Source organism: Leifsonia shinshuensis, assembly GCF_013410375.1.
GTDB lineage: Bacteria > Actinomycetota > Actinomycetes > Actinomycetales > Microbacteriaceae > Leifsonia > Leifsonia shinshuensis.
This window is the reverse complement of sequence record NZ_JACCFL010000001.1, coordinates 4,333,440-4,388,704: the sequence shown is the minus strand read 5'-3', so window position 1 is coordinate 4,388,704 and position 55,265 is coordinate 4,333,440. Positions and strand designations below refer to the sequence as shown.

Below are 55,265 nucleotides of genomic sequence, written 5' to 3'. Positions count from 1 at the left end.
CCGGACGAAAGTCATCCTCACCGTCCACATGCGGGGCGGCGCCTCCGACATGGACGGCCTGTTGGAGCTCGCTCGCCGGCACGATCTGCGAATCCTGGAGGACACCGCCCAGGCGTGCGGGGCCAGCTTCCACGGGCGCCGGCTCGGGACCATCGGCGACATCGGTATCTTCAGCCTCCAGTTCAACAAGATCCTCACCAGCGGCGAGGGCGGACTGGTCACGACGAATTCACGCTCCCTCTACGAGCGGGCCCTGATGTTCCACGACGTCGCAGGCAGCCTGCGCGCCTCCCTCAAGGAGACGGGCACCTTCGTCGGTACCACCGGCCGCATGTCCGAGCTCCAGGGCGCGGTCGCGGGCGCCCAGCTCGAGAAGCTCGACGACATCCTCGCGGACGCCCGTCGCAACCACGCCGCCCTCCGAGCTCAGGTCGCTGAGATCGCCACGGCCGCGGGGGTGACCTGGCGTCACCAGTGGGACCCGGCCGGCGACGCCGGTATCGCTCTGATCGGATTCCTGCCCGACTCGGCGCGCACCGGACAGGTGGTGACCGCCCTCCAGTCCGAAGGCGTCCCCGCCACCCGCCTGTTCAACCCGGCCATCACCGACTACCACGTCGCCTACCACTGGGACCCGATGATCCAGGGCCGCAGCTGGTCCTCGCGCACGCCGTGGGACGCGGCTCCCGACATCACGCGGCTCGACCCGTCCAGCTGCCCTCGCACCAACGAGCTCCTGGAGCGCGCGATCCACATCGACGTCAGCCCCGACTACACGCCCGCCCAGATTGCGCAGATCGGTCACGGCGTCAACAAGGTCCTCGCCGCTCTGCTCGGCTGAGAAAGGCACCCGCAGCTGATGGAACCATGGCAGTGGCCGGAGGAGCAGTGGCGCGGTCACGTCGAGCACGTGCGCGCCGGGCGGGAACTCGCCGCGCCCGGCGCGTCCCGGTGGCCGGATCAGGCCGACGTGGCCGTCCTGCTCTCCTTCGACTCCGACCATGAGACGCTGGCGCTCCGCGACGGCGAGACATCGCCTGGGCGGATGGCCCAGGGGGAGTTCGGGGCGCGGGTGGCCGTGCCGCGCGTGCTGGACCTCCTCGATCGGCACGGCGTGCCCGCCACGTTCTTCATGCCGGCCGTGTGTGCATCGCTCCGGCCCGACGAAGCGCCCTCCTACGTCGCTCGCGGGCACGAGGTGGGGCTGCATGGCTGGATCCACGAGCGCAACACACTGCTCTCCGCGGAAGACGAGTCCGAACTCGTCGAACGCAGTGCCCGCGTGTTCGAGGAACAACTCGGATTCCGCCCGACCGGGATCCGGACACCGTCGTGGGACTTCTCGCCGCACACGCTGAGCATCATCCGTGAGCACGGTTTCGAGTACGACTCCTCGCTCATGGCGGACACGGAGCCGTACGAACTGCTCGAGCGGGGCGAACGGACGGGAGTCGTCGAGATACCCGTGGAGTGGATCCGCGACGATGCACCGTATCTGACGATGGATCGGTTCTCCGGTCTCCGGCCTCAGATTTCGCCGCGGGAGGTCCTCCGCATCTGGACCGACGAGTTCGACCGGGCGAGAGAGCAGCGCGGGCTCTTCCAGCTCACCCTGCACCCGCACGTGATCGGCCACCGTTCGCGACTGTGGATCGTGGACGAGCTCCTCGCGCACATTCGACGCTTCGACGACGTCTGGGTGGGTACGCACGGAGCGCTCGCGCGGCACGTCAGGGCCCAGCTGTGAGGGACCCGGCTGTGGCCGCCGGGGAGGGCCGGGCTCGTCACGTCGTGGTCACCGGTGCCGCCAATGGGATCGGCCGCGCGATCGCGGTCGGCTTCGGAAGGCAGTCGGCTCTGCTGACCCTGGTCGATCGGGACGGCGACCAGCTCGGGCGCGTCGCGACCGAGGTCGAGGTCGCGGGCGGTCGGATCGCTGCTGCTCTCTCGGTCGATCTCGCCGTGGCCGCCTCGGCCGGGCACGTGCTCGCGCGGGCGTGGGAGGCAGCCCCGGTGGATGTCCTGGTCTCCGCGGCGGGCATCTATCCTTCGATCGACGTCCTCGAATTGGACGCCGCGGCTTGGGATCGGGTCCAGGCAGTGAACGCGCGCGCACCGATGCTGCTCATCGCGGAGCTGGCCCGGCGTGCGGTTCAGGAGAACCGCGGCGCGAACGTGGTCAACATCTCCTCGGGCGCTGCCATCCGGTCAAGACCGGGCGGAAGCGCCTACTCGACATCGAAAGCCGCACTCGAGGCGGCGACGAGAGCGGCCGCACTGGAGCTGGGACGCCATTCGATCCGGGTCAACGCGGTGGCGCCGGGCTTCATCCCCGTGGCAAGCCGCCTGAACCCGGTGACCGAGGAATATGCGGCAGCGGTCTCCGACAATCCGCTCGGAAGGCCCGGCACGCCCGACGACGTGGTGCGGGCGGTCCTCTGGCTCGCCGGCGATGACGCTGCGTGGGTCACCGGCCAGACGGTCCGGGTCGACGGTGGCACGAGCACGGGCGCATGGAGGCTTCCACGGGCCTGGTCGGACGCCCTGCTCCCACAGGCGGAGGACGCATGACGAAGTACACGATCATCGGCGCAGGCGCGATCGGCGGGACGCTCGGCGCGTACCTCCAGCTCGGCGGCTCGGACGTCCTGCTGATCGACTCGAACCGGGAGCATGTGGAGTCGGTGCAGGCGGACGGACTCGAGATCCGGCGGCCGAACAGCGTCCTCCGCGTCCCCGTGCCGATTACGACGCCCGACCGCGCGCCGGATCGACTCGGTGCCGTACTGCTCGCCGTCAAGGCTCCGGCGACCGACAACGCCTCCCGGTGGATCGCCTCCCGGCTCCGGGATGACGGCTGGGTCGCCTCGCTGCAGAACGGCCTCCTCGAGCCCGTCATAGCGGCGCACGTCGGTCCGACGCGCACAGTCGCCGGCTTCGTCGACCTCTTCGCCGATCTCATCGCACCGGGGATCATCCAGGACGGCGGTCACGGCGCGATCGCGCTCGGCGAGCACTGCGGTCCCGCCAGCGACCGGGTGCGTGCCCTTGCCGCAGACCTGCGCTGCTGGGGACGACCGGTCATCTCGGACAACGTCCCCGGCTTCCTGTGGGCGAAGCTCGGATTCGCCGCGATGCTGGCGGCGACGGCGCTCGTCGACGAGGACATGGGTGACCTCATCGATCGACACCGGCGGGGCATGCATGCTCTGGTTCGCGAGATCCTCGGCGTCGCTGTGGCCGAGGGCGTCGTACTCGAGGATTTCGACGCCTTCGCGCCGCACGCCTATCTGGGGCGCCCGACGGTCGCGGACCGCGCGACCGACAGCCTGGTCGCCTGGCTCGCGACCCAGGCGAAGAAGCGATCGGGATACTGGCGGGATCTCGCTGTGCACCGCCGGGGGACGGAGGTCTCCGCCCAGTTCGGGCCGGTCGTCCAACGGGCCTCGCGACTCGGTCTCGACGTCCCCCTGACACGCTGGCTCATCGCGACGATGGCGGACGCAGAGGCGGGCCGACTCGATGACGGCGAGGACGCCCTCCTCGAACTCGACGAGCTGGGACGGTCGTGACCGATCTGGCCGCTTCGGCGGCTGACGCGCTCGAGTCGCAGCTCGCCGACCTCTGCACCTTCATACGGATCGAGACCCCGAGCGATCATCGGCCGTCCCTGGTCGAAGGGCTCGAGTGGGTGGAGGCGTTCCTCGAGCGTACGATCGGCCCGCCGGACGTGCGGCGCGTGGTCGGCGGTGGAGACCAGGGCGACATCCTCACGTGCGAATACCGGTCCGGAGATCCGGGCGCCGCGACTGTGGCCCTGCTCTGCCACTACGACACGGTCTGGCCGCGCGGGACGCTCGCGGACTGGCCAGTCGCGATCCAGGCAGGGCGGTTGACCGGCCCCGGAGCCTTCGACATGAAGGCAGGGCTGATCCAGGCCGTGTGGGCCGTGGCGCTGGCGCGGCAGGCCGGATCGCCGCTTCCCACGATCAGGATGGTCTTCAATGGCGACGAGGAGATCGGTTCCCCCTCCTCTCGAACGGTCATCGAAGACGCGGTCCACGATTGCGATGCGGTGCTGGTCTTCGAACCGAGCGCGGCGGGCGCGTTGAAGACATCCCGCAAGGGGAACGGGATCTTCACGGTGACGGCGCACGGTCTCGAGGCGCACGCAGGATTGGATCCGCGAAAGGGGGTCAGTGCCGTCGATGAGTTGGCTCGCGCCGTGCTCACACTCCATGCCGCCGCCGACCTCGACTCCGGTACGAGCGTCAATGTGGGCGTCGTCAGCGGGGGCACGCGGAGCAACGTCATCGCCGGAGAAGCTCATGCCGTCGTCGATGTCAGGGTCGCCGACCGCGCGGAGGCGCAGCGGATCGAGGGCGTGCTGGCAGGACTCTCGCCACACCGCCTCGGTGCTCGGTTGGGCGTGACAGGGAGCTGGGTCCGTCCGGTGATGGACCGGAGCGCTGGGAACGCCGCGTTGTTCCAGAGGGCGCGCGATCTCGCTCGACGACGCGGCCTGAGCGTCGACGAGACGTCTGCGGGCGGAGCGAGCGACGGTAACTTCGCCGCCGCACTCGGCCTCCCTGTTCTGGACGGTCTCGGAGCCGTCGGCGATGGAGCGCACGCGCGCGGCGAATGGGTGGAGGTCTCCGAGGTCACCTCCCGAACGGTGCTGGCCGCAGAGGTTATCGCTTCGTTCGGCAGGCGGGTGTGAGCGTACTCCAGCTCCTGGGCGGGGCGGCGGTCCTCCTCACCACGGGTGCATGGCTGCCTCAGCTCGCGCGATGCTGGCGCACCAGATCCGCGGCGGACATCTCGTGGGGCTATCTCGCTGCCCTTTCGACCGGCGTCGCCCTCTGGGTCGGCTATGGCGCTGCCGTCGGCGACGCGATGGTCGTCGCGGCGAACTGTCTCACTCTCGGCGCTCTCGCGACGTTGATGGTGTTCAAGCTGGCGTTCGTTCGTCGCCGGGTGGAAAGCGCGCCGTCCGAGCGCGAGAGTGACCGTACCTGGCGGTGAACTCGCGAACCTTCCTCTCGCTGCGGAGGTTCGCAGAATTCTTGCTTGACGCCGAGGCGACAGGCATCTAAGGTAACAGAACCGGTTCACAAGAACCGGTTCTGTAGCAAGAGAACATCCCCACATCACAAGCGCAGGTGGGCCGATGCATCGTCGCCCCCGTGTCCGAAACGTAATGGAGCGTTCAATGAAATTCAGCACGAAGGCCGTCGCTGGAGGTGTCGCGGTGCTCGTCGCCGCCGGCACCCTCGCCGGCTGCTCGCAGGGCAGCGCCAATAGCGGCCCGACCACCATCACCTACCTCTCCCACCTCGCCGCGACGGCGGGTCCGGGGAAGGATCTCGAGAACAAGCTCGTGGCCGACTTCGAGAAGGCGAACCCCAACGTCAAGGTGAACGTCATCCCCGTCGACAGCGGTTCCGAGTCGCAGAAGTTCCAGACCCTCGCCAGCGCGGGCTCTCCGCCGGACGTGTACCTCGTGTCGAACGACCAGATGCCGCAGTTGTTCTCGAAGCACGTGCTCGCGCCGATCGACTACAAGTCCGTCGGCGCTTCGGACATCGCTGCGCTCAAGAGCAAGTACCTCAACGGCGTGCTGGAGGGCTACTCGGACAGCGGTTCCTACTACGGAATCCCGTCCGAGGTCTCGAACTACGGTGCGTGGCTGAACACGAAGGCGTACCAGGACGCGGGCGTCGCGGCGCCGAAGACCTGGAGCGACGTCTGCGCGGCGGGCCCCAAGCTCCTGAAGAAGGACTCCTCCGGCAAGGTCACCCAGCAGGCGGTCGTCCTCCCGACGAACCTGCCGGCCTCGCAGGTGTTCTTCATCGATGCTCTCGCCCACGAGAACGGCGGTTCTCTGTTCAGCGCCGACGGCAAGAAGTCGAACCTGACGTCCTCGGCCGTCGAGAAGGCGTTCCAGACGGTGCAGGACCTGGTGTACAAGTGCCAGGCCTCCGTGCCCTCCATCAACGGCGCCGCCGTGGGCGCCGACCGGCAGACCTACGGTGCAGGCCTGGGCGGGATGCTGTTCACCGCGGGATCCTGGTACCTCGGCTCGCTCCAGAAGCAGTACCCGAACGTCGCGCCGCCCGTGAGCATCGCTACCGAGTACCCGGCATCGGACGACGGGAAGACCGCCAGCACGGCATACGGCTATGCCTGGGTCGTGCCCAAGGGATCCAAGAACCCCCAGCTCGCCTGGAAGTTCATCCACACGCTGCAGAGCGCCGGACTCGACTACTTCAACCAGATCGGCATCTTCGACGGCACCAAGTCGGTCGCCGACTCCTCGGACGCGGCCAAGGTGCCGTACTGGACCACGACCTGGAAGCCGTCGCTCGAGAAGGCCAGCTACGCCGCAGCCCTTCTCAACGCGTCGCAGATCTACGACATCGTCGGGAACGCGTTCACGTCCGTCATCCTCAAGCAGGCCGACGTGCACTCCACCCTGCAGTCCGCCGACGCGCAGATCAAGCCGCTCCTGAACAAGTGAGAACGTGGGGCGCCCGGTTTCGTGGACCGGGCGCCCCGCACCTCCCGACGTCGTGAGGAATCCGACATGTCTGCAATCCCGCTGATCCGGTCATCGGAGTCACGAGCCAAAGGGCTCCGAGCGGGCTCGAAGCTCCGCGCCGCGACCTTCACCACCGCCCTCGTGCTGCCCACGATCGCGTTCTTCGGCTTCTGGGTGTACCTGCCCGCGCTCTACGGCTTCTACCTCTCCTTCACCGACTCCTCGCTGATCGCGCCCCCGAACTTCGTCGGCGTGGACAACTACACGAAGCTGGTCGGCGACCCCGTCTTCTGGGGCTCTCTCTGGAGGACCTTCCAGTACGCGCTCGAAGTCGTGATCCCCACTCTCGTGTGCGGGATCCTCCTGGCCCGGGTCGTCGTCCGCATCAAGCGAGGCCGGGCGCTGTTCATGACGATCTACTTCCTTCCCTTCGTGGTGCCCGGCGTGGTGTCGGCGCTGGTCTTCTCCCTCCTGTTCAACCAGTACGGGCTGGTCAACTCGATCCTCGGCACCCACATCGCCTGGCTCCAGGACGAGAGCGTCGCAATGGTCGCCTTGAGCGCCACGACGATCTGGGCGATGACGGGCTACTACACGGTGATCTTCATGGCCGGGTACCAGCAGGTGCCGGAAGAACTGCTGGAAGCGGCGAAGCTCGACGGCGCCAACGCCTGGCAGCAGTTCCGCTATGTCGAGGTCCCGGCCCTGACGCCGACCATCCTCTTCGCGTCGATCAGCGTGACGGCCGCGGTCATCACCGACTTCGGCACTCCGTTCATCCTCAACCAGGGCGGACCGAACTACGCGACGACGACCCTACCTCTTTACATCTACAACCAGACCTTCCAGTACTCCAGCGCGGGCTATGGCGAGTCCATCTCGACTGTGCTCCTCGTCATCGCACTGGTGTTGACATTCCTTCAGGTCCTTCTCATCACCCGCCGGAACAGGAGAACACGGTGAAAGCTCGACTCACGGGGTGGACCGCATCCCGGTATGTCTTCGCCGCTGTCGCGGCTCTGATCCTGCTGACCCCGCTCGTCTGGGCTGTGTCCGCCTCCCTCCACAGCAACAGCACGATCTTCTCGCTTCCGTTCGACTGGATCCCCAAGCCCCCGCACCCGGAGAACTACACGGGCGGCCTCAAGACGGTCGACTTCGGCGTCCTCGTCATGAACAGCTTGATCATCGGCATCGCCATCGCTGTCGGCTCCGTCGTCCTCGGCCTGATGTCGGGCTACGCGCTGGCGAAGCGACGGTTCTTCGGCAGGGACATTCTGTTCTGGTCGATCGTCGCGACGCTTCTGATCCCATTCCCGGCCATCATGGTGGGCGTGTTCATCCTCGCCAGGTGGATGGGCATCACCAACTCCTACGCCGGCGTCATCATCCCCGGGATCCTGACCGGGCAAGTGGTCTTCTTCATGCGCCAGTACCTCCAGGGGATCCCCGACGAGCTGATCGAGAGCGCCCGGGTCGACGGCGCAGGGGAGTGGCGCATCCTCTGGAGGATCGTGCTCCCGCTCGCGTGGCCGGTGATGATCTCGATGGGAATCCTCACCTTCGTCGGCAGCTGGAACAACCTGCTCTGGCCGCTCATCGTCATCCAGAGCGATTCGCTGTTCACCATCCCGCTCGGCCTGACCCGGCTGAAGTCCCAATACACGACCGACTACGTCTCCACCCTCGCAGTGTCGGTGATCGCGATCATTCCTGTCGTGATCCTGTACCTCATCGGCCGCAAGAAGCTGCTCGACTCGATCATCGTTTCGGGCGGGGCGGTCAAGGGCTGACGCGCGGACGCACGACCAACCACCGAACAAGCCGAGAAGAAAGAACGGGAACATGACCGACACCACACCGACCGCGCTTCTCGCCGGAGCAGCGCGAGCCGTCATCACGCCTCCTGTCGGAGGTCCGATGTCCGGATTCGCCGGTCGCGGCGAGGCGACGGGCACCCACGACGAGCTCGTCGCCAACACCGTGGTCATCGAAAGCGGAAACCGGATCGCGGTCGTCTGCTGCGACCTGCTCTTCCTCCCGCGGAGCCAGGTCGACCGCATCCGACGAGCCATTGAGGCCGCGACCGGGATCCGCGAGACCGACATCGTCATCTCCACCTCCCACAACCACTACGGGCCGGTCGTCGACGACCGGGGGGAGACGATCGTCTCGTCGAGCGCGCCCCAGACGACCCCCTACCTCGAGAACCTCGCCAACGTCCTCGCGGGGCTGGTTCTGGAGGCCTGTGGCCGGCTCCGCCCCGCTGTGCTCCGATACGGAGTGAGCAGCGCTGTCATCGGGATCAACCGGAGAGAGCGCACACCGGACGGCATCATCCTCGGCAACAATCCCGATGGCCCGATGAACCCGCGCGTCGCTGTGCTGCGCATCGACGATGCCGACGGGGGACCGATCGCGGCCCTCGTGAACCATGCCTGTCACGGCGTCTCGCTGTCCCATGAGTGCACTGAGTACTCGGCCGACTTCCCCGGAGTGCTCCGCGACGTACTGGGCGAAGCCACGGGAGCCGAAGTGCTCTTCGTGCAGGGCGCCGCGGGCGACATCAACCCGAGGTTGATGAGCTGGACCTGGAACAATCCGAAGCGCCTGGGGACCCTCCTGGCAGCGGAGGCGATGGAGGCCTACTTCGACGCGGTCAGGGACGATACGGTGAACGCCGACCTGCGCGTTCACGAGGTCGTCGTCGATCTCCCCGAACTGCTGCCGAGCTCGGAGGCCGCTGCCGAGGACGCCCTGCAGGAGCTCGAGCTCATCGCACAGACCGCCGATGAAGGGGAGGCGTATTGGGTGGATGTCCGGCGGACGCGCATCCAGCACGGTCTGGCCGTGCTCCGGGGTCGCGAGGCGCCGAAGCCGGTGAAGGCCCCGGTCTCCGCAGTCGCGCTCACATCCCGGATCGCCATCGTGACGGCGCCGGGCGAAGTGTTCACGGAGCTCGGCGATCGAGTCCTCGCGGGGTCGCCGTTCCCGTTCACGATCTACAGCGGCTACACCAACGGTTCGATCAACTACATCCCGACGCGCGAAGCGTACGACCAGGGCGGCTACGAGGTCACGCATGCGTGCCAGGTGGCGCCTGAGGCAGGTGACGAGCTCGTCTCGGAGTCGGTCGGTCTGCTCGTGGAGGTCCACGAGCGCTCTGCGGCCGCCGTCGAATCTTCGCTAGCGCAAGGCGAATAGAACGGATACGAACGCAATGCTGTCGCTCGAAGATCTCGAAACAGCGACCCCGCACGTCGCACGCTCGATGGCAGGTGTCGTTCAGCTCGTGCTCCGGTGCCGAGGCGCGGACCTGCCCGGCTCCGAACCCGTCCTGCTGGCACTCGACGGCATGTGCCAGCAGATCCGCAACGGCCGCGACCTCGGCGACTTCGCGACCGCGTCGATGTTCAGTGCGGATCCCGAGGCGACCGCGCAGCACTTCGGCGCGGTCGTCGATCGGCTGATTCGCAGGAGGGAGACGCACGCGGCACCCATCCCGATCGCGGCAGCAGAGCTGCTGTCGCGTGAGGGCGGTGTCGATGTCGACGTCCTGCGTGCGCGCTCGTTCGCCGATGCGCTCGGGGAGAGCGCCCGCAGGGTCGGCTACGAGATGCTGTCACTGCGCGAAGCGGTCGAGACCGCGGCGAGCAGATACCGGCTGGTGCCGATCAGGCGGACCCCGGCGGCTGGGGCGGCCTACCTGACGATCGATCAGGAGTTCTCCGCCCAGGCCCGACGGCTGGACGCTCGAGCCAACCGGCTGCTGTCCCTGGGGGCCGCTCTCGCTTCGCCTGCCGAGGACCATCGCTGGAGCAGCGTCGAAGCGATGCATCACGAGCTGCACCGGGAGTTCTCCCAGGTCGACGCAGTGCTGACCGGTCTGCGCGCCCTCCTTCGTCAATGCGATCGCGACGCGTACTTCAGTGGCGTCGGGCCGCGCTTTCCGTCCCTGACGACACTGCCGGTCGAGACCTGCGAGTGCGGAACGTCCTCGAGCTGCGACGCGGGTGAGCGGGAAGCCCCTGACCTCCCGTTGTCGACGGCACGTGCTGTCGCCCGTGCGCTGCGGCTCCGTGAAGCATCGTGCTCAACGCGACGGGAGCTCAGGGCGGCGCTCCAGCGATAACCGCGACTCCGCCAGGTTAGGCCTGGCTCAGCTTGCTGGCGGCCGTCTCGGGACCGCCCTACCATCGACCTGACGCCGTGGAATCGGCGGGGTGGAAGCTCCGCCGACGGCTGCGAAAATCTTCATCTGCATATAGATGCAGATAAGCGATTTTCGGTGTACCATCACGTTTGTAGGTGCCGATCGTTAGCTGAGGCTCCTTCGCGAACACATGCCAGCGACCCCAAATGTCGAGAGACGCCACGGGTCAGGACAGGTCTCCCCGGCTTAAGGGGTGGCCCCGATTGGCTCCCGGTTCCCGGGTGACGTCGCGGAGTGCCAAAGGTCTTACGTGGAGAGGCCCCGCCGGTTTCGGCGGTCCTGGAGGCACGCGGGATCCGAACCGGGAGGTGAGCGATGAGCGAGTGCGATAGACAGGAGCCGATCGCTCCCTCCACCCTGACCTGAACGCGTCCGTCCGACCCGTTCCTGCCGCTCAACGCGGCCACTCTCTTGCCCGAGCCCCCGACGGCGCGCGCCGATTCTTCGCGCGCCGCCGAAGAGAAAGCGATTCGCCATGCCTTCGACCATGCAGACCCCGCCTCCGCAGAACGCCGTCCTCGACTCGGCGCACGTGGGCGACATCCAGGGTGCCTTCGGCACCATCGCCCTCGGAGACGACGCCGCGCGGACCAAGCTGTCCGCGAAGCTGAAGACGCTTCTCGCGATCGTGGGCCCCGGCCTGATCGTGATGGTCGGCGACAACGACGCCGGCGCGTTCGGCACTTACACGCAGGCCGGCCAGAACTACGGGTACAGCCTGCTGTGGACGCTGCTGCTGCTGGTGCCGGTCCTCTACGTGAACCAGGAGATGGTGCTGCGGCTCGGGGCGGTGACCGGGGTGGGGCACGCCCGGCTGATCCTGGAGCGGTTCGGGAAGTTCTGGGGCGCGTTCAGCGTCATCGACCTGTTCCTGCTGAACGCCCTGACGATCATCACCGAGTTCATCGGGATCAGCCTGGGGCTGAGCTACCTGGGACTGCCGCAGATCCCCGGCGTCATCATCGCCGCGGTGCTGATCATCGCCGCGGCGTCCACGGGATCGTTCCGGCGGTTCGAGCGGCTGTGCATGTTCCTGATCTTCGGGTCGCTGATCCTGGTCCCGCTGGCGTTCCTCGCGCACCCGTCGCTCACCGAGGTCGCACGCGGGTTCTTCGTGCCGGGGCTCCCGGCGGGGGCGGAGCTGTCCACGGTGATGCTGCTGATCATCGGCATCGTGGGCACGACGGTGGCGCCGTGGCAGCTGTTCTTCCAGCAGTCCTACATCATCGACAAGCGCATCACTCCCCGGTTCATGGCCTACGAGAAGGTGGACCTCTGGGTGGGCATCGTCATCGTGGTCATCGGCGGCGCGATCCTCATGGCCGTCCCGGCCGCGGTGTGCGCCGGCCAGCCCGAGTTCGGCAACTTCACCGACGCGGCCGGTGTCGCGGCCGGGATCGGGAAGTACGTCGGCAAGGTCGCGGGCGTCCTGTTCGCGATCGCGCTGATCGACGCCTCCATCATCGGCGCGGCCGCGGTCGGCCTGTCCACGTCGTACGCGCTGGGCGACACCCTCGGGCTCAAGCACTCCCTGCACCGCAAGGTCCGCGACGCGAAGGGGTTCTATGCGGTGTTCGCCGGGCTACTCCTGCTGGCCGCCGTGATCGTGGTGCTCCCGGGCAGCCCGCTCGGGCTGATCACCGTGGGCGTGCAGGTCCTCGCCGGGGTGCTGCTGCCGTCGGCGACGGTGTTCCTGCTGCTGCTGTGCAACGACAAGGAGGTGTTGGGCCCGTGGGTGAACGGGCGCTGGGTGAACGTGTTCACCTCCGCGGTGATCGCGGTGCTCGTGATCCTCTCGCTGGTGCTGACCGCGAGCGTGATCTTCCCTGACATCACCGGCGGCCAGATCGTCATGATCCTCATCGCGGGAGGCGCGCTGTCCGCGGCGGTCGGTGTCGTTTTCGGCGTCTGGCGGCTGCGGCACCGCGTCCCGGCCGCGCCGGCGGTCGCGCGCGCCGACCGGGCGACCTGGCGGATGCCTCCGCTGGCGCTGCTGAGCCCGCCGCGGCTGTCCACCGGGCGCCGGCTCGGGCTGAGCGTCCTGCGCGGGTACCTGCTGATCGCGATGATCCTGGTCATCGTCCGGGTCGTGCAATTGGCCCTCGGCCACTGACCTGCTCACCTGCATACTTCTGCTGAAAGGACGTGGATGTCATGAACGACGCAGTGATCAACGCCGGCACTCCGGTGATGCTCTCCCGCCTGCTGCGCGGCCCGATCCGTGACGGGCGCGGCACCCAGATCGGCAGTCTGGCGGATGTGATCGTCCGTCTGGGACCCGAGGGCTACCCGGCCGTGACCGGGCTGGTGGCGCGGGTCGGTGGCAGGGCCGTGTTCGTCCCGGCCGAGAGCGTCACCGAGCTCGGCGACGGGTCGATCACCCTCGGCACGGCCCGCCTGGATCTTCGGCCGTTCGAGCGGCGCCCCGGCGAGGTGCTGCTGAAGGAGGCCGTACTAGGACACCGCCTGGTCGATGTCGAGCACGCCCGGCTGGTCCGCGCCTACGACATCGCCATCCGGTACGACGGCCAGGGCTGGGTGGCCACGGGGGTCGACGTCAGCGCGCCGCTGTGGCGTGGCCGGCGCGACCATCCGGTCCGGGACTGGAAGTCGTTCGACGCTCTGATCGGTCACGCGCCGTCGGCGGCTCTGCGTTCGCGTTTCCGCCGGCTCGACGGACTCCGGGCCGCGGAGATCGCCGATGTCATCGAGTCCGCGACCCAGAGCGAGCGCGCCGACCTGTTCGAGCACCTGCACGGCGACCCGGAGCTGGAGGCCGACGTCATCGAAGAGCTCGACGACGACGAGCAGGCGCGCGTGCTCAGAGGCAGGGACACCGCGGAGATCGCGGCGGTCCTGAGCCGCATGCACGCGGACGACGTCGTCGACGCCATCCTCGATCTCCCGCAGGATCGGCGGACGGACGTCCTGGATGCGCTGCCGGCCACGCAGCGGGAGGATGTGCTGCGGCTGATGCGCTACCAGCACCGAAGCGCCGGCGGCATGATGGGCGTCGAGTACCTGGCCGTCGCGCCCGGCACTAGCGCCGGCGACGCCGTGGAGGCGGTGCGCGACGCGAGCATGCAGGACCAGGCGCTCACCACCGTCCACGTCGTCGACGCCGAGAACCGCCTGATCGGCGCCGTGGGCCTCATCGAGCTCCTCCGCGCCGACCCGCAGACGCCCGTCCGGGAGATCGCCGAGACCGAGCCGGTGGCGGTCGCCCCCTCGGACGACGTCGTCGCGGTGGTGAACACGATGGCCGACTTCAACCTGCTGTCGGTGCCCGTCGTCGCCGACGACGGAGAGCTCGTCGGCATCATCACCGTGGACGACGCCCTCGAGGAGTCCATCCCCGACGACTGGCGCGAACGCGGCCGCACCCGCACGCCCTGACCCGCGACCCCTGACCCCTGAAGGAGCAGCACCGTGAGCATCACCGACCTGGACTACCTGCTGCGGCTGCTGCTGGCCGGCGGCTGCGGCCTCCTCATCGGGCTGGAGCGCCAGTACCGCTCCCGCACCGCCGGGCTCCGCACCCAATCGCTCGTCGCCGTCGGCGCCGCCGCGTTCGTCCTCTTCGGCATCCAGGCGAACGTGCCCCAGGCGCCGTTGCAGATGGCCGCGTACGTGGTCTCGGGCGTCGGGTTCCTCGGCGGTGGCGTGATCCTGCGGCAGGGGTTCACGGTGCAGGGCCTGAACACCGCCGCCACCCTGTGGTGCTCCGCCGCGGTGGGCTGCCAGGCCGCCGGCGGCCACGTCGTCCCCGCGCTCACCACCACCGGCATCGTGCTGGCCATCCACCTGCTGCTCCGGCCGCTGGGCCGGCTGGTGGATCGGGCGCCCGTGGCCAAGACGGACACCATCGGCGCCTACGCCCTCACGGTGCTCGTCGACGACGCACGGGAGCCGGAGGTCCGGGCGCGGCTGAGCGAGCTGCTCAGCGAACCCGACATCATCGTCCACGCCATGAGCAGCCACCTCGACGCCAGCACGGAGAAAGGCCACGAGCTCTCCCGGCTCGACGCCGAAGTCCTCATCGAAGGCGCGGCGCCGGCGCTGCTCGACAGTGTGATCACCGCGATCTCCCTCGAAGACGGCATCAAAGAGGCCTCCTGGCGCTCGGAGGACCCCGAACCCGTGCCCGTCCAGCCCCTCGACCAGGGCCGGCTCGGCTTCCGCTCGCTCCTCAGAAGGCGGGGTGACGCATGAACGACCTCGACCTCCGCGCCCTGGTGCCGCTCACCATCGGACTCGTGGTGGCCGGCCTGACCGTGGCGCTCGCGCTCACCGACGCGTTGCGCGTCCGCCGCGCGCACGCGAAGCTCGACCACGCGAGCCGACGGCCCCGGAAGCCGCCGGAGCACTAGGGCCGATCAGTCCGTCTCCGCCGCCGGATGAGCCGGCGAAGTCGTCAAGGGGAGGCGCGCACGCAGACTCCTTACCACGACCGAGCGCTGATCACGGCAGCTGCCCGAACCACCAGGACGTGTGCGCGAAGACCTCCTCGTCCGTCGGACGGGGGCCGCCGATCATCGGGGCGACCAGCAGGCGATAGCCGTGCTCCGTGACTTCCAGGTCGAGGAGGTCGGAGAGGACGGCGCGGTTCGCCGGCATCGACGCCAGCACGTCGGTTCCGACGAGCGTGGTCAGGAATCTCGCGGTCGCGACGACGACTGAGGCCGTGGTTCCGGGGGTCGGCCGGTGGAACCGGTGGAGCGATGGCGGGGCCGGGTGCAGTCTCGGCGGCTTCGGGATCGCGGTCGAGGGGAGGGAGGTCGACATGGGTCTCTTCGGGTGAGCGCAGCGGGTGGGGTGGGTGTCGACGTGCCCCGCGCGGAAGTTCGGGTCAGCAGCGCGAGGCACGTCGGTAAAGGGACGCGCGAGGTGCCGGACGATGACGCGGTTTCCTCGAATTCACCCTGGGTTTCACCCCAAGGGCGCCACTAGAGGGCCCGCGGCGCGATCACTGGACGACGATCGGGACGTCGGCCACGAGTCCGTGCCGCTGCCCGTCCTCGTAGGCCGCGCCGATGCGGCGTGGGCCGACGATGATCGAGGTGTAGCTGCCGGCTCCGTCGCCGAGGCTGTCGAGCACGTAGGTGTACGGAGACGGGTGGCCGTCGGCGACGACGCGCACCGTCGTGCCGGGGACTCCGTGGACCCGGACGGAGACAGAGCCCACGCCACCCGACGCCGTGACCAGCGGCACCGTCACGGTGCCCGCTGTCGCCGGGGATGCGGGGGAGGTGACGCCGGCGACGTCGCCGGCCGTCCCGGTCTGCGTCGCCGTGATCGAGAAGTCCGGGCGGACACTCGTCAGCTCCGGCGAGATCCACGCCCCTGCGGAGTCTGCCGTGACCTCCGCCGCTTTCACGCCGTGGTCGAAGAGCGTGACCGTCGCGCGAGGGGCGGAGGTCCCCGACACGATCGGGGCGAGAAGGCCGGCGTAGAGACCGGAGCCGGTGTCGACGCCGGCGATGACCGGTGCGGCGAGCGTCGGGGTTGTGGGAGTGGTCGGCGTCGTGGGCGCCGTCGGTGTCGTCGGCTGGGCGGCCGGCGGTGCGACGACCGGAAGCGGCGCCACCGGAACCGGCGCCACCGGGGCGGAGACGACCGGAGCGGCCGGCGCCGCCGGTGCGACCGGGGCCGGCGGCGGGGTCTCCGGGACCGCGGGAGCGGGGGCCGGAGTGGTCGCGGGCGGCGGGTCGGCCGGAGCGGGGTCCGCCGGAGGCGCCGGCTCCTTCACCGGCCCCTGCGCCGAGGGGACCGCGGTGCGGCCGAACAGGCTCTGGGCGATCCCCGGCCCGATGACGAAGCCGATGGTCACCGCCGCCGCGACCGCGGCAGCGGTGACGCCGAGCGCCCACCGGGTGGAGGTGGAGGCCGTCGCCGACCCGCCGGACGTGGCGGTCCCGGCCGGGGCGGCCACTCCGTCCGGGCCGAGTGCGTAGGCCGCGGAGCCCGTCCCCGCGTGCAGCCATGCGGTGTATGCGGTCGCGCCGCCGATGCCGGCGACGAGCGGGAGCAGCACGAGGCCGAGCCGAGAGCCGACCTCCTCGGCCTCGGCCGCGACGATGCTGCAGCGGGCGCACTCGGCGAGATGGGCGTCGATCCGGTCCGTCTCCCGCCTGCTGGTCTTCTTCCGCGCGTAGGCGCCGAGGTGGTCGATGGTCCAGCGGTGCTCGGAGTCCGCGGACACGGTGGCGAGGTGCGCCTGGATCCACGCCTGCCGCAGACCTTCCCTGGCCCGGTAGGCGAGGGCGGCGACAGCGCTCGCGCTCATGCCGAGCAGCGGACCGATCTCCTTCGGAGCCATCTCCTCGACCTCGCTGTACCAGAGCACCTCCTGCCACCGGCTCGGGAGGCTGCGGAACGCCCGGGCGGTCAACGAGCGGTCGAGCGCGGCGACGGCCGCGTCCTCCTCGAACGAGGGGTCCTCCAGCGCGTCGGCGTCCTCGAGCGGAGTCTCGCGTCGCGAGCGGCCCCAGGAGGTCGCGATGTTGCGGATCGTGGTGAAGAGGTAGGGCCGGAAGGCGCTGGTCGGACCGCCTCCGGACCGGATCGCGGTGAGGATCTTCGCGTACGCCTCCGCGGTGACGTCCTCCGGGTCCGCCGTGGAGGTCGCCGAGCGTGCGACCACGGCGCCCGCCCGGTTGTGTCGCTCCCAGAGCGCGCCGAAGGCGGCGTTGTCTCCGCCGCGGACGAGCTCGATCAGTTCCACATCGGAGAAGGAGTCGTACGACGTCATTCCCGTTCCTCTCGGAGCCTAGAAACTAGCAAATCCGAGGGACGCCCGCTCGCGGGCGCCCCTCGGAGGATGGTCGGAGCGATCAGCTGTGCACCCTGCCCCGGTGGGAGGGACGGCGGCGCCGGCCGAGCAGGACCCCGCCGAGACCGAGCGTCAGCAGCACGACGGTCGCGACGATCGGGAGGGCGACATCTGAACCGGTGTGCGCGAGCACGACCGTGTCGCCCGCTCCGCCGGCCGCGGGGTCGACGGGCGGCGCGGGCGGCGCCGCGGCCGGCGCCGCCGGGCTGGCGGGCGTGGCCGGGGCGCTCGGGGTGGTGAGCGGGCCGGAGGGCGTCGCCTTCGCCGTGAATCCGAAGTCGAGCGTGAGGTCCGCTGCGCCGTCGGTCGTCAGGTCGGTGGACGTCGCGGTCCAGGTCGATGAGTCGCCTGCGCTGTCGCCGATGTGCTCCAGCGTCGGCGTGAGCCCGTTGAGCGCCTTCGCCGACGCGTCCTTGTCGATCGTGACCGTGTAGTGCTGCCCGGCCGGGAGGACGGGCAGGCGGGAGAAGAGGTACTTCCCGCCCGCGTCGGTCACGGTCGGCTGCACCACGTGCCCGTCGATGTCGGTCACCGGTCCTCCAGTCGGCCCGGTCAGCACCATCGTCACGCCGGGGATGCCGTGCTCGCCGGCGTCCTGGCGACCGTTCGCGTCGGTGTCCAGCCACACGTAGTCGCCGACCGAGACGGACTGCGTCCCGCTCCCGACGCCGCCCGCCGCGGTCCGCTTGATGGTCTGGGTCTTGGTCCAGGTCTGCGCCGGCGCCGTCACGGTGACGGCGTTGGAGTAGCTGCCGAGGCCCTGGTCGGTGATCGTGCCCTTGTACCGGACGTCGATGAACTCGTCGGGCTTGATCCGGTCGAGGACGATGTGGAGCGTGCCGTCCGCGCAGGTCACGGTGGAGCGGGACGGGTCGAGCGTCGTCGTCGGGGTGCCTGCCGCGAGGCCGGCGCGCGCGGTGATCCGGATCGAGGCGCAGTCGATGGCGCTGCCCTGCCCGGTGTGGTCGACGATGTCGATGGGGCCGGTGAAGCCGGTCGGGTTGCCCGGGAGCTCGACCAGCCAGTTGATGTTGTCGCTGGGATCGCGCGTGCCCTCGTACGAGCCGTCGGCCCAGCCCGCGCCCTTCCAGAGCCCGCGCTGGGTCGGCGGCGGGGACGGCTGCGAGGTGCCGGGGTCCGTCGGCTGCGGGGTCGGCTTGGGTGCGATCTCCACGGTGGTGACGCTCGTGCCGAAGGTGAGGACGACGGGGCCGCCGGTCTCGGTGACGACGCTGTGGTCCCACTGTGCGGTGAGGAATCCGGATCCACCGACGCTGCGATGGGTCGCCACGTAGTCGGTGAGCGTGAAGACGACGGTCTTGCCGTTCCACGCGGCGGTCGCGACCGGGCTCCCGTCGGCGGCGGCCAGGGTGAACCGCGCGAGGCTCGCGGCGCTCAGCGCGGCGGGGAGCTGGAGGGAGAAGGTGTCGCCGGGGGCGCTGCCGTCCGGCACCGCCCAGGTGAAGTCCAGGCGGAGGCGCTCGCTGTAGCCGTACGACGACTTGTCGGTCTTCACGCTCGTGATCGCTCCGGGGATCTCGGCGGCGTCCGCGGGAGCCGCGAGGGCCGCGAGCCCCGTCAGGCTGAGGAGGACGGCCACCAGCGATGCGATAATCCGCGTCGGCCAGGGGGTTGTGGCGGCTCGGGCGCCGCGCAGGGCAGGGTGATGCATCTCGGGTTTCGCTGCTTTCGGGTAAGCGGTCCTTCCGCGGCGCGACGAACACGCCTCGGCAGAACGGGTAGCGGCCCTCCTCGACGGCCGCACGCATTCGGGGCGCGCGGGCGCCGCGACGGCTTCGGGGCCGTCGCAACGGAGGGGAACTCACACGTGGTTCACCCGAGAGACGCGATGACCCCTTCGCTATGACGCGACACTGGGGTGATTCTCAGGGTGAATTGCTCGCAGCGATCGACAGGAAGCGAAAAGGCGCACCCGAGGACTCCTCGGGTGCGCCTTCCGCGTGTCGAGCGGTGGTCACTCCTGGATGAAGGCCAGAAGGTCGGGGTTGATGACGTGGGCGTGCGTGGTGAGCATTCCGTGCGGGTAGCCCTCGTAGATCTTGAGGGTCGCGTTCTGGAGGAGCTCGGCCTGCTTGAGCGCCGCATCCTTGTACGGCACGACCTGGTCGTCGTCGCCCTGCATGACCAGGACGGGCACGCTGATCGCCTTCAGGTCCTCCGTCTGGTCGGTCTCCGAGAAGGCCTTGATGCCCTCGTAGTGGGCGAGGGCGCTGCCCATCATCCCCTGGCGCCACCAGTTGGCGACCACGGGCTCGGAGACGGTGGCGCCCGGGCGGTTGAACCCGTAGAACGGCCCGGCGGCCACAGCCTGGAAGAACTCGGCCCGGTTCGCGGCCAGTGCATCGCGGAACCCGTCGAACACCGAGATCGGAAGGCCTTCCGGGTTGGCGTCGGTCTGCACCATCAGCGGGGGCACCGCGGAGACCAGGACGGCCTTCGCGACGCGTCCCTGGGGCTCTCCGTACCGCGCGACGTACCGTGCGACCTGGCCGCCGCCGGTCGAGTGCCCGATGTGGATGGCGTTGCGCAGATCGAGGTGCTCGACGACCGCGGACGCGTCGCTGGCGTAGTGGTCCATGTCGTGACCGGTGCCGATCTGAGATGAGCGACCGTGGCCTCGCCGGTCGCTGGCGATCACCCGGTAGCCCTTCCCGAGGAAGTAGAGCATCTGGGCGTCCCAGTCGTCGGAGGACAGCGGCCAGCCGTGGTGGAACATGATGGGCTGGGCGTCCTGGCTGCCCCAGTCCTTGTAGTAGATTTCCGCACCGTCTTCTGTGGTGACAAAGGGCATGAAACGACCTTCCGGGTTCCTGTCGCACCGAATGCGGTGCGACGAGTGGGCTTCTCTGCTGTCGACGGGGGAGAGCGCCTTCACGACAAGCGCTGCACCCATCCGCGACGGTCCTACTTTTGTCGAGAAGACGTGTCCACGTCTAGCGCCGACGCGCGGCCTTCGGGCCGAAACCGATCGGCTAGCCTCGTGACATGCCAACTCTGCCGTTCCGCGCCGACGTCGTCGGCAGCTTCCTCCGTCCGCCCGAGCTCGCCGCCGCCCGCGAGAGGTTCGCGTCGGGCGCGCTCGACGCCGACGGGCTGCGCGCGGTCGAGGACGCCGCGATCCGGGAGCTCATGCTCAGTGAGGCGGAGGCGGGCCTGCAGGTCGCGACGGACGGCGAGTTCCGGCGTGCGTGGTGGCACTTCGACTTCTTCGGGCTGCTCGACGGCGTCGAGGTGGTCGAGCTCGATCACGGCATCCAGTTCCAGGGCGTGCAGACCAAGCCCCGCGGCCTCGAGGTGTCGGGGAGGATCGGGTTCGGCGACGACCATCCGTTCCTGGAGCACTTCCGGTCGCTGAAGGCGCTGGTCGAGAGCACCACCGGGGCGGTGCCGAAGTTCACGATCCCGGCGCCCACCGTGCTCGACTTCCGGCTGGAGCCCGGACACATCGCGCCGTCGGCGTACGGCGGCCGCGACGACCTCGTGGACGACCTCGTCGGCGCCTACCGCGACGCCCTCCGTGCCTTCTACGACGCCGGAGCGCGGTACCTGCAGTTCGACGACACCGCCTGGGCCTACCTGTGCTCGGAGGCGGAGCTCGCCAAGGCGCGCGACCGGGGCATCGAGACGCACGGCATCGCCGAACGGTACTCGGCGATGCTGAACCGCATCCTCGACGGCAAGCCGGAGGACCTCACGGTCACCACGCACGTCTGCCGTGGCAACTTCCGGTCGACGTGGATCTCGTCGGGCGGCTACGAGCCGGTCGCGGAGCAGCTCCTCGGCAACACGCGGTTCGACGGGTACTTCCTCGAGTACGACAGCGAGCGGGCCGGCGGATTCGAGCCGCTCCGCTTCCTGCCGGAGGGCGACAAGCGGGTCGTCCTCGGGCTGATCACCTCGAAGACCGGTGCGCTGGAGGACCCGGACGTCATCAAGCGCCGGATCGACCAGGCCGCCGAGTTCGCGCCCCTGGACCAGCTCGCGCTCAGCCCGCAGTGCGGCTTCGCCTCGACCGAGGAAGGCAACCTGCTGACCCGCGAGGAGCAGTGGGCGAAGGTGCGCGAGGTCGTGGACATCGCCGCCGACGTCTGGGGCTGATCCCCGCCCTGCACAGCGAAAGGCGGCCGCCCGGTCGGGGGCGGCCGCCCGGTCATGGTGGATGGCCTGCGGTCGTGGCGAGCGAGGCGCGCCGCCCGCATCATGCGGTCCGGCCTGCACCGGCGTGGAGCCCGCTCGCCCGGGCCGAGGGTCAGGCGGTGACGGCCTTGTGCGTCTCCGACGCCGATCCGACGCTGACCTTGCGCGGCTTCGCCTTCTCGGCGATCGGGATCAGGACGCTGAGCACGCCGTTGTCGTAGCTCGCGCTGATGCCCTCGGTGTCGACGTCGTCGCCGATCGTGAACTGGCGCAGGTAGCTGCCGAACGGCCGCTCCTGGAGGAGCCAACGGCTGTTCTGGCGCTCGCCCGCGGATCGCTGCGCGCGGATGCTCAGCAGGTGGCCGTCGAGGTCGATGTCGATGGATCCGGGGTCGATGCCCGGGAGGTCCGCGTTGAGCAGGTACTTGTCGCCCTCACGCGACAGGTCCACCGGCATCATGCGCGGCTGGCGGCTGGTGTCGAAGACGCTCTGAGCGATCCTGTCCAGCTGGCTGAAAGGATCGAACGACATGGCCATGGGTGTGATCTCCTTTCATCGGGGTGTGCGGTTGCGTGCAGATCGCTGCCGCGTCGGCGGGCAGCGGGCCACTGCCCGGATGCGCCAGGCGGGGAGCCTCCGCCGCTGTTCCGGACTCCACCGGCGCGGCCAGGCGGACTCCGGGAATTTCGGGCCCGACGGTCGCGGGCCCGAGACGCCGACGCGGACGGGAGGCTCCAAGCGGGAGCGGGCGACGAGTGCGGCGAATTCGGCCTCCACCCAATCCGGGTCGGAGCAGATCAGGTCTGCGAACCCTGCCGTGGCCGTCTCGATCGCCGTCTGCATCTCGGAGCCTCCCATCCTGCTGACCAATGAGATTACCTACAGCGTCTGCTATAGATTTGATACACCCATCGCTTGACAAAACTTCCGATTTACAGCAAACTTTGAGGATGACGGACCGGTCGGGGAGCGTTCCCCTCTACAGCATCGCCGTCGCGGCGCAGCTGACGGAGCTCCCCGCGGCGACGCTCCGCCTCTACGAGGAGAAGGGCCTGGTCACGCCCGCCCGCACCGAGGGCGGCACGCGCCGCTACAGCGACGACGACATCGCGGCGATCCGCCAGGTGGCCCTGCTCCAGGGCGACGGGATCAACCTCGCCGGCGTCGGCCGCGTGCTCGTGCTGCAGGCCGAGAACGCCGACCTCCGTCGTCGCCTCGACGGCTGACGGCCGGAGCTCCGACGAGCGCAGTGCCGCGCAGCGGGCGGTCCGGCTCAGCGCAGGTGCAGGACGATCCCGGTCAGGCCGTGCAGCACGCTCGCCACTCCTGCGGAGATCGCGTCGCTCGCGCGTCGCTCGGTGACCGCGGCCGGGTCGATGTCGCCGTCCACGCTGATGCCCGTGCCGCGGAAGCTGGCTCCGGCCCAGATCACCGAGGTGACGTTGGCCGTCGGCTCCGGCAGCTCGGCGCCGACGATGAGGAACTGCTGGTGCAGATGCTGGGCGGTGGTCAGAGAGAACACGTCGACCACGTCCGGGCCGGCGCCGATCACGAGGTCCGGTGAGGCCGCGATCGCCCGCAGCAACCGGTCCTCGACCTCGTCGTCGCCGCGGGCGGTGACGGCGGTGATCGTCACGCCGCGCTGCTGCGCCCAGCGGGTGACGCCGGAGACCAGCGTCGAGGTCGCGCGGTCGTCGCCCGCGCTGAGCAGCACCACGCTGTAGCCGCCCGGCGGCTCCACGCCCGCCCAGGAACCCCGCTCCGGCTCGATCGTCGCCTCCGGCGTCGGCGTGGCGACGCCGCCGAGGAAGCCGCTCCCGAGCGGGTGGACGCCGGACGGCCCGGTGCCGACAGGCGCGGGCGCGGGCGCAACGCAGCCCGACACGAGCAGCGCGACGGCGGCGAAGAGGGCCGCAAGCGGCAGCGTGAGCGGACGGAGGCGGGGCATGCCCCCAGGCTCGCCGAGGGGCCGGGCCGACCGATGACGGCGGGGCCGTGAGCCGGTGAACGGGAGGCAAACACTTCGGGCGACGGGAGGCCTCCGAGGGGGTGCGCGTTCCCCGGCGTTCGCGTCCCGGCCCCGACCCGTTCACCCGGCTCCGGGACGTTGTGCCCGTGATCCAGACCCTCCCTCGCCTCCATCCCCACCCTCGTCGCGGTCGTCGCGCCCGCATCCTGGGCGTCCTGGTCGCCGCCTTGGCCGCCCTCGCCGTCCTGCTCCCGGCCGCGAACGCGAGCGCCCACGGCTTCTCGTCCGTGGCGTACGTGGACGTCACCGGACGAGCCGACGGCGTGGTCCGCACAGCGCTCGACCTCGAGTACGACCTGCTCGTGGTCTCGGCGGCGGAGAGCGAGAAGGATCGGGCCCTCTTCGACCAGGGCACCGAGCTCTTCCAGACCGGCGAGGAGGCGACCGCGATGAACGACCACGCCGACAGCGTCACCGCCTACGTCACCGGCCGCTTCGCCGTGAGCGCCGGCGGCGCCCGGTGCGAGGCGGCCCGCGTCGGCGACATCGCCGTGCACGAGCGCGATGGGGTGCCGTACGCCACCCTCGTGCTCGACCACGCCTGTCCGGGAGGCTCCGGCCACGAGGTGCGCAGCGGGCTGTTCCCCGACGCCGAGGGCTACGTCACGGGCACCAAGACCATCGTCACGTACGCGATCGACGACAAGGACGGCAGCGCCGCGCTCGACGCGCAGCACCCGTCGTTCTCCACCGGGCAGACCGCGGGGGAGCGCTTCGGGGAGTTCTTCCTGCTCGGCGCGGAGCACCTGCTGAGCGGGATCGACCACATCCTGTTCCTGCTGGCGCTGATCGTGGGCTCCCGCCGGCTCCGCGACGTGGTGCTCGCCGCGACGACGTTCACCGTCGCGCACTCGATCACATTCCTGCTGGCCGCGCTCGGCCTGGTCACCGTGCCCGCCGCCGTGGTCGAACCGGTCATCGCCCTCTCGATCGCCGTCGTCGCGGCCTGGTACCTGTGGACGGTGCGGAGGCGGGTGCTGCCGTCCGGGGAGCTCGCGCCGGAACTCGTGCCCACCCCGGCCGGGCCGCTCGGCCTCACGCGCGCGGACGGGCTGCGCCTCGCGGTGGTCTTCCTCTTCGGCCTCGTCCACGGCCTCGGTTTCGCGAGCGCGCTCGGCATCGACGAGCCGTGGTCGTGGACGCTGCTGTGGTCGCTCCTGGTCTTCAACGTCGGCATCGAGGCCGTGCAGCTCGGGAGCATCGCCGTCGTCTTCCCGCTGCTCCTGCTGCTGCGCAGGCGGACCCCGCGCACCGCACTGTGGGTCGGGATCGCGATCGCCGCCGTGGTCACCGTCGTGGCCCTGTTCTGGTTCGTCGGCAGAATACTGGGCCTCGAATGGGGGTGACTTTCGCACCCGGTCCATCGCCACAACTCTGAGAGTTCACTCAGGATTCACACTCGCCCGAGACGGTGGGTGAATCCGCGGTTCGCGGACACCTCACCAGATCACCAGAAGGGCACCGGACATCCATGTCGAGTGACGACCTCCGGCGGGCCAGCGCGTCCCGCCATCGCCGCACCACCACACGCCTCGCCGCAGCCGCGGTGTGCATCGGCGTCATGCTCGGAGGCGGCGCCCTCGCCGCCCCCGCCGCATTCGCCGCCTCCGCCAACCAGCACGACATCGTGCTCCACGTCGGCTCCGACCAGTCGCAGCGCAACTTCTCCTGGTACTCCGCGGCCGACGTGCCGCAGGTCCTCCAGGTGGCCCTCGCGTCCGACGTCGTCGGAGGCGCGTTCCCGCAGACCTCCACGAGCATCCCCGCCACCGGCGGCCCGACCACGAGCGGCGAGTTCAACCGCTTCGCGACGGTCACCGGCCTGAAGGAGAACACCGCCTACGTGTACCGCGTCGGCACCGAGGGCGACTGGTCGGCGACCTACTCGTTCCGCACCCGGAAGTTCACGGGGGACTTCAACTTCCTCTTCTTCGGGGACCCGCAGATCGGCTCGTCCGGCAACGTGGCGAACGACGCGGCCGGCTGGGCCGACACGCTCAACGTCGCGACCGCCGCCTACCCCGACGCCGAGATGCTCTTCTCGGCCGGGGACCAGGTCGAGACCGCGGCCAACGAGACCCAGTACCAGGCGTTCCTGCAGTCCGACCGCCTCCGCCAGATCCCGTTCGTCGCCACCAACGGCAACCACGACGTGGGGTCGAAGGCATACGAGCAGCACTTCAACACCCCGAACGTCGACCGCACCGCCGGCGCCAACACCGGCACCGGCTCGGGCGGCGACTACTGGTTCATCTACAAGGACGTGCTGTTCCTCGACATCAACTCGAACAGCCGCGACGCCTCGCACATCGCCTGGATGCAGAAGATCGTCGCCGAGCAGGGCTCGAAGGCGAAGTGGAAGGTGCTCGCCTTCCACCACTCGATCTACTCGTCCGGTCCGCACGCCACGGACAGCGACATCCTCGACCGCCGCAACGTCCTGCCGACGGCCATCTCCGACCTCGGCATCGACCTGGTGCTGCAGGGCCACGACCACACCTATGCGCGCAGCTACCTCATCCGCAACGGCGAGAAGGCGAACGCGGCCGAGGCGGCCGGCGCCGACTCGGTGGTCGCCGGCCCCGGCGGGGTGCTCTACGTGACGGCCAACTCGGCGTCCGGCTCGAAGTACTACGACCTGCAGAACAAGGGCTTCTGGTGGCTCTCGGTCCAGAACCAGGAGAAGGTCCGCAACTACAGCGCGATCGACATCAGCTCCAGCGCCATCACCGTGAAGACCCTGCGCAGCCAGGCCAACGGCTCGGACAAGCCGGTGAACAGCATCGTCGACCAGGTCACCCTGACCCGTGAGGCGAAGCCGGACACCGACGCGCAGCAGCTGCAGGTCACCGTCCCGGAGGCCGCGCCCGGCGAGTTCGTCTGGAACGTCGACGGCACCAACGGCCTCGTCGACCTCGGCAAGGCCGTGGAGGCGGGCGACCACTACGCCGCGGTGGGCTCGATCAACCCGATCCGCGTCACGGACACCCGCGCCGCCGGACCGCAGTGGTCGATCTCGGCCCAGGTGAGCGACTTCGTCTCCGGTGGCAAGAAGTTCTCGGGCAAGTACCTCGGCTGGACGCCGGCCGTCACCCAGGCCGGCGGCGACGCCAAGGCAGGCGACCGCGTGCAGTCCGGGTTCACGGGCGGCAACGGTCTCTCCGTGTCGTCCACGCTCGGTCACGCCGACGGCGGTCACGCGAAGGGCTCCGCCAAGCTCGGCGCCGGCCTGGAGCTCGACATCCCCGTCGACGTCGCCGACGGCACCTACACGGCGACCCTGACCCTCACCGCGCTCAGCTAGCCGACCGCTCCACCCGTCCGGGCGGGCGCGTGCCGCCCGCCCGGACCTCCCCGATCCTCACCAGGAAGCCGATCCCCACCAGGAAGCACGATGCGCACCTCGACCCTCCCGACGCTCCCCTCCGCCTCCCCGCTCGCGCGCCTCGCCGCCGGGCTGGTCTCCGTCCTCCTCGTCGCAGCGACCGTCGCCGTCGGCGGCTCCGCGTCGCCGGCGCTCGCCGCGGGCGACGGCGACGTCACCTGGGGCGTGCGCACCGCCGCCAACCAGAACGGCGCCGACCGTCAGAACTTCGGCTACCGGATCGCGCCGGGCGGCTCGGTCACCGACGCGATCGTCGTGGGCAACCACGCCGCAGCGCCGATCACGCTCGACGTGTACGCGGCCGACGGCTTCACCACGAGCAGCGGCCAGCTCGACGTGGCGAAGCGGGACGCGAAGGCGGTCGCCGTCGGAGCGTGGACGGCGCTGCGCGACCACACGGTCACGATCGCCCCCGGCGGCACGGCGGAGGTGCCGTTCACGGTCACCGTCCCGAAGGACGCGACGCCCGGCGACTACGCCGGCGGCATCCTGACCTCGCTGCCGCAGGCCGCCCAGGAGAACGGCATCAGCGTCGACCGCCGCCTGGGCATCCGGGTGCACCTCCGGGTCGACGGGAAGCTGGCCCCCGCGGTCGCCGTGGAGAAGCTGCGCGTGGACTACACCGGGACGCTCAACCCCTTCGGCACGGGGGACGCGACGGTGAGCTACACCGTGCGCAACACCGGCAACGTGCGGCTGTCCGCGGGCCAGACGGTGGGGCTCAGCGGCCCGTTCGGCTGGTTCCCGGTCGACGCGGGGAACGTCGCCGGCGTCCCCGAGCTGCTGCCGGGCGAGTCCTGGACCGTGTCCGTGCCGCTGCACGGCGTCGTCCCGGCCTTCTGGCTGACGGCCTCGACCGCGCTGAGCCCGAAGCTGCCCGCGGTCACGGGTTCGACGCCGGGAGTGGAGGGCGTCGCGGCCGAGGCCGGAACGGTCGCGGTGCCCTGGGCGCTGCTGACGCTCCTGATCGTAATCGCGGCCGCGGTCGCCGCGACCGTGCTGGTGCTCCGTCGTCGCCGGCGGGCGAGCGCAGTGCGCGAGGACGAGCGCGTCAAGAAGGCGGTCGAGGAGGCGCTGAAGGGCGTGGAGGCCGCCGACCCCGCATAGGACGGTTCGGGGCCGTTTCGCAACCTTTGTGACGTCTGTTGACCACGGCTACCGAATATGACGGCGGAGGATGTGGTCAGGGCAGGCGCCCTTCTAACCTCGGCGATGCACAGAGAGCCCGTCGTGTCAGCCCGAGGTTAAGGAACAGCCATGAAGAGAATCATCCGGAGCGCAGCCGTCGTCTCCGTCGCCGCGCTCGCCGTCGCCGGCCTCGCCGCGTGCGCGAGCGGGTCCTCCGCAGCGACCGGAGGCTCCTCCTCCGGAAAGAGCACCGTCTACTTCGGCGTCTCCGCCGCGGAGACCGGCCAGTACGCGCAGTACGGCCAGCAGTTCAAGGAGGCGTTCGACCTCGCCGTCGAGCAGGTCAACGCGCAGGGCGGCATCGACGGCCACCCCGTCGCGCTCAAGTACGAGGACTCGCAGTCCGACCCCAAGCAGTCGGTCGCGGTCGCCCAGAAGTTCGTCGGCGACGACAGCATCAGCCTGGTCTTCGGCGACTACTCGTCGGCGGCCTCCATCCCGGCCTCCCCGATCTACACCGCGGGCAAGCTGCTGCAGTACGGCTTCAACAACTCGAACCCGGACTTCACGGCCAAGGGCACGCAGTACCAGTGGTCGACCTCCATCACCACGAGCGCGACCTACACGTGGACGGCGGACTACATCAAGAAGCAGGGGATCAAGTCCGTCGGTGTGACCTACCTGAACACCGCCGACTGGGGCATCCCGGCGTTCAACGCGTTCAAGGACGAGGCCAAGAAGATCGGCCTGAAGATCACCGACGCGGAGGGCGTGCTCGACACCTCCGACGACTACCGCCCGTCGCTCACCAAGGCCGTGGCCGGCAAGCCCGACGCCTTCGTGCACATCGGCTACGGGCCGGACGCCGCCAAGCTGGTCACCCAGCTGCGCGCGATCGGCTACAACGGCCCCTTCTACGGCGGCCAGGACGAGCAGTCCTTCGACGGCACGAAGGCCGCGGAGGGCGCGATCAACGGCGCCGAGTTCCTCGCCTCCAACCCCGCCAAGGAGGTCCAGGACTTCGTGAAGGCGTTCCAGAAGAAGTACCCGAACGAGACCGAGGTCACCGGCTTCGAGGCCGGCGCGTACGACGCGCTCCACGTCGCGGTCGCCGCCGCGAAGCTCGGCGGCACCACCCGCGAGGGCATCCTGGCCGGCTTCAAGAAGGTCAAGGACGTGCCGAGCGTCGTCTACGGGACGATCACCTTCGACCAGGCCACCCGCCGGGTCGCGTCTCCGCAGCTCACCCCGAGCATCCTCAAGGACGGGAAGTGGGTCGCGTACAACGGCTGAGCCGCTGACACGCGCATCATGCTCGACACACTGATCGCCGGCCTGCTCCGAGGGAACGTCTACGCCCTCGGAGCGGTCGGCATCTCCCTCGTCTTCGGCGTCATGAACGTCGTCAACTTCGCCCAGTTCTCGTTCTTCGGGCTGGGCGCGATGCTGTCCTGGTTCTTCGTCGTGAAGCTGGGGCTGCCGTTCTGGCTGGCGCTCCTGCTCGTGCTCGCCGTCTGCGGCGCGCTCGGACTGCTGATCAACGTGACCGTCGTGCGTCCGCTGGCGAAGTTCCTGCCGCTGGCGGCGATGCTCTCCACCTACGCGATCTCGCTGATCCTCGACAACGCCTCGCAGGTCGCGTTCACGGCGCAGTTCCGGGTGTTCCCGGAGGTGCTGCCGACTTCGAACCTGCACCTCGGCAACATGCGCTTCGGGACCTCCGACCTGGTGATGCTCGGCACGACCGCCGCCGTCATGGTCGTGATGACGGTCTTCCTCAAGTACGGCAAGGTCGGCCGCGCGATCCGTGCGACCGCGCAGGACCAGGAGGCCGCCCTGCAGATGGGCATCCCGGTCGGGCAGGTGCAGCACGTGTCGTTCGTGATCGCGTCGGCGCTCGGCGGCCTCGCCGGCGTCTTCATCGCGCTCTACGTGGGCGTCGCCAACCCCAGCTCCGGTCTGGACGTCGGGCTCACCTCGTTCGTGGCCGCGACGCTGGGCGGCCTGGGCTCGCTCGTCGGTGCGGTGGTCGGCGGCTTCGTGCTCGGCATCCTGGAGGCCTTCGGCATCCACTTCTTCGGGGACACCGCCCGCGAGATCATCGTCTTCGTCATCCTCATCGTCGTGCTGATCGTGCGGCCGGGCGGACTGTTCGGCAGGGTGCCGCTGATCTCGGCGGAGCCGCTCACGGGCACCTTCCTCGGCAAGGGCCGCCCGCTGCGGATCCCGCGCTGGGTGTGGCCGCTCGCGTTCCTGCTGCTCGGTGTCGTCGTGCCGCTGTTCGGCGACGACTACCTCCTGACCACCGGCACCCAGGTGCTGGTCTACGCGATCATCGCGGCGGGCTTCACCGTGACCGCCGGCCAGGCCGGCGTGCTCGCGCTCGGGCAGGCCGGCCCGATCGCGATCGGCGCGTACGCCTCCGCGCTGCTGACCATGTACGTGCACGTGCCGTTCTGGGTGGCGCTGCCGCTCGCCGGCCTGGCGGCCGCGGTGGTCGCGTCGATCCTGGCATCGCCGATCTGGGGCGTGAAGGGGCACTACGTGTCGATCGCGACGCTCGGGCTGGGCATCGCGATCGTCGCCGTCATCCAGCTGATCCTGCCGCAGGGGCTCTACAACATCCCCGTGCCGGAGTGGTTCGGGACGCCGCTGAACACCCCGCAGGCGTACTACTGGATCGACTTCGGCGTGCTCGTGCTCACCCTGATCGTGATGTGGCGGCTGCGCACCTCGCACCTGGGCAAGGTGATCTCCTCGGTCGGCTCCGACGAGGTCGCGGCGCTGTCGTCGGGCGTGCGCGGCCGCGATTACAAGGCGCTGGCGTTCGCCGTCTCCGGCTTCTTCGCCGGGATCGGCGGCTCGCTGCTCGCCCACCAGTACACCTACATCGACCCGACCATCTTCACGATGCTGATGTCGCTCCTGGTGGTGACCATCGTGATCCTCGGCGGCGTCGGCCTCCCGTACGGCGCGGTGGTGGGCTCGATCGTCCTGATCGGTGCGATGGAGCTGCTGCGGTTCACGCCCGAGCTGCGCATCATCGTCTACGGCCTGGTGCTGATCCTGGTCGTCCGCTTCCGCCCCGGCGGCATCCTGGTGAGGAACTCATGAGCGCCGACACGCTGCTGAGCGTCCAGAAGCTGGAACGCCACTTCGACGGCCTGAAAGCCGTCGACGGGATCTCGTTCTCCGTGCACCGCGGGGAGGTCGTCTCGATCATCGGGCCGAACGGGTCGGGCAAGACCACGACGCTCAATCTGGTCACCGGCGCCATCCGGCCCAACGGCGGCACCATCACCCTCGACGGGGAGCGGATCGAGCGGGCGGACAGCGCGCGCATCGCCGAGCACGGCATCGCCCGCACCTTCCAGAACGGGCGGGTGTTCGCGACGCTCTCGGTCGCGGACAACATCGAGGTCGGCCTGCACACGACGCTGCGCGCGCACCGGCCGTTCCGGAGGCTGTCGAACCTGTTCCTGCTGCGCTGGATCCCGCTGCTGGCGGAGCTGTACATCGCGATCGTCGGCACCCCGGCCTCCCGCCGGGAGCGGGCGGCGATCGACGCGGTCGTCGAGTCGGAGATCGACCGGTTCGAGGCGCGGCTCGGCCGGCGGCGCGACGACCCGGCGTACTCGCTGAGCTACGCCAACCGGCGGCGCACCGAGATCGCCCGCGCGCTGGCGCTGGAGCCGAAGCTGCTCGTGCTCGACGAGCCGACCGCCGGCATGAACCAGTCGGAGACCGCCGAGGTGCTCGCGCAGCTGCTCGAGCTCAAGGCGGCCGGGCAGAGCATCCTGCTGGTGGAGCACAAGCTCGACCTCGTGATGACGGTCTCCGACCGGGTGATCGTGATGGACGGCGGCCGGATCATCGCCGAGGGACGCCCGGACGACGTCCGCCGCGACACCGCGGTGGTGGAGGCGTACCTCGGGCGCCGTCGCGGCCTCGGAGGGGTGGACCTGGCATGACCGAGCTGCTGGCGCTGGAGGACGTGAACGTCCACTACGGCCCGTTCCACGCCCTGCGCGGCAACTCGCTCTCGGTGCGGGAGGGCGAGATCGTCTCGCTGCTCGGCGGCAACGCGAGCGGCAAGTCCACGACGATGAAGACCATCCTGGGGCTCGTGCGGCCCACGTCGGGCACGGTGCGGTTCGCGGGCGAGGACATCACGCACGCCTCCACGCGGCGTCGCGTCGCGGGAGGCATCGCCTCGGTGCCGGAGGCGCGGCGGGTGTTCCCCGAGATGACGGTCGACGAGAACCTGATCGCCGGCGCCTACACGCGCCCGGGCCGCACCCGGAGCCAGAAGGCCGCGATCGCCGAGGACCTGGACCGGATGCGCACGCACTTCCCGCGCCTGGCCGAGCGGCGCACGCAGCAGGCCGGCACCCTCTCCGGCGGCGAGCAGCAGATGCTCGCCTTCGCGCGCGCCCTGATGAGCCGGCCGAGGCTCGTCTGCATGGATGAGCCGACCATGGGCCTCTCGCCCAAGCTGGTCGACCAGGTGCTCGACGAGATCGTGCGCATCAACACCGAGCTCGGCGTGGCCGTGCTGTTCGTGGAGCAGCAGGCCGAGCTGGCGCTCTCCATCGCCTCCCGGGGCTACGTGCTCGCGACGGGCGCGATCGTGCTGCAGGGCACGGCGCGCGAGCTGCTCGACGACCCGCAGATCCAGGAGGCCTACTTGGGAAAGGCGGCGCAGGAATGAGCCAGGCACCGATCGACGGACGCTCACGGCAGCGGCTGGGGTTCTTCACCCGGCTGCTCGACGACGGCACCGCGCTGCAGCGCTACCGCAATGCGCTCGACCAGTTCGTGCGCGCGGAGGAGGTGGGGCTCGACACCGTGTGGGTGGCCCAGCATCACTTCCACGAGGCGGAGGGCGGTCTCCCGTCGCCGTTCGTGCTGCTCGCCCAGGCGGCCGCGCTGACCTCCCGCATCCGGCTCGGCACCGGCATCGTGACCCTGCCGCTGGAGGCGCCGCTGCGCGTGGCAGAGGACGCCGCCGTGCTGAACCTGCTCTCGGGCGGCCGGCTGGAGCTCGGGATCGGCTCCGGCGGGACACCGACGTCGTTCGCCCCGTTCGGGCACGACCCGGCCGACCGTGCGGCGATCTACGACCGGCACAGGGAGGCTCTGGTCTCCGCGCTGCGCGGGGACCGGCTGACCTCGGACGGCGGCGCGCTCTACCCGGGCGCGCCCGAGGTGCTCGACGTGGTCTGGGAGGCGACCTTCTCCGCCGAGGGCGCCGCCCGCATCGGCCGCCGCGGCAACGGGCTGATGCTCTCGCGCACCCAGCCTCGCCGGGAGTGGGACGCGCCGTCGTCGCCGGAGCTGCAGGAAGCGATCGTCGACGCGTACCTCTCCGCTCTGCCGGACGGGGTCGCGCCGCGCATCCTGGCGTCCCGTTCGGTGCTCCTGGTCGACACGGAGGCCGACGCCGCCGCGTGGATCCGGCGCGGGATCGACCGCGGGCGCGCGTTCGTCGACGCCCAGGGGCTGGCGATCCCGGCCGGGACCACCGACGCCGAGCTCCTGGCCTGGCTCGACATCCACATCGGCACGCCGGAGCGGGTGCTCGCCACGCTCCGCGCCGACACGATCCTGGCGCGGGCGACCGATGTGGCGTTCCAGCCGCACCCGGTGGATCCGCCGCACGAGACCGTGCTGCGCTCCATCGAGCTCACCGCGGAGGTCGGGCGCGAGCTGCTCGACTGGTCGCCGGCCCTGCCGGCGGTCGCCCTGCGCTGACCCGTCCCGCTCCGATCCGCCCTCCATCGAAAGGACTTTCATGACCACCGACGTCATCGACCAGCTGGTCGGCATCCGGCCGGGCGACCCGCTCGACACGCTGCGCGACCAGCGCCCGAACGCCCGGGCCAACGCGCAGGCGAGCTTCGACGCGCTGCTGCGCTCCGACGAGCTGTCCCAGGTCGCGCAGCGGGAGCGGCTGGCCGTCGCCTACTGGACGGTCGCGCTCTCGAAGTCGCCCACCGCGTCGTTTTACCGCGACCTCCTGGCCGCCGAGGACGCGGGTCTGGCGGCCGCGCTCGACGCCGCGCTGCCCGCCGCCCTCACCGATGGGCCCTACGGCGACTACCCGGACGGACCGCTCACGGCCGAGAACGTGGACGGCCCGCACTGGCAGCCGTCCGCCGAGCTGGGGGTCGCGGCGGGTCCGCGCCTCGCCGCGGCGCTGGCCCACACGCACCTGCTGGTCTACCGGCCGAGGGACGCGTCGGCGGACGCCCTCCAGGAGCTGCTCGACGCCGGCTGGTCGACCACCGGGATCGTCACGCTGTCGCAGCTCGTCGCGTTCCTCAGCTTCCAGCTCCGCGTGGTCGCGGGGCTCACCGTCCTGAAAGGAGAGCTCGCATGAGCGAGACGATCACCCGCACCACGACCGAGGCGCCGAACTCGTTCACGCAGGCCGAGCTCGGCTGGGAGGCGTGGCTGGAGCCGCTGCCGCTGGAGGAGCTCACCGAGCGCCACTACGCGGGACTGGTCGACAAGGGCCGCGCGAACAGCCCGTACTTCCGGCTGCTGGTGCGCGACCCCGACATCCTCGGCGCCCGCACCCGCACGGACAACGACATCTTCTACAACGAGAAGGGCGGCCTGACCCGCGCCCTCCGCGAGCTGTCGGCCACCGCGGCCTCCCGCACCAACGGCTGCATCTTCTGCGCGTCCGTGCACTCCCGCTTCGCCAGCCACTACTCGAAGCGCCCCGACGACGTGCAGCGCCTCCTCGACGAGGGCACCGCCGCTCCGCAGGACGACCCGCAGTGGCGGGCGGTGATCGACGCGTCGGTCGCGCTCACGGTCGTCCCGAACGAGTTCGGCGCCGAGAACGTGCGTGCGCTGCGGGACGCGGGCCTGGACGACGTGGCGATCATCGACGCGATCAACGGCGCCGCCTTCTTCAACTGGGCCAACCGCCTGATGCTGTCCCTGGGAGAGCCGACGCCGCCGAAGGCCTGAATCGACGACTGTCGGGTGTGCGGTGCCGCCCCCATCTCGGGCGGCACCAGTTTGTGGTATTTCGGGTGCCAGGCGGCGGATCGGATACTGGCTGCGACGCCGAACGCGCCAGCGCCCCCGCCGCAGAAAGCCGACCCGAGATGTCCAGCACACAAACCATCAGCAGCGACAGCATCGACACAGCCACGCACCCGTCGCCCGTCACCGACTGCTGCGGGTTCTTCGACGCTCCGCACGCCCACCTCTGGGAGTACACGAACGGGCACTGGGTTTGCGCGTTCTGCGATCAGAAGCGGCCGTTCACCGCGTAGGGCGCTGCGCCCGGGTCAGCCTCCCGACCGGCTCGTCGTCGTGGTGCGGCCCGACGTTCCCGTGCCTGCGCCTCCCGTGCCCTTGCCGAATCCGGTGCCGCCGAAGCGGCCGCCGCCGAACCCGGTGGTCGTGCTCGGGAGCGGCTGGGAGAGGTCCGCGAGCTCGACGACGTCGCCCTTCGCGAGGCCGGAGGTGATCTGGGTGAAGTCGCCGCCCGCCGTTCCGACGGTGACCCGGGTGACCACCGGCGCACCGTTGACGATCTTGTCCACGATGGTCGTCGCTCCCAGGCGGTGGATCGCCGAGGTCGGGACCGCCAGCACGTCCGCGGCGGACGCCACCGACACGGTCGCCTGCGCGGGCGCACCGTTGAGGAGGTGCGCGCCGGCGTCGTCGAGGCCGACGGTCACCGAGTAGGCGGGGTTCGAGGTGTCGGACGAGACGTCGGTGACGCCGATGGCGGACACCGAGCCGGTGAGCGGCGCCGCGGCGCCCGCGACCGTGACCGACGCCTTCTGGCCGAGCTTGAGCGAGCCGATGTGGGTGACGGGCACCGTCGCGTTCACCGACCAGCCGCTGGAGCCGATGATCGTGATGTCGGAGGTGTGCGATCCGGCGGACACCGTTCCGCCCGGCGTGAGCGAGACGGCGGCGACCACCCCGTCGATCGGGCTGGTCAGCGTGCCGAGCGAGACGTTCTGCTGCGCCATCGCGACGGCCGCGTTCGCCGCGGTCACCGCGGCCTGGTCGGCGAGGATCGTCTCGGCGGTCGCCGGCGTGGACGATCCGCCGCCGGACCCGCCGGTCCCGGACGACCCCGAGCCGCCGGAGGCCGATGCCGCCAGCGGGCTCGAACCGGTCGACGCCGTGGTGGTCGTGGGGGCCGACGCTGTGGAGGCCGCCGGAGCGGACGACGCGGGGGCGGACGACGCAGGGGCCGACGCCGCCGGAGCCGCTGCGGCGCCGGTCGAGGACGCGGCGCTCGCCGCGGCGAGGTCGGACTGCAGCTTGCCCACGGCGGCGTCGAGCGCTGTCGCGTCCTGCTGCACGGCCTTCTGCGCGGCGGCGGTGGTCTGCTGGTCCGTCTGCACGGTGGCGATGGCGGTCTGGCAGGCGGCGAGCTCGGCCTGCACCGTGGCCAGCGGGCTGCCCGTCGCCGGAGCGGGGGCCGGAGCGGCCGTCCCGGTCGGAGCGGGCGTCGGCGACGGGGAGGGATCCGAGATCGTGGCGTCTGTGACGGCCTGGCACGCGGTGGCCTCCGCCGCCTCGGCGGTCTGGGCGGCGGCGAGGTCCGCGGCGGACGTCTTCGCGTCCGCCAGGAGCGTGCTCTGCGCCGCGTGGATGGCCGCGACGTCGTGGGTCACCGCGGGGTTGGAGCCGGACGACCCCGAACCGCCGGACCCCGAACCGCCGGACCCCGACCCGCCGGACTTCGGGTTGCCCGTCGGCGGGGTGGTCCGCGTCGAGGGGGCGGACCCCGTGGACGTCGACGACGTCCCCCTCGCCGATCCACCCGACCCGCCGGACGACCCGGACGAGCCCGACGAGCCCGGGGAGCTGCTCGCGGTCGTCGTCGCCGTCTGGGAGGCGAGGTCGTCGGACAGCGTCTGCGACGCGGACGACGCGTTCTGCTGGGCGGTCTGGAGCTGGCTGTCCAGCCCCGTGGACGACAGGGCGGCGAGGGTGTCGCCGGCGTGGACCTGCTGGCCGGGCTGCACGGACACGCTCGCGACCGTGCCGCCGACGCCGAAGGCCACGTGCCGCACGGTGGTGGAGGCGACGCTCCCGGAGAGGGCGACCGTCTGGTGGACCGTCTCCGGCTGGACCGTCGCCGTGCGGTAGCTTCCCGCGCTGTTGTTCGTCGCGGCGATCGCCAGACCGCCGCCCACGAGCACGACGACGAGGCCGGCGCTCGCGCCGACGACGAGGCGGCGCTTCCTAGGCATTGCCGCCACCGGTCCCGGTCGAGCCGCCGGGGGCTCCGCCGCCCGGGCGACGGCCGAAGGGCTGGGTGCAGCCGTTCGCGCCGGGGTCGGAGACGGTCACGGAGGTCGCGGTGACGGCGCCGGACGAGTCGGCCGGCCCGCGGACGGCGGCGCATCGGCCCACGGTGAGCGCCGCCGGGGTGACCTTGCTGGTGACGGTGAACACCGTCGTCGACGCGGTGGTCACCGTCTTCGGGCCGGAGGTCGATCCAGACGCGGTTCGGCTGGGCGTGACCGTGATCGTGTCGCCGGAGACGGCGGTCACCACGCCGGCGACCGGCGGGGTGAAGGTGCGGGTGCGGGTCGGTGTCGGCCGCGGGGTGCGCGTGCCGCCGCCCCCGCCGAAGCCGCGGCCGCCTCCGAAGCCACCGCCGAAGCCGGTGCAGGTCCCGTTGGTCGCCGGTGAGATGGTGACGCTGGTGACGGCGCCCGAGGTCGACGGGGCCGCGGAGCTGCCGGGGCCGCCGAAGGTCGACGCGACGACGCACGAGCCGACGGTGACGTCGGAGAGGGAGCCCTTCGCGGTCTGCAGCACGGTGGTCGACGCCGAGACGTTCACGGCGGTCTGCGCGCTCTGGCTCTGCACCTGGAGGGTGCTCCCGTTCACGGCGGCGATCTCCCCGAAGACACCGCCGCCTCCCGCGCCGGAGCCGCCCGCGCCCTGCGCCCGTGGCGCGCTGGTGCTGGCGGGGGCGGAGGACGTCGGCGTGCCGGCGGCGCAGCCCGCGAGCAGCAGGGCGACGCCCAGCACGGTCGCGCCGAGCGCGATGCTGCGGGGCTTCGAGATCAGTGAGGTCATGGTGCGGTCCGTTCGTTGTGCTGGAGTGGAGTCGGGGGCTGCGTCATTCGGTGCGCAGCGCGTCGATGGGTGCGAGGCGGGCGGCCCTGCTGGCGGGGTAGACGCCGAAGCCGACGCCGATGCCGAGGGCGACCACGAGGGAGACCAGGATCGCGACGGGGGAGACGATCACCGAGCTGCCGATCAGCCCGGGCAGCACGAGGGCGGTGAGGCTGCCGAGCACGACCCCCGCGACGCCTCCAGCGAGGCCCAGGATGCCGGCCTCCACCAGGAACTGCCGCCGGATCGCCCGCTGCGGCGCGCCGAGCGCCTTGCGCAGGCCGATCTCCCGAGTCCGCTCGGTCACCGAGACCAGCATGATGTTCATCACGCCGATGCCGCCGACGAGCAGCGAGAGGGCCGCGATCCCGGTGAGCAGGATCGTCAGCGTCCGGTAGATGCTGGTCGCCGTGCTCACCAGCGCCTGCTGGCTGTTGATCGTGAAGTCGGCGGAGGCCGCCGAGGTGATCCCGTGGTCGTTCAAGAGGATCTGGTCGGCCTCCTGGTAGGCGCCGGAGAGCGTGTCGGGCGTCGACGCCTCCAGATAGATCGTGGACACGGTGCCGGCGTTGGTCTGGTTGGACAGGTCGGCCTGTGCGGTCGAGAGCGGGATGACGGCCAGGTCGTCGAGGTTGCTCGACGAGTTCGATCCCGCCGAGGCAAGCACGCCGACGATCGTGAAGGTCTGCGACCCGATGTCCACCGACTGGCCCACCACGTTCGTGTAGCCGAAGAGCTCGGTGGCGGTGGTCGGCCCGAGCACGACGACGGGCGCGCTGTTGCGCTCGTCGGCCGCGGTGAAGAAGGATCCGGCCGCCATCGTCCTGGCCCGCACGCCCAGCCAGTCCGGGGTGGCGCCCGAGACGGAGGTCGTCCAGTTGGTGCTGCCCGCGGTGAGCGATTCGGACAGCGTCTTGACCGGTGCGACGCTGGCGATGTCCGGCGCCGCGACCTTCGAGCTCAGGGCGGTCGCGTCCGCCTGGGTCAGCGTCGAGCCGGTCCCGAAGCCGCCGCGGACGCCGCCGGCCGTCGTGCTGCTGCCCGGCGACACGATGAGCAGGTTGCTGCCCAGGGCGCTGATCTGCGCGCTGACGTCCTTCTGCGTGCCGAGGCCGAGCCCGACCGTTAGGATGACCGCCGCGATGCCGATCAGGATCCCGAGCACGGTGAGCAGCGAACGCAGCGAGTGCGTCCGGATCGCCGCCCAGCCCGAGTGGAAGGTCTCCGCCCAGTTCATGCGGCCACCGTCCGCTCGTCCGCCTGGATCCGCCCGTCGCGCACGTGGACGACGCGGTCGGCGTGCGCCGCCACCTCCGACTCGTGCGTGATGAGGACGATCGTCCGGCCGGCCTGGTGCAACTCGCCGAACAGCGAGAGCACGTCCCCGGTCGCGGTGGAGTCGAGGTTGCCGGTCGGCTCGTCGGCGAGGAGGAGCGTCGGGTCGCCGACCAGCGCCCGCGCGACGGCCACCCGTTGCTGTTGGCCTCCGGAGAGCTCGCCGGGGCGGTGCGCCGTGCGCTCGCCGAGGCCGACCCGGTCCAGCGCGCGGAGGGCGCGCTCGCGGCGCTCGTCCTTGTGCATCCCCGCGTAGACCAGTGGGAGCTCCACGTTGCGGAGCGCGGTGAGCGAGGGCAGCAGGTTGAACTGCTGGAAGACGAACCCGATGCGCCGGTTGCGGATGGCCGCGAGCTCATCGTCGCCGAGCTGCGCCACGTTCTGCCCGGCGATCCGGTACGAGCCGGTCGTGAGCACGTCGAGGCAGCCGAGCACGTTCATGAGGGTCGACTTGCCGGAGCCGGACGGGCCCATGATCGCCACGTACTCGCCCTCCTCGATGGCCAGGTCCACGCCGCGGAGGGCCTCGTAGGAGACGGAGCCCGTGTGGTACGTCTTCCCGGCGCCCTCCAGCTCGATGACCGGCCTCCGGAGCGGGACGGTCTCGAACTCAGCCGTTTCCATTGCCGCCTCCCGAGCGTCCGCCGCCGCCGAAGCCGCCGCCTCCGCCGAAGCCGCCGCCTCCGCCGAAGCCGCCGCCACCGCCGCCGCCGCCGCCGCCGCCGAAACCGCCGCCGCCGCCGAAGCCGCCGCCTCCGCCGAAACCGCCGCCTCCGCCGAAGCCGCCGCCCGAGCCGCCGGTGCCGGTGCCGGTCCCGCCGCGACGACCGCCGGCCGTCGTGACGCTGATGACGACCTGGTCGCCCGAGCTCAGGCCCTTGGTGACCTGGGTGTAGAGCCCGACCGTCTGCCCGACGGTCACCGGGGTGCTCACGTTCTTGCCGTTCACGACGCGCATCACGCTCGTCGTCGTCCCCGTGCGGTGGATCGCGGCGGCCGGCACGGTCAGGGCCGACGGGAGCTGCTGGTAGACGATGGAGACGTTGGCGGTGACGCCGTCGTACAGGCTCGCCGGGGTCCCCGTCACGTCGACGACGACCGGATACGTCGCCGCTCCCGTCGAGGAGGACGGCAGCAGGCCGATCGAGGCGACCGTGCCGAAGAAGGAGGGGTTCTCGGTCGTGGAGAGCTGGGCTTCGTCGCCGGTCTTGACCTCGCCGATGCTCGACGCCGGGACGTCGACGCTGACCTGCCAGGAGTTCGTGGCGATCACCGTGAACGCGGCGGAGGAGGACGAGCTCGACGCCGAGGAGCCGGAGCCGCCGGAGGACGAGCCGGCGCCGGATGCCCCCGAGCCGGATCCGCCCGAGCCGGATCCGCCCGCCGAGCCCCCCGACGCGTTCGCGGAGCCCGACCCCGCGCCCGACCCGGACGACGAGCCGCCCGAGGCCCCGGAGGCCGAGACGACGTCCCCGACGCTGACGTTGACCGCGGTCACCAGACCGGCGATCGGCGACGTCAGGGTCACCGCGTTCACCTCCGCCTGCGCGCTCGTCACGTTCGACTGGTCGAGGGTGACCGTCGCCTGGTCGGCGGCGATCTGGGCGCTGGTGGCCGTGCTGGAGGACTCGGCGCTCGAGAGCTTGGCCTGAGCCGACGCGAGCGAGGCCTGCGCGTTCAGCAGGGCGGAGTTCGCCTCGGCGGAGTCGACGGAGCCGAGCGCCTCGCCGGCGGTGACCGTGCTGCCCGGCTGCACGTCCACGGCGGTGACCTGGCCGGGCGCACCGAAGTTCAGCGCGTCGGTGACGGTCGGCGTGAGAGTCCCGGTGCCGGTGATGGTCTCTTTGAGTGTCTGCTCGGACACGGGGACGGTGCGGGACACGGTCGCGGCGGCGGACGCCGTGCCGAAGCCGGTGCTGACTCCCCACCACGCCGCCGACGTCAGCGCCGCGACGACGATGGCCGTCACGACGACGAGGACCCACGCCGGTATCGCTGCCAGGCGTACGCGCATTACAGGCTTCCTTTCCCAGGGTGCGGCCAGAAGCGTAAGCGCCGCGATCCCGGGGACTTTATGCGCCGTCTATGATTCGCCTGGGAAGCGCTTGCGCTCTCTGGGAGAACCTGCATGGAGGGGGGCGGGCCCCTGGAGCATCCCGTTTCACGACCGCCGGAAGGGTGGGGCCGACCCCGTCTTCGGGGGCGTCCGCACCCCTATCGCCTCCGGCCGCCGATCGTGGATGATGGCCCTGTGACCCCGGAATCGCAGCCGCTGCCCGCCGCATGAGCGGGGCGGTGCGGCCGCCGCGGCGCGGCAGCGGTGTCCCGCGAAGAGTGCCGATCTTCGTGCTGACCCTCCTCGCTCTAGAGTTCGGAATCTGGTGGGGCGTGACGGTGGCGCCGCCGGAGGGGCCGCCGGCGCTGTCCGACATCCCGGCGGTGCTCTCCCTGCCGGCGGCGTTCCTCCTGTCGTGGCGCTTCGTCGCGTTCTTCGTGGGGTACGCGGCCGGCGCAGTGCTGTCGATCGTGCCCCACGAGCTGGGGCACTTCGTGGCGGCGAGACTGCTCGGGCTGCCGGTCCTCGGAGTGGCGTTCGGGTGGCTGACGTTCGGGAGGACTTTGCGGCGGCCGGGAGTGGCCGGCCAGGTCCGGGTCGACCTCGGCCGGGCGCCGGGGGCGAGGCTTCCGGCGCGGGTGGTGGTCTTCGCACTCTGCGGCCCCGCCGGCGGGCTGGTCTTCGCGGGCGCGGTGGCCCTGGCAGCCGCCGATGCCGAGCTGCCGGTGTACGTCCGGCTCGCGTTGGGCGGCGCTGTCGCGTCCGCTGTCGTCATTCAGCTGGCCAATCTCGTCCCCACCGCCACTCGAAGCGGTGACCTGAGCGATGGAGCGGTCGCCTACTGCTGGGCGTTCCGGCCGGCATCCCAGCTCGAGAAGGTCCGGCTCACCCTCGCCGCTCAGTCGTTCGCCGCCGAGATCGCGCCCGATGCGACGGGAGATCCCGCTCTGTCCGATGAGGAGTTCGAGCGGGTGCGGGCCGCGCTCGGAGATCCGCGGCACCAGATCGCCGTCGTCGCGGCCCAGCGCCTCCGGGCCTGGCTGGCCGGCTGTGCCGTCGGTATCGACGGCGAGGCGGAGGCGGCGCGCACGGAGTCCATCTCCCGGTTCCGGGCGATCGCCCCGGAGGTGGAGACCTTCGCGTCGCGTTCGGAACCACCGCTCGACGAACGTGCGTCGACGGTCGTGTTCGTCGCGTACCTCCTCGCCTGGGCTCAGCTGAACCACAACGCCGGGTCGCCCATCGATCCCGGTTCGCCGGACGTGGATCGGATCGCACGCCTGGCGGAGTCCGGCCGGCGGCTCCGGCCGGAGGGACAGTCGACGCGCAACCTCCTGGCGCTGGCCCGCCTCTTCCAGGATCGACCCGCCGAGGCGCGCGCGCTGCTGCTGCACAGCGCAGCCGAGGCATCGGAGCCGGACGAGAGGCTGGCGTCGGACGCCGACGTGATCCGTGGTCTGGCCGAGTGCGAACTCGGGGATGTCGCCCAGGCGCGGAGGCTCCTCGAATCCGCGCGTCGCAGAACTCGGCAGAGTGTCTATGCCGGTTGGCTTGAGGCTGAGATCCGGAGGCGGGTGGAGCGCGACCGAGGGGAGCACGCTGGACCGGCCGAAGCTGCTTCGGGAAACTCGTGACCCCGACCCGCCCCCCCTCACCCCTCCATCCGCCGCGGCAACCCCAGCCACGCCCCCGCACCCGGGTCGAAGTGCGTCACCTCGCTCACCCGCCCGCCGCTGGTCCCGACCACCAGCACCCCCACCAGGTGCAGCCCGGCCGACGCCGGGTCGCGCACGTATTCTCCCCACGCCGGCTGGCCGTTCGCGGCCGTCGGCACCATCCGCTCGATGGTGCGGCGGTGGCCGCTCATCGGCGCGAAGAACGACGCCGCTGCCGCCGGGCCGCGGTACTCGAAGGCGAGCGGGGGCATCCGGACCCAGACGTCGTCCGTCATCAGCGCCACCAGATCGTCGACCGCTCCGGAGGTGAAGGCCGTGACGAAGCGCTCCAGCAGCTCCGGGTCGGCGTCGATCGGGTCGACCGTGGGCGGGGCGTCGGACAGGGCGGCGCGGGCGCGTTTGAGCGACCCGTTGAGGGAGTCGACCGTGATGTCGAGGAGGGCGGCGGCCTCCGCGGCCGGGTACCCGAGCACGTCGCGGAGGAGCAGCGCGGCCCGCTGCGACGGCGGCAGCAGCTGGAGCGCCCGGGTGAACGCGAGCGTGATCGCCTCCCGCGACTCGTACAGCGCCTCCGGGCCGGGGGTGTCGGCCGGGAGGCCGTCGAGCAGCGAGTCCGGGTACGGCTCCAGCCAGGACACCTCGCCGAGCGCCGTCGGGCGGGCCACGGGCGGCGTCGCTTCGGCGGGCCGGCGGCGGCCGGCGCGGAGGAGGTTGAGGCAGCGGTTCGTCGCGATGCGGTAGAGCCAGGTGCGCAGCGACGACCGGCCTTCGAAGCCGGGGAGGCCGAGCCACGCGCTGAGCAGCGTGTCCTGCACGGCGTCCTCGGCGTCCTGGACGGACCCGAGCATCCGGTAGCAGTGCACGTGCAGCTCGTGGCGGTGCGGCCCGGTGAGCGCGTCGAAGGCGGCGCGGTCGCCACCGAGCGCCGCGTGCAGCAGGTCCTCGTCCATGGTCGTGCCCTCCCGGCCGGTTCGATTCCGGGCGATCCGATTCTGGTCGTCCGCTTTGTCTGTGTCGACACCGGAGACGCCGGGGACCGGTCGCGGCGAGCGTGACCAGTTTCGATGCCGTGAGGCGTCTACCTGGGTGAATCGACAACCGCGGGCCGACGGTCCGCGCAACGAACGGAGACACCATGACCACGCAGACCGCCACCGACTACACCACCACGATCGACCTCGACCGCAGCCCGGACGACGTCACCGCCGCCATCGCGGACGTCGGCCGCTGGTGGCTCGGCGACGTCACCGGCGCGGCGGACCGCGTCGGCGCCGAGTTCACCTACCGGTACCGCGACCTCCACGACAGCACGCAGCGCGTCACGGAGTTCGAGCCGGGCCGCCGCATCGTCTGGGACGTGATCGACAGCGAGCTCGGCTTCGTGGACGAGCCGGACCCGTGGACGGGCACCCGCATCGTCTTCGACCTCCAGCCGTCCGGCGCCGGGACCCGGCTGGTCTTCACCCACGAGGGCCTGACGCCGGCGAAGGAGTGCTACGACGCGTGCTCCGCCGGCTGGGACCACTTCGTCGTCGGCAGCCTGCGCCGGTTCGTGGAGACCGGCGCAGGCCTGCCGCTGTGACGGAGGCCCCGGTGGCCGGTCAGCCCAGGCAGTTCGGCTGGTAGGCCGGATCGGCGGGTCCCTTCGGCACGCTCAGCGCCTCCAGCACGAGCTGCTGCACGACCGGGTCGTTGGGCGTCTGGTCGTGCTCGATCGGGTCGGCGGGGCACTTGTTCTGGATGACGAGGTTCGTCACCTGCGACGGGGACCCGCTCAGCGCCTGGCTCTGATACGGGGTCACCACCTCGTCGTGAGTGGTCGAGATGACCGTGTAGCTCGGTCCCTTGACGGTGTCGCCGATCGAGTTCAGCTTCTGCAGGAACGCCGAGCCGGCGGTCTGGTCGGCGCACGCCGGGCAGGCCGTCGGGGAGGCGCTGGTCAGCGCGGGCAGCCCGTCAGGCCCCGGGACGATCACACCCTGGGTACCGTGGTTGGACGGCGCGATGCCGATCAGCTGGTGCACCTTCGGCGCCCCGCCGAGGAAGCCGAGGTAGTAGCGCGGCATCATGCCGCCCTGGCTGTGCCCGACGAGGTCGACCTGCTTGGCCTTGGTCGCGGAGAGCACGGCATCCACGAACGGCGCGAGCTGTTGCGCGGACTGGGCGATGGGGCCGGAGGCGTCCACCCCGTTGTACTGCCCGTAGTCCAGGGCGAACACGCAGTAGCCCGCCTGCTTCAGCACGGGCGACATGGCGGACCAGTTCTTCGCCATGCTCTCGAACGTGCCCGGCACCAGGATCACCGGGTACGGGTGGGCGGCGGACGGCACGCACGACCAGTCGTTGGCGCCCGGGGGAGACACGGAGACGGTGTCCGCCTGGGCGGGCAGGGCGATCGCCAGCGATCCCAAGGCAGCCGCGGCGGCGGCGACGAGCAGCTTCTTCAGTAACGACATCGGTACCTCTTCCTGTGCGCCCGGCGGTGCGGACTCGGGGTGGTCCGGCCGCGGGCGCTGGTGATGCCGCGACACGGTAGACGCGGTGGCAGCAGGATCAAGCCGCTCGCAGGCCTCCGGGAGACTCTTTCCAGGTGGCGCGCAGGTGAGGCCGACGGGTTCGGCGGTCCGGGTAACGTGGGCGCATGACCACTCTGGCGATCATCGGCGCAGGCCGTCAGCTCGGCGAGGCGCTCGCCCGCCGCTTCGGACGCGAAGGCTTCAGCATCGCGCTCCTCTCCCGCAGTCAGGAGCGGCTCGACGCCCTCGCGGCCGATCTCGCGGCCGACGGCATCACCGCGAAAGGGTATGCCGCCAACGTGCGCGACCCCGAGGCGCTCGTGAAGGCGCTCGACCTGGCCGCGCAGGAGCTGGGCCCGATCGAAGTGCTCAGCTACAACCCGCTTCCGGCCAAGGACTTCCTGCGGCCGCTGCTCGAGTCGACCGTGTACGACATCCAGGCGGCGTTCGAGTTCTCGGTGCTCGGGCCGGTCGCCGCGGTGCACCAGGTCCTGCAGGGGATGCGCGTGCTCGGCCGGGGCACCATCCTGTTCGTCAACGGCGGCAGCGCCGTCCAGCCCGTTCAGCACTTCGCGGGCACGTCGATCGCCTTCGCAGGGGAGACGGCGTACGCGGAGATGCTCGACCAGGCGCTGCGGGACACGGACATCCACGTCGCGCAGCTGATCATCCCGGGCGGGATCATCCGCGGCGACAGCGAGAAGGACCCGGAGGTCCTGGCTGAGCTGCTCTGGAAGATGCACGTCGACCGCGACCGGTTCCGGACGTTCGCCACCGAGCTCGAGGTCCAGCCGTACTGAGCACGCCCGTGTTTCGGTATTGTCTTAATTAAGTAATAGCTGTATTATCAAGCTGTGACCACCACTCCGACGACCGCCTTCGCCGCCTTGGCCGACCCCACCCGCTCGACCATCGTCGACCTGCTGGCCCGGCGTGGCGAGCTGACGGCGGGCGAGATCGGGGCGGAGTTCCCGAGCAGCGCGTCCGCGGTCTCCCAGCACTTGAAGGTGCTGCGCGAGGCGGGCCTGGTGACCGTGGAGAAGCGGGCGCAGCAGCGCGTCTACCGGCTGGACGCCGCGGCGCTCGTCGCGGTGGAGGGCTGGCTGTCCGCGCGCGCCCGGCAGTGGAACGCGCGGATGGACAAGCTGGCCGCGCACATCGAGAAGACACGAGACGAGGGAGAACTGTGATGACGAACGACGAGACCACCGACATCGTGGTGCGCCGCATCCTGAATGCGCCGGTCGCGACCGTGTGGAAGCTGTGGACCGACCCCGAGCTGGTCACTGAGTGGTGGGGGCCGGAGGACTACACCTCCCCGTCCGCCTCGGTCGACCTGCGCGAGGGCGGCTCCTACCTCTTCAGCATGCTCGCGCCCGCCGAGCAGGGCGGCGCCGAGAGCTTCACCGGCGGCGTCTACACGGCGATCGTGCCGGAGCAGCGGCTGGAGTTCACGCAGAGCATCACCGACGAGGACGGCGTGCCGCTGCCCGCCGACCAGCTCCCGGAGGGCTTCACCCAGAACATCCGCACGGTCGTGGAGTTCGCCGACGTCGGCGGCCTCACCGAGCTGACGATCACCGAGAGCGGCTGGTCACGCAGCCTGATGTCGGTGTTCGCATACGCGGGCATGCACCAGTCGCTCGACAAGCTGACGACGGACGTGCTCCGCCGGCTGACCGCCGTGGCCGGCTGAGGCCCTCGCTCAGTTGCGGTAGTTGTACACGTCCAGCCCGAAGTGGTTGAGTCCCGGCGTCGCGGCGTAGCCCAGGTACGGCAGCCCGAAGGTGTCCTCGATGCTCGCGAGCAGGCTGTAGTGGTTGTACGGCGTGGTCGACCACGTGCCGCCCTTCACGAACGGCGACAGCACGAGCGCGCCGACCCGTCCGCCGCCGAGGCCCGAGATGCCGGGGAGCGCCGTGTTCGGCCCCGGCCCCTCGTTGCAGCAGCTGGAGGCGTCCGACTGCGGTCCGTCCGACTCGTCGAACGTGATCACCAGCACACCGTCCTGCTTGAACGCGGGCGAGGAGGTGATCTTCGGCACCCACTGCTTGAGCCAGGCGTCGGCGCTCACGAGACCGCCCGGCCGGCCGTCGACGCACGGGGAATCGTGGCCGTCGTCGCACAGGTTCGGCGTGATCAGGGAGAGGTTCGGCGTGGTCGAGACGGACGCTAGGTCGGTCGGCAGCTTCGACAGGTCGACGTCGTTCTTGGCGCAGGCCGCCGATCCGGTGATGCTCTGGAAGTAGACGAACGGGTTGTGACGGGCGGCGTACTCGTCGCCGACCTTCGCCTTCTGCGTGTCGTCCACGGCGCCGAGGGCGGGATGCCGGCACGGGGTGCCCATGTCCTCCATGTAACCCTTCCAGGTGCGGCCGGAGGCGGTGAGCTGGTCGGCGACCGTCTTCACTGTCGACGGGAACACGCAGCCGTCGCCGACCGCCTGACCGGGAGAGGCGGTCCCGGTGCCGACGAACGGCGAGTACGTCTGGCAGTCGGCCTGCATCTGCGGGTTCGGTCCCTGGCCGGAGATCTCGGCCACGTAGTTCGGCTGCGAGTTGTGCGCCGTCCCGTAATAGGCGTTCAGCAGCACGCCCCGGCTGCGGAGCGTCGTCGACAGGTACGGGGCCGCGGACCCGGGTCCCCAGGTCTCGTCGTAGCCCTTGTTCTCCAGGTTGATCACGAAGACGTGCTTCGCACCCGGGAGGTAGGAGTTGGTGGTCGCCGCGCTCACGGTCGCCGTGACGGACGGCAGCGCCACCGCCGCCGCGCCGAGGACGGCCGCGGCCGCGACGGCGAGGCCCGCGATGAGGCGTGTGCGGTTTCTGCTGATGGTCACGGGAGCGTCCACCCTTCTGCGACGGCTTTCTGTTTGAGCGGCGCCCACTCCTCGGCGGCCGGCGGACCGACCGGGGTGCAGGCCGGTCCGGCGACGAACGGCGGCACGGTGTACGCGGGCGCGGCGGTGTTCGGCGCCGACGCGAAGTCGAGGACCTCCGCGATGTTGCGCGCCCCGGCGTCGCGCGGGGTGAGGGCGCGGAGGCCGAACCTCCACTCGATCGTCTTCAGCACCGATGTGTGGTCGTAGGTGCCGTGCGCCACGGAGCCGCGCCTGGCTCGCGGCGAGACGACCAGCGACGGCACGCGGAAGCCGCGCTGGCCGGTCCCGGCAGCGGGCGTCGCGTCGGGGGCGGTGCCCGGAACCACGTGGTCGAAGAAGCCGCCCCACTCGTCGTAGTTGACGACGAGCAGGGTCTTCGCCCAGTTCGGCGACGTCGTGACCGCGTGGTAGATCTCGTTGAGGAACAGCTCGCCGCTGCGGAGGTCGGCGTGCGGGTGGTCGTCGCCGGAGGTGCCGGACGCCTCGTCCTCGAAGCGCGGGTCCACGAACGACACGGCGGGCAGCGATCCGCTCGCGCAGTCCGCGAGGAAGTCGGCGTACGGGTGCGAGATGCCGAGGTACTTCGTGCCCCAGAGCGCCAGGAACGGGACATCGCTGAAGTAGTACTTCCCGCTCACGCCCGCCGCCGCGAGCGAGTCCCAGATGGTCGGCATCGTCGCCGTGGCGGTCGAGTTATGCAGGCGGTCGGTCTGCGCGGCGTGCATGTAGAAGCGGTTCGGGTAGGTCTCGGCGAGCGTTGCGGCGAAGTACCGGTCGCACACCGTCCACTGCGGTCCGGCCTGGCCCCAGAAGCCGAGGTCGGCCCGGTCGTAGTAGCCGATCGAGAAGTCGTCGTTCTCACCGGCCTTCAGCCAGCCGTCGCACTTCCCGCCGTTCAGCTCGATGCGGCCGCCCTCGAAGGAATGGTCGGGGTCGGGATGGCCGCAGCCCTGGAAGTCGGCGAGGTGATGGGGCGTGTGCGGGAAGCCGTACCGGTCGATGTAGCGGAGCCCGCTCGGCAGCCCGGTCGCGCCGGGCATCCACCCGACGAGGTGGTCGAACGACCGGTTCTCCATCATGACGACCACGATGTGGTCGATGCCGGAGGCCGCCGGAGCGGGCAGCGGGGGCGCCGAGGCGGCCGCCGTTCCGGGGGTCGCGGCCTGCGCGGCGAAGGCGGTGCCTGCCGCCAGGGCTCCGGCGGTGAGGCCGCCCGCGAGGGTCAGAAAATGTCTGCGATCGACGTCCACGTCTGGACACGGAACCACGGGAACGCACAGAACTCACCCCGTCCGGCGGATTCGGAGCCGGATGTTGGCCGGCGCGACACCCGCCGGTCACCTGCGGTTCACCCGGTGCGCCGCGCACGCCTCCGCGCGATCCCGATCACGATCAGCACCACCCCCACCACGAGCAGGATCACGCCGACGATCCCCCAGAACGAGGACCCGCTCATCACCGACCCGCCGAGCACGTCGGTGCCCTGCAACGTCCAGACCAGGCCGATCGCCGCGAGGACGATGCCGGGGACGAGGAACGGCCAACTGCGTTTCATGGGGTCAGGGTATGTCGGGAAGGGCCGGGCCGGAATGACCGATCGTGCCTGGTCCCGGCGTCAGGGCCGTCCCGGCCACTCCCGCCCGGCCCACGGGTCGTAGTCGGCCACGAGCGCGCCCTGCTCGGGCCGGTCGGACTCCGGGACGTGCTGGAGGTTGATCCGCACCCGGTACCACTGCGAGCTCGACCCGCGCATGCCGTCCAGCAGCTCGTCGGCCGGGTGCAGCAGCCCCGCGACCTCCGAATGTGCGGCCTTCCACTCCTCCAGCGCCGCCAGCGCCTCGGGCTTGGTCTTCGTGCGCGCCACCTCGATGAGCGGCATCTGCGAGACCCGGCGTCCCGCGCCGTCGCCGGCCCGCGGCGCCTTCTCGGCGGGCCCGAGCCGCTTGGCCAGCGCGAGCAGGGCGTCCAGCGAGCCTGCCGCGTCGTCGATGCCCGCGTGCGGATCGCCGACCTGGGCGAACCGCTGCGGCACCGTCAGCACCGTGAACTCCTCCGGCCGGCGCGAACGCACCTCATCCCAGTCGAGCGGCGTGGAGACGCGCGCGTCGGGCAGCGGCCGGATCGAGTAGGCGGAGGCGACGGTGCGGTCCTTGGCGTTCTGGTTGAAGTCGACGAACACGCTCTCACCGCGCTCCTCCTTCCACCAGCGCGCCGTCGCGAGCCCGGGCGCGCGGTTCTCGACCTCCCTGGCGAGCGTCTCGGCCGCCAGCCGCACGTCGGCGAAGCCCCAGTCGGGCGTGATGCGGACGAGGATGTGCAGGCCGCGCGAGCCGGACGTCTTCGGCCAGCCGACGAGCCCGTGGTCCTCCAGCACCTCCCGCGCGACGAAGGCCACATCCACGATCTGCGACCAGTCGACGCCCGGCATCGGGTCGAGGTCGACGCGCAGCTCGTCGGGATGGTCGAGGTCCTCGGCGCGCACGGCGTGCGGGTTCAGGTCGAGGCAGCCCAGGTTGGACACCCACGCCAGCCCGGCGGCGTTGCGCAGCACGGCCTCCTCGGCGGACGTGCCGCTCGCATAGTGCAGGGTCGCGGTGTCGATGTAGAACGGGTGGCCCTCCGGCACGCGCTTCTGGAAGAACGGCTCCTGCGTCAGCCCCTTCACGAACCGCTTCAGCACCATCGGCCGGCCGCCCGCGCCGCGGAGGGCCCCGTCGGCGACTGAGAGGTAGTAGCGGGCGAGGTCCAGCTTGGTCAGTCCCGGCTCGGGGAAGACGACCTTCTCCGGGTTCGAGATGCGCACCTCGATCCCGTCGGCCTCCAGGAACGCCTCGGACTTCGACGACGGGGTCATGCCGCCACGGTAGCCGGGAGGGGGGCGTGGGGCCAGGGGCTTCACACGCGGACGCTCGTCCGCTAGCCTGACGCTTGACATTGAAATCAGCAATGTCAGGCGATACAGATAGGACAGTGATTGTGAAGTTGAGAAACAGAGTCGTTTCGACCGTCCTCGCGGCGGGCGCGTTGACGATCGGGGCGAGCATCGGGGCGGCGCCCGCCAGCGCATACGTCAGTTACCCCGAGGGCGGCACGTGGGACTACGGCAACTCCGGCAAGACGTGGTCGAACTACCACCACGGGTCGAAGCTGCACCGCTCCACGGCGTGCAACTCGTACGCGTGCTACCGTTCGCCGGACGCGGCGCGAGGGTCGTGGTCGTACTCCTCGGTTGCGTGGACCGTGACCGGAAACACCTGGTACTACTACAACTACTAAGCCGACCGTGGTGGGGTGGCGCGTGCTCGCCACCCCACCGTCGTCGCTGAGAGCAGTGATGAAGAGACTCAGCAAGCGGCTCGCGATCGCAATCGCCTGTCTCCTCGCCTTTTCGGGGTGTTCCTCCGCCGAAAATCCCGACGAAGCCGTGCCGATCATCCCGACGGCGTCGGCGAAAGGATGGGCGGACGAATTCGAGGAGGCTCGAAGACGCGCGACCACCGACTTCGAACGAAAGGCGTTGGAGGACGACCGGATCTCCGACGCGGAGTTCGCCGAGATGGAGAGCGCCTTCACGACGTGCATGCGAGAGCGGAACGTCACCTTCAGGGGATTCCGACCTGGTGGAGGCTATGAGTTCCGGCCAGGTAGGGGCACGACGACCGCTGAGGCCAACGGGATCGCAGATGAGTGTTCGGCCTCCTCCGGTCTGGACACAGTCGGCTCGCTCTACTTCCTGATGAAACGCAACCCGCAGAACCTTGATGAGGACGCGATCATGGCGGCTTGCCTTGTCAGGAAGAAGGCGGTTCCACCGACCTACTCTGCAGCCGACGTGGCGCGCGACACACTCGGGCAGACCTATCCGTTCAGCGACAAGACGCGCGGCGAGAAGGCGCTCGAGGAGTGCAGCCACGACCCCCTCGGGCTCCTGGACAAGCAGACGCGATGAGGGCCTGGTTCCCACGAGCCGCCGTGATCGCGGTCGTCGTCCTCGCCCTGCTCGCCTCGGGAGCGACGTCCGTCTGGCTGTGGATGACGGCCGAGCCGCCGCATTCCCTCGCAGCCCCGCGCATCGCGACCTCGGCTCCCGTCTCGTACCAGGACTACACGGACCGGCGTGGCGTCACCCTGCGCGTGGACTCCCAGCCGGATTCGCGACTGGAGTCCGGGACGGGCGGTCGCGTCACCTCCTTCCCCTGCGCGCCGGGGGAGGTCGTGGAGTCCGGGTCGGCGCTGGCCGGCATCGACGGGCGTCCGCTGGTCGCGCTCGCGACCGCGGTGCCGCTCTGGCGGGAGCTCGGGATCGGCGACCGGGGGGAGGACGTCACGGCCCTCCAGAAGGAGCTCGTGCGACTCGGCTACACGCTGACCGCGGACGGGACCGTGGGTCGGCGCACGCTGGCGGCAGCGGCCACGATGTTCGAGCGGGCCGGGGAGACTGCCCCCGACTCCGAGCGCGTCGACGCCGGCCGCATCGTTTGGATTCCGGCGGCGTCCGTCACGATCGGCGAGTGCCGGACCTCCGTCGGGGAGACCCAGCAGGCCGGCGATGTCCTCGCGACGACATCGGGCGCGACCACCCGGGTGTCCGTGATCGAGCCGATCGCCGACCTCGTCGACGGCGAACGGACGCTGACCGTCGACTCGGTCGCGGTCCCCATCGAGGGGGCGGGGATCGATGACCCGGCGGCACTCGCCGCCCTGGCGGCCACCCCATCTCTCCAGCGCGACGACGCCGCGACAGCGACCGGGCGTGGCGACCCCGCAGGAGAGGCGGCCAGTGGCGGCGCGATCCGCGGCACGATCGAGCTTTCTACTCCGGTCCGCGTCGGCGTCGTCCCTCCGTCGGCCGTGTACGCGATCGAGGGCGCTGCCGGTTGTGTCGCCACGGGCGACGCGGCTCTACGCGTCAGGATCGTCGGATCCCAGCTCGGCCAGACCTTCGTCCTGTTCGACGCCGAGCAGCGGCCGGACACGGTGCTGCTCTCCAGCGCGAGGCGCCCGGCGTGCACGTAGCGCTCGACGGGGTGGGCCATCGTTTCGGGCGGTCCGGGGATTGGCTGTTCCGGAGTCTGACGTTCGCCTTCCGGCCCGGAGAGGTCTACGCCCTGACCGGCCCGTCGGGCTCGGGGAAGAGCACCCTGCTCTCCCTGCTCGCGGGGCGGAACCGGCCCGTGGAGGGGGCGATCCACCTCACAGGCATCGACAGGGTGAGCTGGGTGTTCCAGAATCCGTTCGGTTCGCCCCGCCGCACCGCCCTCGATCACGTCGCCCTGCCGATCCTCGCCCGCGGGGAGTCCGCGCCCGCCGCGGAAGAGCAGGCGCACGAATTCCTCGCGCGCTTCGAGCTGGAGTCCGTCGCGCACCGACCCTTCGGCGACCTTTCCGGCGGGGAGTCGCAACGCCTCATGCTCGCCCGCGGTCTGGCCTCGCGACCGAGTCTCCTCCTGATCGACGAGCCGACCGCCCAGCTCGACCGACGCACCGCGGAGCGCGTGGACGCGGCCATCGCGGCGGTCGCCGACCCGTCCACCATCGTCGTCGTCGCCACGCACGACGCACGTACGCGCGACGCGTGCACCGGGCTGCTCGATCTGGGTGCGCTCGGAGGAAGTGGGGCCGGGTGAAGCTCTCCGCTCTGTTTCGCGAGGCGGGTCGCAACATCGTGACGGGGACCACCCGCTTCGCGCTGCTCGGCATCCTGTCGGCTGTCGTCTTCGCCTCCCTCGTCCTCCTGGACGCGTTGACGACCTCCGGCCTGGTCGCCTCCGCCGAGAGATTTCGCTCGTCGGGCGCCGCGACGGAGATCCTCGTCGCGGAGGGCCGCGTGGATGGCGCAGCCTGCGAAGCGCTGGCTGGCGTTCCGGGCGTCACGGCCTCGGGAGCCCTGCGCTCGTCCGCGCGGAAGATCACGATCGCGACCCTCCCGGACGCGCCCGTCCCGGCGCACGAGGTCTCGCCCGGGTTCTCCGCTGTCGTCTCGGACCGAGCGGGGTCACCGAGCGGTGTGCTCCTCCCGCGCGAACTCGCGGACATGATCCGCGCCGGCCTCGGTGACGAGGTCGCGACAGACGCCGGCCCGATGCGGGTGGCGGAGGTCTTCGACTATCCGTCCGACGGTCGGCGTCCGGGCTTCGGTTACGCGATCCTGTCGGTCGGGAGCGCGCTCGGGTCGTACGACGAATGCTGGGCGACGGCGTGGCCGCAGCTGCCGAACCTCCGCACCCTCCTGCTCGCGACCATGTCGCCTTCCGCCGGCGACGGCGCCGACAAGCCTCAGATCATGCAGCTCAACTCCTCGCAGGGCGCATCATTCGAAGGGAATGCGTCCTTCACGGACCGCCTGACTCGAGCCGCAGCACCGGCGGCCGCCGTGATCGCCGCCGGGATCGGAT

Annotated in this window: 55 protein-coding genes and 1 riboswitch (2 of these 56 cut by a window edge); of the genes, 38 read left to right on the top strand and 17 right to left on the bottom strand. The window is 70.7% G+C overall.

The features are described 5' to 3' along the window. The 15 genes from HNR13_RS21090 to HNR13_RS21025 form a co-directional block, all read left to right on the top strand. Positions 1-841 carry the 3' portion of a DegT/DnrJ/EryC1/StrS family aminotransferase gene (locus HNR13_RS21090; RefSeq protein WP_179608903.1) on the top strand. Its footprint begins 449 nt before the window's first position, so the window shows 841 of its 1,290 coding nt (coding positions 450-1,290); its start codon lies off the left edge, out of view; its stop codon occupies positions 839-841. An 18-nt stretch (positions 842-859) separates the two neighbouring features. After that, positions 860-1,747, top strand: coding sequence for a polysaccharide deacetylase family protein (locus HNR13_RS21085; RefSeq protein WP_179608901.1), 888 nt, complete (start codon positions 860-862; stop codon positions 1,745-1,747). 11 nt (positions 1,748-1,758) lie between these two features. Further along, positions 1,759-2,571 (top strand): SDR family oxidoreductase, encoded by an 813-nt coding sequence (locus HNR13_RS21080; protein WP_179608899.1) that lies wholly within the window; start codon positions 1,759-1,761, stop codon positions 2,569-2,571. Then, entirely contained in the window at positions 2,568-3,572 is a 1,005-nt protein-coding gene (locus tag HNR13_RS21370; protein ID WP_218881287.1) for a ketopantoate reductase family protein, read from the top strand. The genes HNR13_RS21080 and HNR13_RS21370 overlap by 4 nt, the downstream gene beginning before the upstream one ends. Beyond that, positions 3,569-4,720, top strand: coding sequence for a M20 family metallopeptidase (locus HNR13_RS21365; protein WP_218881286.1), 1,152 nt, complete (start codon positions 3,569-3,571; stop codon positions 4,718-4,720). The genes HNR13_RS21370 and HNR13_RS21365 overlap by 4 nt, the downstream gene beginning before the upstream one ends. Next, positions 4,717-5,025 carry a PQ-loop domain-containing transporter gene (locus tag HNR13_RS21070; RefSeq protein ID WP_179608898.1) on the top strand — a complete coding sequence of 103 codons (309 nt, stop codon included), beginning with the start codon at positions 4,717-4,719 and terminating at the stop codon, positions 5,023-5,025. The genes HNR13_RS21365 and HNR13_RS21070 overlap by 4 nt, the downstream gene beginning before the upstream one ends. A 187-nt stretch (positions 5,026-5,212) precedes the next feature. Continuing rightward, positions 5,213-6,520 carry an ABC transporter substrate-binding protein gene (locus HNR13_RS21065; protein WP_179608897.1) on the top strand — a complete coding sequence of 436 codons (1,308 nt, stop codon included), beginning with the start codon at positions 5,213-5,215 and terminating at the stop codon, positions 6,518-6,520. Positions 6,521-6,586: 66 nt separating this feature from the next. Next, the gene (locus tag HNR13_RS21060; protein ID WP_179608896.1) at positions 6,587-7,504 is read left to right on the top strand and encodes a carbohydrate ABC transporter permease; all 918 of its coding nucleotides are present in this window, start codon (positions 6,587-6,589) and stop codon (positions 7,502-7,504) included. After that, positions 7,501-8,334, top strand: coding sequence for an ABC transporter permease subunit (locus HNR13_RS21055; protein WP_179608895.1), 834 nt, complete (start codon positions 7,501-7,503; stop codon positions 8,332-8,334). The genes HNR13_RS21060 and HNR13_RS21055 overlap by 4 nt, the downstream gene beginning before the upstream one ends. A 52-nt stretch (positions 8,335-8,386) precedes the next feature. After that, positions 8,387-9,745 (top strand): hypothetical protein, encoded by a 1,359-nt coding sequence (locus HNR13_RS21050; RefSeq protein WP_179608894.1) that lies wholly within the window; start codon positions 8,387-8,389, stop codon positions 9,743-9,745. A 16-nt stretch (positions 9,746-9,761) separates the two neighbouring features. Next, the gene (locus HNR13_RS21045; RefSeq protein ID WP_179608893.1) at positions 9,762-10,673 is read left to right on the top strand and encodes a hypothetical protein; all 912 of its coding nucleotides are present in this window, start codon (positions 9,762-9,764) and stop codon (positions 10,671-10,673) included. Between the two features lie 175 nt (positions 10,674-10,848). Then, a riboswitch (M-box (ykoK) riboswitch) is annotated at positions 10,849-11,017 on the top strand. Positions 11,018-11,229: 212 nt separating this feature from the next. Beyond that, on the top strand, positions 11,230-12,867 hold the full coding sequence (locus HNR13_RS21040) for an Nramp family divalent metal transporter (RefSeq protein WP_179608892.1): 1,638 nt from the start codon (positions 11,230-11,232) through the stop codon (positions 12,865-12,867). Positions 12,868-12,908: 41 nt separating this feature from the next. Next, complete coding sequence (locus HNR13_RS21035) at positions 12,909-14,150, top strand: magnesium transporter MgtE N-terminal domain-containing protein (RefSeq protein WP_179608891.1); 1,242 nt, start codon at positions 12,909-12,911, stop codon at positions 14,148-14,150. Between the two features lie 33 nt (positions 14,151-14,183). Continuing rightward, the gene (locus HNR13_RS21030; RefSeq protein WP_179608890.1) at positions 14,184-14,966 is read left to right on the top strand and encodes an MgtC/SapB family protein; all 783 of its coding nucleotides are present in this window, start codon (positions 14,184-14,186) and stop codon (positions 14,964-14,966) included. Continuing rightward, entirely contained in the window at positions 14,963-15,124 is a 162-nt protein-coding gene (locus tag HNR13_RS21025; RefSeq protein ID WP_179608889.1) for a hypothetical protein, read from the top strand. Before HNR13_RS21030 ends, HNR13_RS21025 begins: the two co-directional genes overlap by 4 nt. A gap of 91 nt (positions 15,125-15,215) precedes the next feature. On the opposite strand, the gene HNR13_RS21020 is transcribed toward HNR13_RS21025, so the two are convergent. From HNR13_RS21020 to HNR13_RS21005, 4 genes are all read right to left on the bottom strand, one after another. Then, positions 15,216-15,539 carry a hypothetical protein gene (locus HNR13_RS21020; RefSeq protein ID WP_179608888.1) on the bottom strand — a complete coding sequence of 108 codons (324 nt, stop codon included), beginning with the start codon at positions 15,537-15,539 and terminating at the stop codon, positions 15,216-15,218. A 181-nt stretch (positions 15,540-15,720) separates the two neighbouring features. After that, positions 15,721-17,505 (bottom strand): sigma-70 family RNA polymerase sigma factor, encoded by a 1,785-nt coding sequence (locus tag HNR13_RS21015; protein ID WP_179608887.1) that lies wholly within the window; start codon positions 17,503-17,505, stop codon positions 15,721-15,723. Between the two features lie 82 nt (positions 17,506-17,587). Further along, the gene (locus tag HNR13_RS21010) at positions 17,588-19,186 is read right to left on the bottom strand and encodes an SdrD B-like domain-containing protein (RefSeq protein ID WP_179608886.1); all 1,599 of its coding nucleotides are present in this window, start codon (positions 19,184-19,186) and stop codon (positions 17,588-17,590) included. Between the two features lie 375 nt (positions 19,187-19,561). Further along, a complete protein-coding gene (locus tag HNR13_RS21005; protein WP_179608885.1) occupies positions 19,562-20,398 on the bottom strand; it encodes an alpha/beta fold hydrolase in 837 nt (278 codons plus the stop codon). Between the two features lie 194 nt (positions 20,399-20,592). On the opposite strand from HNR13_RS21005, the gene HNR13_RS21000 reads away from it, so the two are divergent. Continuing rightward, entirely contained in the window at positions 20,593-21,705 is a 1,113-nt protein-coding gene (locus HNR13_RS21000) for a 5-methyltetrahydropteroyltriglutamate--homocysteine S-methyltransferase (RefSeq protein WP_179608884.1), read from the top strand. 151 nt (positions 21,706-21,856) lie between these two features. On the opposite strand, the gene HNR13_RS20995 is transcribed toward HNR13_RS21000, so the two are convergent. Further along, positions 21,857-22,282 carry an Hsp20/alpha crystallin family protein gene (locus HNR13_RS20995; RefSeq protein ID WP_179608883.1) on the bottom strand — a complete coding sequence of 142 codons (426 nt, stop codon included), beginning with the start codon at positions 22,280-22,282 and terminating at the stop codon, positions 21,857-21,859. A 413-nt stretch (positions 22,283-22,695) separates the two neighbouring features. On the opposite strand from HNR13_RS20995, the gene HNR13_RS20990 reads away from it, so the two are divergent. Then, the gene (locus HNR13_RS20990) at positions 22,696-22,971 is read left to right on the top strand and encodes a MerR family transcriptional regulator (protein WP_179608881.1); all 276 of its coding nucleotides are present in this window, start codon (positions 22,696-22,698) and stop codon (positions 22,969-22,971) included. 47 nt (positions 22,972-23,018) lie between these two features. On the opposite strand, the gene HNR13_RS20985 is transcribed toward HNR13_RS20990, so the two are convergent. Then, positions 23,019-23,693 carry a type 1 periplasmic-binding domain-containing protein gene (locus HNR13_RS20985; RefSeq protein WP_179608880.1) on the bottom strand — a complete coding sequence of 225 codons (675 nt, stop codon included), beginning with the start codon at positions 23,691-23,693 and terminating at the stop codon, positions 23,019-23,021. 167 nt (positions 23,694-23,860) lie between these two features. On the opposite strand from HNR13_RS20985, the gene HNR13_RS20980 reads away from it, so the two are divergent. From HNR13_RS20980 to HNR13_RS20930, 11 genes are all read left to right on the top strand, one after another. Next, positions 23,861-25,120: a HupE/UreJ family protein gene (locus HNR13_RS20980; RefSeq protein WP_343063649.1), complete on the top strand. Its 1,260-nt coding sequence runs from the start codon at positions 23,861-23,863 to the stop codon at positions 25,118-25,120. Positions 25,121-25,245: 125 nt separating this feature from the next. Continuing rightward, the gene (locus HNR13_RS20975) at positions 25,246-27,078 is read left to right on the top strand and encodes a purple acid phosphatase family protein (RefSeq protein ID WP_179608878.1); all 1,833 of its coding nucleotides are present in this window, start codon (positions 25,246-25,248) and stop codon (positions 27,076-27,078) included. A 90-nt stretch (positions 27,079-27,168) separates the two neighbouring features. Next, complete coding sequence (locus HNR13_RS20970) at positions 27,169-28,266, top strand: WxL protein peptidoglycan domain-containing protein (protein ID WP_179608877.1); 1,098 nt, start codon at positions 27,169-27,171, stop codon at positions 28,264-28,266. A 150-nt stretch (positions 28,267-28,416) separates the two neighbouring features. Next, positions 28,417-29,580, top strand: coding sequence for an ABC transporter substrate-binding protein (locus HNR13_RS20965; RefSeq protein WP_179608875.1), 1,164 nt, complete (start codon positions 28,417-28,419; stop codon positions 29,578-29,580). A gap of 18 nt (positions 29,581-29,598) precedes the next feature. Next, positions 29,599-31,401, top strand: coding sequence for an ABC transporter permease (locus HNR13_RS20960; protein ID WP_179608874.1), 1,803 nt, complete (start codon positions 29,599-29,601; stop codon positions 31,399-31,401). Beyond that, a complete protein-coding gene (locus tag HNR13_RS20955) occupies positions 31,398-32,258 on the top strand; it encodes an ABC transporter ATP-binding protein (protein WP_179608872.1) in 861 nt (286 codons plus the stop codon). Before HNR13_RS20960 ends, HNR13_RS20955 begins: the two co-directional genes overlap by 4 nt. Next, positions 32,255-32,998: an ABC transporter ATP-binding protein gene (locus HNR13_RS20950; RefSeq protein ID WP_179608870.1), complete on the top strand. Its 744-nt coding sequence runs from the start codon at positions 32,255-32,257 to the stop codon at positions 32,996-32,998. The genes HNR13_RS20955 and HNR13_RS20950 overlap by 4 nt, the downstream gene beginning before the upstream one ends. After that, positions 32,995-34,041: a putative FMN-dependent luciferase-like monooxygenase gene (locus HNR13_RS20945; protein ID WP_179608869.1), complete on the top strand. Its 1,047-nt coding sequence runs from the start codon at positions 32,995-32,997 to the stop codon at positions 34,039-34,041. Before HNR13_RS20950 ends, HNR13_RS20945 begins: the two co-directional genes overlap by 4 nt. A 40-nt stretch (positions 34,042-34,081) precedes the next feature. Then, a complete protein-coding gene (locus HNR13_RS20940; protein ID WP_179608867.1) occupies positions 34,082-34,669 on the top strand; it encodes a CMD domain protein in 588 nt (195 codons plus the stop codon). Then, a complete protein-coding gene (locus HNR13_RS20935) occupies positions 34,666-35,271 on the top strand; it encodes an alkylhydroperoxidase domain protein (protein WP_179608866.1) in 606 nt (201 codons plus the stop codon). Before HNR13_RS20940 ends, HNR13_RS20935 begins: the two co-directional genes overlap by 4 nt. 140 nt (positions 35,272-35,411) lie before the next feature. Next, positions 35,412-35,582: a hypothetical protein gene (locus tag HNR13_RS20930; RefSeq protein WP_179608864.1), complete on the top strand. Its 171-nt coding sequence runs from the start codon at positions 35,412-35,414 to the stop codon at positions 35,580-35,582. Between the two features lie 15 nt (positions 35,583-35,597). On the opposite strand, the gene HNR13_RS20925 is transcribed toward HNR13_RS20930, so the two are convergent. From HNR13_RS20925 to HNR13_RS20905, 5 genes are read right to left on the bottom strand one after another with little or no spacing between them, the layout of a single operon-like run. Continuing rightward, positions 35,598-37,529, bottom strand: a complete 1,932-nt coding sequence (locus HNR13_RS20925) for an efflux RND transporter periplasmic adaptor subunit (protein ID WP_179608862.1) — start codon at positions 37,527-37,529, stop codon at positions 35,598-35,600. Beyond that, positions 37,522-38,367, bottom strand: a complete 846-nt coding sequence (locus tag HNR13_RS20920; protein WP_179608861.1) for a DUF5666 domain-containing protein — start codon at positions 38,365-38,367, stop codon at positions 37,522-37,524. The genes HNR13_RS20925 and HNR13_RS20920 overlap by 8 nt, the downstream gene beginning before the upstream one ends. 43 nt (positions 38,368-38,410) lie before the next feature. Further along, positions 38,411-39,643: an ABC transporter permease gene (locus HNR13_RS20915; protein WP_179608859.1), complete on the bottom strand. Its 1,233-nt coding sequence runs from the start codon at positions 39,641-39,643 to the stop codon at positions 38,411-38,413. Further along, on the bottom strand, positions 39,640-40,365 hold the full coding sequence (locus HNR13_RS20910) for an ABC transporter ATP-binding protein (protein WP_179608857.1): 726 nt from the start codon (positions 40,363-40,365) through the stop codon (positions 39,640-39,642). The genes HNR13_RS20915 and HNR13_RS20910 overlap by 4 nt, the downstream gene beginning before the upstream one ends. After that, a complete protein-coding gene (locus HNR13_RS20905; RefSeq protein WP_179608856.1) occupies positions 40,352-41,755 on the bottom strand; it encodes an efflux RND transporter periplasmic adaptor subunit in 1,404 nt (467 codons plus the stop codon). Before HNR13_RS20905 ends, HNR13_RS20910 begins: the two co-directional genes overlap by 14 nt. A gap of 332 nt (positions 41,756-42,087) precedes the next feature. Here HNR13_RS20905 and HNR13_RS20900 point away from each other — a divergent pair, with 332 nt between their 5' ends. Further along, complete coding sequence (locus HNR13_RS20900) at positions 42,088-43,431, top strand: zinc metalloprotease (RefSeq protein WP_179608854.1); 1,344 nt, start codon at positions 42,088-42,090, stop codon at positions 43,429-43,431. Positions 43,432-43,448: 17 nt separating this feature from the next. On the opposite strand, the gene HNR13_RS20895 is transcribed toward HNR13_RS20900, so the two are convergent. Further along, positions 43,449-44,423, bottom strand: coding sequence for an RNA polymerase subunit sigma-70 (locus HNR13_RS20895; protein ID WP_179608853.1), 975 nt, complete (start codon positions 44,421-44,423; stop codon positions 43,449-43,451). A 185-nt stretch (positions 44,424-44,608) separates the two neighbouring features. Between HNR13_RS20895 and HNR13_RS20890 the strand changes: the two genes are divergently transcribed. Beyond that, on the top strand, positions 44,609-45,055 hold the full coding sequence (locus HNR13_RS20890) for an SRPBCC family protein (protein WP_179608851.1): 447 nt from the start codon (positions 44,609-44,611) through the stop codon (positions 45,053-45,055). 19 nt (positions 45,056-45,074) lie between these two features. Here the strand turns inward: HNR13_RS20890 and HNR13_RS20885 are convergent, their stop codons facing one another. Further along, entirely contained in the window at positions 45,075-45,929 is an 855-nt protein-coding gene (locus HNR13_RS20885; protein WP_179608847.1) for a lipase family alpha/beta hydrolase, read from the bottom strand. Between the two features lie 185 nt (positions 45,930-46,114). On the opposite strand from HNR13_RS20885, the gene HNR13_RS20880 reads away from it, so the two are divergent. Genes HNR13_RS20880 through HNR13_RS20870 form a run of 3 tightly spaced genes read left to right on the top strand, consistent with a single transcriptional unit; the run spans position 46,115 to position 47,685 of the window. After that, on the top strand, positions 46,115-46,789 hold the full coding sequence (locus tag HNR13_RS20880) for an SDR family NAD(P)-dependent oxidoreductase (RefSeq protein ID WP_179608845.1): 675 nt from the start codon (positions 46,115-46,117) through the stop codon (positions 46,787-46,789). A 54-nt stretch (positions 46,790-46,843) separates the two neighbouring features. Continuing rightward, complete coding sequence (locus tag HNR13_RS20875; RefSeq protein WP_179608843.1) at positions 46,844-47,179, top strand: metalloregulator ArsR/SmtB family transcription factor; 336 nt, start codon at positions 46,844-46,846, stop codon at positions 47,177-47,179. Then, the gene (locus tag HNR13_RS20870; protein WP_179608842.1) at positions 47,179-47,685 is read left to right on the top strand and encodes an SRPBCC family protein; all 507 of its coding nucleotides are present in this window, start codon (positions 47,179-47,181) and stop codon (positions 47,683-47,685) included. Before HNR13_RS20875 ends, HNR13_RS20870 begins: the two co-directional genes overlap by 1 nt. 9 nt (positions 47,686-47,694) lie before the next feature. On the opposite strand, the gene HNR13_RS20865 is transcribed toward HNR13_RS20870, so the two are convergent. The 4 genes from HNR13_RS20865 to HNR13_RS20850 all read right to left on the bottom strand — a co-directional run bounded on the left by HNR13_RS20865 (position 47,695) and on the right by HNR13_RS20850 (position 51,724). After that, complete coding sequence (locus HNR13_RS20865) at positions 47,695-48,828, bottom strand: alkaline phosphatase family protein (RefSeq protein ID WP_343063648.1); 1,134 nt, start codon at positions 48,826-48,828, stop codon at positions 47,695-47,697. Further along, complete coding sequence (locus HNR13_RS20860) at positions 48,825-50,120, bottom strand: alkaline phosphatase family protein (protein WP_343063647.1); 1,296 nt, start codon at positions 50,118-50,120, stop codon at positions 48,825-48,827. The genes HNR13_RS20865 and HNR13_RS20860 overlap by 4 nt, the downstream gene beginning before the upstream one ends. Before the next feature lie 98 nt (positions 50,121-50,218). Beyond that, positions 50,219-50,425, bottom strand: coding sequence for a hypothetical protein (locus tag HNR13_RS20855; protein ID WP_179608840.1), 207 nt, complete (start codon positions 50,423-50,425; stop codon positions 50,219-50,221). 60 nt (positions 50,426-50,485) lie between these two features. Continuing rightward, positions 50,486-51,724, bottom strand: a complete 1,239-nt coding sequence (locus HNR13_RS20850; protein WP_179608839.1) for a DNA polymerase domain-containing protein — start codon at positions 51,722-51,724, stop codon at positions 50,486-50,488. A gap of 122 nt (positions 51,725-51,846) precedes the next feature. Here HNR13_RS20850 and HNR13_RS20845 point away from each other — a divergent pair, with 122 nt between their 5' ends. The 5 genes in view from HNR13_RS20845 to HNR13_RS20825 are tightly spaced (at most 38 nt apart) and all read left to right on the top strand, a layout consistent with a single transcriptional unit that may run on beyond the window. After that, positions 51,847-52,146 (top strand): lactococcin 972 family bacteriocin, encoded by a 300-nt coding sequence (locus HNR13_RS20845; RefSeq protein WP_218881285.1) that lies wholly within the window; start codon positions 51,847-51,849, stop codon positions 52,144-52,146. Positions 52,147-52,153: 7 nt separating this feature from the next. Beyond that, a complete protein-coding gene (locus HNR13_RS20840; protein WP_179608836.1) occupies positions 52,154-52,819 on the top strand; it encodes a hypothetical protein in 666 nt (221 codons plus the stop codon). Beyond that, the gene (locus HNR13_RS20835; protein ID WP_179608834.1) at positions 52,816-53,886 is read left to right on the top strand and encodes a peptidoglycan-binding domain-containing protein; all 1,071 of its coding nucleotides are present in this window, start codon (positions 52,816-52,818) and stop codon (positions 53,884-53,886) included. Before HNR13_RS20840 ends, HNR13_RS20835 begins: the two co-directional genes overlap by 4 nt. After that, positions 53,877-54,497: an ATP-binding cassette domain-containing protein gene (locus HNR13_RS20830; RefSeq protein WP_179608833.1), complete on the top strand. Its 621-nt coding sequence runs from the start codon at positions 53,877-53,879 to the stop codon at positions 54,495-54,497. Before HNR13_RS20835 ends, HNR13_RS20830 begins: the two co-directional genes overlap by 10 nt. 38 nt (positions 54,498-54,535) lie before the next feature. Next, positions 54,536-55,265 carry the 5' portion of a hypothetical protein gene (locus tag HNR13_RS20825; protein WP_179608831.1) on the top strand. The gene runs 302 nt beyond the window's last position, so only the first 730 of its 1,032 coding nucleotides appear in the window; it begins with the start codon at positions 54,536-54,538; the stop codon falls past the right edge of the window.

What these genes read in the sequence shown, in the direction of transcription:
- HNR13_RS21035 (WP_179608891.1), top strand. Translation starts at nt 12,909, where the DNA reads ATGAACGACGCAGTGATCAACGCCGGCACTCCGGTGATGCTCTCCCGC.
- HNR13_RS20955 (WP_179608872.1), top strand. Translation starts at nt 31,398, where the DNA reads ATGAGCGCCGACACGCTGCTGAGCGTCCAGAAGCTGGAACGCCACTTC.
- HNR13_RS20930 (WP_179608864.1), top strand. Translation starts at nt 35,412, where the DNA reads ATGTCCAGCACACAAACCATCAGCAGCGACAGCATCGACACAGCCACG.
- HNR13_RS20910 (WP_179608857.1), bottom strand. Translation starts at nt 40,365, where the DNA reads ATGGAAACGGCTGAGTTCGAGACCGTCCCGCTCCGGAGGCCGGTCATC.
- HNR13_RS21005 (WP_179608885.1), bottom strand. Translation starts at nt 20,398, where the DNA reads ATGCCCTTTGTCACCACAGAAGACGGTGCGGAAATCTACTACAAGGAC.
- HNR13_RS20905 (WP_179608856.1), bottom strand. Translation starts at nt 41,755, where the DNA reads ATGCGCGTACGCCTGGCAGCGATACCGGCGTGGGTCCTCGTCGTCGTG.
- HNR13_RS20890 (WP_179608851.1), top strand. Translation starts at nt 44,609, where the DNA reads ATGACCACGCAGACCGCCACCGACTACACCACCACGATCGACCTCGAC.
- HNR13_RS20990 (WP_179608881.1), top strand. Translation starts at nt 22,696, where the DNA reads ATGACGGACCGGTCGGGGAGCGTTCCCCTCTACAGCATCGCCGTCGCG.
- HNR13_RS21000 (WP_179608884.1), top strand. Translation starts at nt 20,593, where the DNA reads ATGCCAACTCTGCCGTTCCGCGCCGACGTCGTCGGCAGCTTCCTCCGT.
- HNR13_RS21085 (WP_179608901.1), top strand. Translation starts at nt 860, where the DNA reads ATGGAACCATGGCAGTGGCCGGAGGAGCAGTGGCGCGGTCACGTCGAG.
- HNR13_RS20880 (WP_179608845.1), top strand. Translation starts at nt 46,115, where the DNA reads ATGACCACTCTGGCGATCATCGGCGCAGGCCGTCAGCTCGGCGAGGCG.
- HNR13_RS20835 (WP_179608834.1), top strand. Translation starts at nt 52,816, where the DNA reads ATGAGGGCCTGGTTCCCACGAGCCGCCGTGATCGCGGTCGTCGTCCTC.
- HNR13_RS21025 (WP_179608889.1), top strand. Translation starts at nt 14,963, where the DNA reads ATGAACGACCTCGACCTCCGCGCCCTGGTGCCGCTCACCATCGGACTC.
- HNR13_RS21060 (WP_179608896.1), top strand. Translation starts at nt 6,587, where the DNA reads ATGTCTGCAATCCCGCTGATCCGGTCATCGGAGTCACGAGCCAAAGGG.
- HNR13_RS20925 (WP_179608862.1), bottom strand. Translation starts at nt 37,529, where the DNA reads ATGCCTAGGAAGCGCCGCCTCGTCGTCGGCGCGAGCGCCGGCCTCGTC.
- HNR13_RS20915 (WP_179608859.1), bottom strand. Translation starts at nt 39,643, where the DNA reads ATGAACTGGGCGGAGACCTTCCACTCGGGCTGGGCGGCGATCCGGACG.
- HNR13_RS20920 (WP_179608861.1), bottom strand. Translation starts at nt 38,367, where the DNA reads ATGACCTCACTGATCTCGAAGCCCCGCAGCATCGCGCTCGGCGCGACC.
- HNR13_RS20940 (WP_179608867.1), top strand. Translation starts at nt 34,082, where the DNA reads ATGACCACCGACGTCATCGACCAGCTGGTCGGCATCCGGCCGGGCGAC.
- HNR13_RS20855 (WP_179608840.1), bottom strand. Translation starts at nt 50,425, where the DNA reads ATGAAACGCAGTTGGCCGTTCCTCGTCCCCGGCATCGTCCTCGCGGCG.
- HNR13_RS21015 (WP_179608887.1), bottom strand. Translation starts at nt 17,505, where the DNA reads ATGACGTCGTACGACTCCTTCTCCGATGTGGAACTGATCGAGCTCGTC.
- HNR13_RS20960 (WP_179608874.1), top strand. Translation starts at nt 29,599, where the DNA reads ATGCTCGACACACTGATCGCCGGCCTGCTCCGAGGGAACGTCTACGCC.
- HNR13_RS20895 (WP_179608853.1), bottom strand. Translation starts at nt 44,423, where the DNA reads ATGGACGAGGACCTGCTGCACGCGGCGCTCGGTGGCGACCGCGCCGCC.
- HNR13_RS20935 (WP_179608866.1), top strand. Translation starts at nt 34,666, where the DNA reads ATGAGCGAGACGATCACCCGCACCACGACCGAGGCGCCGAACTCGTTC.
- HNR13_RS20975 (WP_179608878.1), top strand. Translation starts at nt 25,246, where the DNA reads ATGTCGAGTGACGACCTCCGGCGGGCCAGCGCGTCCCGCCATCGCCGC.
- HNR13_RS21020 (WP_179608888.1), bottom strand. Translation starts at nt 15,539, where the DNA reads ATGTCGACCTCCCTCCCCTCGACCGCGATCCCGAAGCCGCCGAGACTG.
- HNR13_RS20965 (WP_179608875.1), top strand. Translation starts at nt 28,417, where the DNA reads ATGAAGAGAATCATCCGGAGCGCAGCCGTCGTCTCCGTCGCCGCGCTC.
- HNR13_RS21045 (WP_179608893.1), top strand. Translation starts at nt 9,762, where the DNA reads ATGCTGTCGCTCGAAGATCTCGAAACAGCGACCCCGCACGTCGCACGC.
- HNR13_RS20945 (WP_179608869.1), top strand. Translation starts at nt 32,995, where the DNA reads ATGAGCCAGGCACCGATCGACGGACGCTCACGGCAGCGGCTGGGGTTC.
- HNR13_RS20870 (WP_179608842.1), top strand. Translation starts at nt 47,179, where the DNA reads ATGACGAACGACGAGACCACCGACATCGTGGTGCGCCGCATCCTGAAT.
- HNR13_RS20850 (WP_179608839.1), bottom strand. Translation starts at nt 51,724, where the DNA reads ATGACCCCGTCGTCGAAGTCCGAGGCGTTCCTGGAGGCCGACGGGATC.
- HNR13_RS21065 (WP_179608897.1), top strand. Translation starts at nt 5,213, where the DNA reads ATGAAATTCAGCACGAAGGCCGTCGCTGGAGGTGTCGCGGTGCTCGTC.
- HNR13_RS21050 (WP_179608894.1), top strand. Translation starts at nt 8,387, where the DNA reads ATGACCGACACCACACCGACCGCGCTTCTCGCCGGAGCAGCGCGAGCC.
- HNR13_RS21370 (WP_218881287.1), top strand. Translation starts at nt 2,568, where the DNA reads ATGACGAAGTACACGATCATCGGCGCAGGCGCGATCGGCGGGACGCTC.
- HNR13_RS21040 (WP_179608892.1), top strand. Translation starts at nt 11,230, where the DNA reads ATGCCTTCGACCATGCAGACCCCGCCTCCGCAGAACGCCGTCCTCGAC.
- HNR13_RS20950 (WP_179608870.1), top strand. Translation starts at nt 32,255, where the DNA reads ATGACCGAGCTGCTGGCGCTGGAGGACGTGAACGTCCACTACGGCCCG.
- HNR13_RS20885 (WP_179608847.1), bottom strand. Translation starts at nt 45,929, where the DNA reads ATGTCGTTACTGAAGAAGCTGCTCGTCGCCGCCGCCGCGGCTGCCTTG.
- HNR13_RS20995 (WP_179608883.1), bottom strand. Translation starts at nt 22,282, where the DNA reads ATGGCCATGTCGTTCGATCCTTTCAGCCAGCTGGACAGGATCGCTCAG.
- HNR13_RS20970 (WP_179608877.1), top strand. Translation starts at nt 27,169, where the DNA reads ATGCGCACCTCGACCCTCCCGACGCTCCCCTCCGCCTCCCCGCTCGCG.
- HNR13_RS20985 (WP_179608880.1), bottom strand. Translation starts at nt 23,693, where the DNA reads ATGCCCCGCCTCCGTCCGCTCACGCTGCCGCTTGCGGCCCTCTTCGCC.